This is a genomic window from Xanthobacteraceae bacterium (genome assembly GCA_019454205.1).
GTDB lineage: Bacteria > Pseudomonadota > Alphaproteobacteria > Rhizobiales > Xanthobacteraceae.
Genome location: CP075369.1, coordinates 2,036,526 through 2,092,795, shown reverse-complemented (window position 1 = coordinate 2,092,795; position 56,270 = coordinate 2,036,526). Strand labels below are relative to the sequence as shown.

Here is a 56,270-nt window from a genome sequence, read left to right as displayed (position 1 = left end):
GCTCGGCATCTTGCCCGGCGGCGGCGCGATCCTTGGCGCCTTCGCGGCCTATTCGCTGGAGAAGCGGATTTCCAAGACGCCGCAGGAATTCGGCAAGGGCAAACTGGCCGGCGTCGCAGCGCCGGAGTCGGCGAACAATGCCGGCGCGCAGGTTTCCTTCATCCCGATGCTGACGCTCGGCATTCCGTCCAACCCGGTGATGGCGCTGATGCTCGGCGCGCTCATCATTCACCGCATCGTGCCGGGGCCGACGCTCGTCACCGACAAGCCGGATCTGTTCTGGGGCGTGGTGACGTCGATGTGGATCGGCAATTTCATGCTGTTGGTGCTGAACCTGCCGCTGATCGGCATGTGGGTGAAGTTCCTCACCATTCCGTACCGGCTGCTGTTCCCCGGCATCGTGACCATCTGCTGCATCGGCGTTTACTCGGTCAGCAACAATCCGTTCGACGTCCATACGATGGCCGCCTGCGGGGTGATCGGTTACATCCTGTTCAAGCTGGAATGCGAACCGGCGCCGTTGCTGCTCGGGTTCGTTATCGGGCGCCTGATGGAGCAGTATTTCGTCCGGGCGATGCAGCTCTCCTTCGGCGACGCGACCGTGTTCGTCAGGGACCCGATCAGTGCCTCGCTGCTTTTCGTGTCGCTGGTTGCGCTGGTTCTCGTGCTGCTGCCGTCGATCCGGAAAAAGCGCGAAGAGGCCTTCGCGGAATAACAGGAACTTCGCCGCCGGGGCGACTTCCGGCGGCGAACGGCTTTACAGGGGCGGGGTGCTTTGCTATCTCCGCCCGTCTCCGCGGGCCAGTTTCCGCGGCCCGATTGGTGCGGGCGCATAGCTCAGTTGGTAGAGCAGGTGACTCTTAATCACCGGGTCCAAGGTTCGAGTCCTTGTGCGCCCACCAAACCTTTTCTACTTTGAAAACAAAGCTTTGCTTGAGATGTCGGTGGCCTTCGGGCGCCAACTATCTCTTGTAGTTTACAGCTCAGTTTACAGCTTTTAGCCGCGTTTCGTTCTGCTCGATCGCATCGCCAAACTTCATTGGCATACCTAAACCCCTATTCTCAGCTAGCAGTGCTCAGTGAGTCGACACCATCAAAAGCCCGATCCCAAGGACTAAGAAAGGAGGTCTACGTTTTGTTATGAGAAAGTGAGAGCCGCTTTTCCCCGCACTTAACGCAGACGTAGCTAGTCGAAACAATTTTCGTCTCGGTATCTAAGAATTTATTCAGCGCGCGAAACTGATTGAAACCACAGATAGACTTCGCCCTGCGAGTGAGTACTGTTTCGTTAATCGGCTGATTATTCATGGCACGCGTACACTGGACTGGATGCCATAAGTATGTTTCACGACTGCTGCCGTTAGCTGGTTCAACGTTCAAATACCGAGCTCGCTGCCGGTGGCGCTCGCATGCTTGGGGGCGGTAGCGGGTCGTCATCAAGCGACCGCAATGCGGAGATGATTTCAGCAAGGGTGCACTGCACGCCTGTGATGGGATTGCGCCGCAGAGCGGGTTTGCTCTCGACCGAATTTCGATCCGACGCCCAATCAGCAAGCAGCGACCGCTTCCGCTTTACCGGAATGTTTGGATCTTTGACGATTTCGTTTGGGTGGAAATAAAGCCGGCCGATAAAGAATAGGGCGCGGGCATCGTTCGTGTGGAGTGTCATCGGAAACCCCATACGGAACTGAAATAAGCGATCAAAGCCCAGGCAGCCCCGGCCAATTCCGGCGCAGAGTAGACTTCAACCATGACGGCATCCGTAAATTCTCCTTCCGATTTTCGCGCAGAACGCGCGAACAGTTTTTTGGTTTCAGAAATAGGAAGGCCCCCGCAGGTTATGCGAGGGCCCCTCCCATGCTAGGCTGCGATCTTTTGTTCGAGCTGGCCCTGCTTACCGTTAATAGCGATTCGGCGAGGCTTCATCGCTTCCGGCACTTCACGCACGAGATCGATTTTCAACAGACCGTTCTCGAAGTTTGCTGATTTCACTTGGACGTAATCGGCCAGATTGAAAGAGCGGCGGAAGGCGCGGGCGGAAATTCCCTGGTAGAGGTAGTCCGTTTCCGTCTTCTGCTGCTTCTGGCCTTCGACGGTGAGCGTGTTCTGCTCGGCCGTGATGTTCACGTCGTTGGCATCGAAGCCTGCCAGCGCGAGGGTAATACGATAGTTATCCTCGCCAACACGCTCGATATTGTACGGGGGATAGTTGTCGTCGCCATTCCAGGGTGACGCCCGGTCGAGCATATCAAACAGGTGGTCAAAGCCGATCGTGGACCGCGACAGCGGGTTCAAGTCGAGAGTTCTCATGGTCACATCCTCCTTTGAGCAACATGATGCATGAGCGCCAGACACCGCCTGGCGCCTGTTGAAATCGGGCCCCGAGGGCACCCGATAAATCGCGATTTAGAAGGCCCAAAATTCGGTTCAAGGGCCGGAAGCAAAATTTTTTCGCTGTTTTGTTTTTGCGCTGCACAAAATCTGACGTTTTAAAACGGTCAGAAAGGGCGTTTACTTTTGGTTAGGAGACCAGTCATGACCACCTACAAATACATGCTGCTCGACCATCGCAATCACCTCATCGAAGTCAAAAGGTGCGAGTTCGAGGCCGATGATATAGCGTGCGAGTACTCCCGGACATTGTACGGCCAGCTCCACCCTAGCTCGATCGAGGTATGGCAGGGCCCCCGGCTAATTTGTTCGGTGAGCGCGGACGGACTTCGCCTCGCGGCGTAGGAACCAAGTTCAATAAGTGGAATTTCCGGCTAAAGGCCGGAAGAATGAAAATCGTTGAATTTCTCAGAGACATGGCGTCGAGAGCATTTCGCCTATCTCGCAGCACTCATGACCTCAGCACATCGCGCGAGCTTCGGATCATGGGCGAGAAGCTGAAAGAAAAATCTGAAGAGCCCGAAGACGAACTGAAAAAGTAGCGGAACCACTTTCGTATCTTGCGGTTAGAACAGCAGTCTTTGATGCGACACATCCCGGTCCATTAGACAAAATGCCCTGGCATAGCCCCCCGTGCCGGGGCATTTTTATGCCAGCGCGGCAAACCAATCCTTGTACGGCGTGTTCTTCGCTAGGTGCTGATTGTAGTCCGGCGCGCCGTCCGTCCACCACGGCTCACCGCGCTCACCAAGTTTTATTTTTGCTTTATGCACGCGCCTGCGCGCTTCTTTTTCCAGCTCACCATTTTTAGTTTGCATCGCATCACGAACTTCCCGGCGCGCATTCATCAGCGCCCGCATGAGGAGTGTTCGCTTTTCTGCCGAAAGGGATGGATCGGTCATGCGCCATAAACGGCCCCGCACAACAAAATATCGGCCATCAGGAGTAACGGGGTAGCGCACTAGCCGGCGTTGCCTGTTGAATTTCCATCCTTACGAGACGGCTCAGTGTATTCGCGCTGGCCCGCTTGCGTATTTTTATCTTCACCAGGTCGCGGCTTCTTATCTTGCTTGCCAGACCAGTTGCCTGTCTCGCGTTCGGGCAATCCTTTGTCATTCGACATCTCTGTCTCCTTATACGCAAATAACTATTTCGACGCATTGAAGTTCTCGAACGAGCGAACGGTTCCCGACTCTCGCAAAAAATTTTTCGTGAGGTGGAACCGAGCAATGCGAAAGCACATTTCATACGACGAGGAATTGTCCTCTGGGAGATGAAATCAAATGGCGAACCAGAACAACAACCAAGGCGGACAGCAGGGCGGTCAGAACCAGGACGATCGTCAGAATCAGCAGAACCAGCAGGGCGGCAACCAGAACCAGCAAGGTCAGGGCAACCGCCAGAGCGATCAGAACGACCGGAACAACCAGCAGAAATAACTCTAACAGGCCCCGGTCACTCCGGGGCCTTCCTCCACAGGGGCTCACTATGGCTGCTAAGAAATCATCGAAGGTCTTGGAAGACCTGTTTCTCGAAACTCTCAAAGACATCTACTACGCCGAGAAGAAACTGACGAAGGCATTGCCAAAAATGGCAAAGGCCGCGCAGTCCGCCGATTTGAAGAAGGCGTACACGAAGCACGCGAAGGAAACCGAAGGCCAGGTCAAGCGCTTGGAGAAGGTATTCGCGTTCATGGAAAGGAAGCCAGTCGGCAAAATCTGCCCCGCGATCAATGGTCTTGTCGAAGAAGGCAGTGAGATCATGAAGGACTTCAAAGGCTCCCCAGCGCATGACGCAGGGCTTCTCGCCTGCGCGCAGGCAGTCGAGCACTACGAAATTGCTCGGTACGGCACGCTCATCGCTTGGGCCGAAGAACTTGGCTGGGCTGACGTTGCCACGCAGCTCTCGGCAACGCTGGCTGAAGAAAAGCAAACAGACAAAGACCTCACATCGCTTGCGGAAGCCGATGTGAACGAACGCGCAGAACAAGCTGCTTAAATCAGGAGACAAAAATGGCAGACGATAGCGGAGCGAGTGGACTGTTGGGCGTCCTTGTAGGTGCGATGCTCATCATCTTCATCGCGTCAGCGTTCCTTATGTACAACGGAAACTTCTTTCCGCAGCAGCGGCCTACTTTCACCATCCAGCTGCCGAAGTAATTACAGGAGAAAACAATGCACGGTGTCGTTTATCTAGTAGGTTTGATCGTCATAATCATGGCGATCCTGTCGCTCGTTGGCCTCCGGTAAGGAGGGCTCAATGGCTCAGGCTGAAACAACGGGCGGAGTGAATGTCCGCTATGTAGAATGGGGGCCGATTATCGCTGGTGCGTTTGCCGCTGCAGCGATCTCATTCTTACTTTTAACCTTCGGTAGCGCGATTGGTCTCAGCTTGGCTTCGCCCTGGCCAAACTCCGGCGCATCGGCAACCACGATCGGCGTAGTCGTCGCGATCTGGTCAGTTATCGTCCAAGTGAGTGGCTTTGCGGGTGGCGGGTATCTCGCCGGTCGCATGCGTTCACGTTGGGTGGAATCTCCGAGCGAAGGCGATTTTCGTGACGGCGCACACGGATTTCTCGTGTGGGCGGTCGGCATCGTATTCGGCGCTGGACTTCTGGCACTTGGCGGAATTTCAGCAATTCAGACTGGAGTCCAATCGGCGGCCGTAATCGGCGCTGGTGCTACGGCTGGAGCCACGAATGCAGCTACGCGTCAGTTCAACACTGCGGACTACGCAACGGACTTCTTGCTGCGTCCTGCTGCAAATCAAACGCCGGTGACGACGACGCCGGCAACTCCGCAACAGCAGACCGACCTCCGCCCGGAGATCAATCGCATACTTTCGCTGGGTATACGCGATCAGAGCATATCCGCTCGTGACCGCACTTATCTGGCTCAGGTGGTAGCGCAGCGCACTGGCTTACCGGAAGCAGACGCGCAGAAGCGGGTGGATGAAACCATCGCGGAAGCGCAGCGTTTGGAAGTTCAAGCGCGTGAAGCGGCGGACAAGGCTCGGAAGGCTGCGATCCTTGCAGCTTTCCTGACCGCTGCATCGCTTCTCGCCAGCATCATCGCGGCAGTCGCGGCTGCTTCACTCGGCGGCAAACATCGCGACCAGAATGTCTACCCGCACTTCATGGGCAGGCGGTTCTGGTCGCTCAAACACAGAGGAGAACGAAATGGATTGGAATCGCGTAGAAGGTAACTGGAAACAGGTAAAGGGTAAGGTCAAAGAGCAGTGGGGCAACCTCACTGACGACGATCTCGACAAGATCGAAGGCAAGCGCGACCAGCTCGAAGGAAAAATCCAGGAGCGCTACGGTCTCGCAAAAGATCAGGTGAAGAAGGACGTGGACGACTGGTACGGTCGCCAGACCTGGTGAAGAAGAAGCCCCGGAGAAATCCGGGGCTTTTTTGTTTGTGAAATTACCGGAACTGATAAGCCTGATTCGCCGTTAGCCACGTTTTCGACTTCGGGGAATTTGCGGATCGCCGCGCGGATGCGGTTTGCGTAATCGTTGCCTTCTTCTAGCGAGATCGTCGCGGGCATCGTGGCACGAATCCACATATTGCCTTCCTCCAGTTTGGGGAGGAATTCAAAACCGAGAAAGCGCGTACCGACGCCGGCGAACAAGAGAATGCAAACCGTCCCGGCAATGGTGGCCTTCCGATAAGCCATCGCAACGCGAAGTACCCGGCGGTAGTTTTCGCTGAGCCAGCGGACTACCCTGGTTTCGGTTTCGCGAACCTGATCCGGCAACAAGAACGCGCTGAGTGCGGGCGCGATGGTGAAGGTGGCGAGCAGTCCGCCAGCGAGGGCGTAGGCGTAAGTCTTCGCCATCGGGCCGAAGATATGTCCTTCGACGCCGGACATGGCGAACAGCGGAATGAACCCGGCGATCACCACGAGCGCGGCGAACAGGATCGAGCGGTTCACCTTGCTGGCCGCGAAATAGATGTTCAGCAGCTTTCCGGTGAAGCCAGTGGCGCCGGCTTCTTCCGTCAGGGTATCGGCCCCGGCCGGATGTTCGAGCTGGCGGAATATCCGCTCCACCATGATGACGGTCGCATCCACGATAAGGCCGAAGTCGATCGCCCCCACCGATAGCAGGTTCGCGGATTCTCCGCGCAGAAGCATGATCCCGATTGCAAAGAACAGCGCGAAAGGAATCGTTGCCGCCACGATCAGCGCGCTCCTGAAGTCGCCGAGAAAAACCCATTGCAGCAGGAAGATCAGGCCGATCCCGACCAGCATGTTGTGAAGCACGGTATGGGTCGTAACGTTGATCAGGTCCTGCCGGTCGTAGATACGCTCGATTTTCACGCCGGGAGGCAGAATCCCCGAACTGTTGATCGCGTCGACCTGCGCCTTTACGCGGGCGATGGTGGGGGAGCTTTGCTGCCCGCGGCGCATCAGCACGATGCCTTGCACGATATCGCTATCGTCGTTTAGCCCGGCGATGCCGAGCCGCTGCCTGTAGCCGACGACAACTTCCGCCACGTCGCGGACAAGCACGGGATTGCCCCCGACATTGGCCAGCATGGTGTTTTTCAGGTCGTCGATGTTCTGGATCAGGCCCACGCCGCGCACGACCGCGGCTTGCGGGCCTAAATTCATGACGTTGCCGCCGACATTGATGTTGCTGTTCTTGATGGTCTGCAAGACCTGCGGCAGCGTCAGGCCATAGGCGACCAGCTTGTTCAGGTCGATCTGCAAATCGAAGGTCTTGGTCTTGCCGCCCCAGCCGATGACATCGATTACGCCCGGCACCGAGCGGAGCTTTCTCTGCAATACCCAATCCTGCAGCGTCTTCAGGTCGAGGACGCTGTATCCCGGCGGCCCGCTCAATTTGTAGCGGAAGATTTCGCCGATCGGGCTGACCGGATTGATCTGCGGCTGCACGCCGTCCGGCAAGCCGGAGAGCTGCGAGAGTTTGTTCAACACCTCCTGCAATGCCTGATCGTAGGTGAAGTCGTAGGTGAATTGCAGCTTGATGTCCGAAAGGCCGTAGAGCGAAACGCTGCGCATGATCCGCAGATTCTGAATCGCGGATACCTGCGTTTCGAGGGGAATCGTGATGTAGCGCTCCATTTCCTCTGCGGAGAGGCCGGGCGCCTGCGTGATGATGTTGACATAAGGCGGAACCGGGTCGGGATAGGCTTCAATGTTGAGCGCGCGGAAGGCGGCTACGCCGCCAACCATCGTCAGCAGAAAAACCACGAGCACCAATGCGCGGTTCTTCAGCGCAAAGCCTATGAGAGCGTTGACCATGGTAAGTTATTTCCGCGGGGCGGGCCGGATCAGCGGCTCGCGATCATGCGGTCGATGAAAAGGCCGCCGCGCACCACGACGGTCTCGCCGGCCTGAAGGCCCTCGACGATCTGGACGCGATTGTTATGCGCAGTCCCGATCCGGACGGTGCGCGGGACGACTGCACCGTCTTCGAGCATGACCCAGATGCGGGTCCGGTCGTTCTCGTAGATGATCGCATCCGAAGGCACGGTGGGGAGAGCCTGGCCGTCATGCGCCGAGATGGTTACGCTTGCGAACATCTCAGGGTTCAGAAGTTCTTCCACATTGTCGATGGTTGCGCGCACCGTAAGCCGGCGGCTGCCGGAATCGAGTATTTTCGCGACATAAGTAATGCGCGCTTCGAACTGGCGGTTGGGATAGGCCAGCACCGAGAACCTGATTATCTGACCGAGCTTTACTTTCGGAGCATCCGACTCGCGAACGTAAGCAACCAGCCAGACCGAACTGATGTCGCCGATGGTGAAGACCGGATCGGAGGAGTTGGTGCTGATATATTGCCCGGGGCCGGTCTTGCGTTGGAGGATGGTTCCCGCAAGAGGTGCGTAGACGGTAGAGTCGGGCGTGATTACGCCGGTCTCTTAGAACTTGTTCACCTCTTCCTCAGTCTTGCCGAGAATATAAAGACGGTTGCGCATGGTCTGTCGCGCGGTTTGTGCCGTGCGCACGTCGTTCTGCGCGGTCGTGAGGCCTGCCTGCGCGGATTGCAAATCCTTGAGCGGGGCGATGTTGCCGTTGAACAAAGTGGTAATGCGCTTCTCAAGCGTTTCGGCAAGATAGAGTTGCGATTTGGCCTTGTTCAGCGTGGTCAGCGCGCCGATGAAATCGTTCTGAACCTGCACTGAATCCGCGGCTTCGAGGACGAACAGCGGCTGGCCCTTCTTCACGAGGTCGCCGGGTGCGGCGAGCAGGGAGAGTACTCTGCCAGCATAGGGCGAGAAGATCGCGGTTGCGCGGTCTTCGTCGATGGTGATTTTTCCTTCCGTCGTGAATTCGACCGGCAGCTTCTCCAGTTCGGCCTGCTTCAGGATCAGTGCCGAGCGTTGCGCAGGAGAAGGATAGAATTTCCCATCGATAAGCCGCGCCTGCTTTTCGGCGTCCGGCTCGGCGGCAGCGTTGCTTTTGCTGAAGAATGGTATGAACGCGGTAACGGTAAGCACGATGATAATGCCGGCGCTCGCCGTGATGCGCGAAGCGCTCGCCGCATTCGCGCATGAATACCGCTTGAAGTTTCCAATCGGCATCGACCGGCAAGATGGCCGTTTGCCTGCAACCATGACTGCTTACGAAATGCAGGGCACGCCGACTTTAGTGATCATCGACCGCAACGGGCTTCGCCGCTTCCAGCACTTCGGTCATGCCGACAATCTGGCGGTCGGGAGTATTCTCGGACGATTGATGGCGGAACCGCATCAACCGCTAGTGAACGGGGCAAACAACGATGAGGGTTGCAACGATACGGGTTGCGCGGTTCCGAATGCGATGTGATGGTCCCGTGGATTAAAAAAACAACAATCGAGGATGAGGAGCGGCTCATGAAATTCCGGCAAATCACGCTGGTGCGTCAGGAAGTGCTCAGCGAGGGGGGCCGCGTACTGGCGCAGCCGTGCGTTCGCGTCGCGGCGTGCGGTGTGTTGTCCAATCCGCATGCGGGTGCAGCGCCGGTTGACGACTTTACTTCTCTGGTCGACCTATCCGTGAAGGCGGGCGAAGTACTGACTGCGCGTGCACTAGACGCGCTCGGCGATCTCAAGCCGCGCGGTTACGGCAAGGGCGTGATAGTCGGCACCGCGGGCGACCTCGAACATGGTGCAAGCATGATTCATGTGCGGATCGGCTTGTCGATGCGTAAAGGCGCGGGTGGCGGCCCGGCTCTTATTCCCGGCAACGGCAAAGTCGGTGCGGCAGGGACACCGATCGATATTATTTTCGGCGGGATCGAAGATGCGTGGGACTACGACGCCATGGATACGATGACCGTGTCCGTCGCGGATGCGCCGAAGCCTGATGAAGTGCTGCTGATCGTCGCGTTTCTCGGCGGCACGCGCCCGAATGCACGCATCAAGGGCGCATCGCAGGAGCAGGTGGCAGAGGTGGTCAGGCAGCTAAGGCTTTGAAGCTGGTTGCATGCCGGGCAGGGTAATAGGCGAGCGGCCAGACTATGTTTCCGGCCTGCGGCGCCTACGATCGTTTCGACTCAAAGCGACGGCAGCCGAATGGGTCCACGCAATGCCAGCAGGGATCCCGCAATAATTCCCGCGATTGCTAGAAACGATCCGAAAGCAAGCGTCGAGAGGCCGGTCAAGCCTTGTCCGATGGAGCAGCCGAGCGCCATCGCGCCGCCCAGACCCATCAAGGCGCCGCCCGCCATGTAGCGCAACATCTGCGTTGGTTTGCTGAAGCCTTGCAACTCATACGTTCCGGTTGCGAGTGCGGAGCCGAGCGCACCAAGAAATACACCGCAGACCACGGCAACGCCGAATGACATCCGTGCGCCGGTCGCAAGCATCGCATATTGAATCGTTTCGCCGACCGGCTGGATGAAAGTCAGCGAGGCAATCGGTCCCGGTTCGAAGTCGTCCTGACCGAGCCAGCCGGTTGCAAGCCATCCTGCCGCGATCAGAAGTCCGACAACGATGCCGCCTGCGATGTCGCGCGGGCTTTTGCGGAATGGGGCAACCGAGAAGGCAAACGTGCCGAGAATTGCCATCAATAGAAATGCCGGAAGCAACCGCGCTGCATTCGCTCCCAGTGACGCTTCGAGATAACGCGGGATCGACGGCACTTTATCGAATGCGATCACGGTCGGACCGGCCAGCGCGGTGCGCAATGGAGCGATCACGCCGCTCAGCGTCGCGTAAGCGGCGATGCCGAGGCAGAGCAGCACGACGAAGGAGCGCAGGTTGCCCTGTCCCATGAGGACGAGCGAACGCGCGCCGCAGCCGTTCGATGCGATCATGCCATAGCCGAAGATCGCGCCGCCAAGCGGGATTGCGAGCCATGACAGCGATGCGGAAAGATAAATCGCGCGGCGAAGGTCGATTAGGCCAAGCGTCTCGCAAATCTGCGTGGCGAGCACGGCGACCGCCATTGCAAGCGCGAAGGATGCGATTTTCCTCCGGTCGCCGGTTACGAACAACCCGCGAAATGCGTTGTTCAGGCAAAAGCCCGTGCGTTGCACAGTGATGCCAAAGGCAATGCCGATAACGAAACCGGCCCAGAGCGAGAGTGTCGAAGCAGACATTCTTCCCGCTTACTGGGCCGGTTCGCAGCGATCAAGTGCCTATGCCTTGGTGCCCCAGGCGTCGTTCGAGATCGAGTTGTACCAGGCTACGCCGTACTCCGCCTCCAGCTTGCGGAATTCAGGGGAAGCCTCGCGCGGGCTGACCCCGCCGCCTTTCATCTCGACGATCTTGCCTTCCTGCACGCCATAGACGCCTGCGACCGAAATGCCGTAGTCCGGCGCGATCAGGCTGTAGCAAGTGTTGGCCCAGGAGGCGCTCGGCGCGGGTTGTCCCGCCAGCGAGGCTACGATGGCCGTTGCTGCAACCTTGCCCTGCGCGTTCGCGCAGAAGCCCGATTTCGGCATTGGTGCCGCGATGGTGGCATCGCCCGCGACATAGATGTCGGCGACTTGTGCGGACTCGAAGGTCTGTGCCTTCACCGGCACCCATCCGCTCTGCGCGGTGACGCCGGCACGGTCGGCGATGAAACCGGCCTTCTGCGGCGGCACAACGTTGAGCACGGCAGCTTTATGCTTCTTGCCGAACTCGGTTTCGACCTCGCGAGCTTTTGCATCGACGCGCACTACCTTGCCGTCCTTGGAGAGTGGTACCCACTCGATCATGTCGCCGTAGAACTTCTTCCAGCCGTCGAGGAAAAGCCCCTGCTTCGAGAAGTTTTCTTTCGCGTCGAGCACGAGGATCTTCGACTTCGGCTTCTTCGTCTTGAAGTAATGCGCGACCATCGAGACGCGTTCATAGGGTCCGGGCGGGCAACGGAACGGGTTTTCCGGTGCGCTCAGAATAAAGAGACCGCCATCCGGCATTGCATCCAGCTGGCGCTTGAGAAGCACGGTCTGCGGGCCTGCCTGCCAGGCATGAGGGGCAAGTTGCGCGGCCGCCTGATCGTAGCCCTTGAGCGTTCCCCAGCGGATGTCGATGCCGGGGGAGAGCACCAGCTTGTCGTATTGAAGAACGCGACCGCCTGCGAGGGTCACGGTCTTCTTTTTGTTGTCGACATCGTTCGCGAGCGCGTGGACGACCTGCACCCCGAGCGCGCGCAGTTCGTTGAAGTTGTGGCCCTGCTGCTCGAAGGTGCGCAGCCCGCCGAAATGCAGGTTCGTGAACGGGCAGGTGTAATAGCGGGTAAGTGGTTCGACGAGCGTCACCTGGATTTTCGGGTTCGCACGCTTGATGTATTTCGCAGCGGTTGCACCGCCAAAGCCGCCGCCGATCACGACGACACGCCCGGCTACGCCTTGCGCGATGGCCGGCATGGACAGCGACATCAGGCCTGCACCAGCTCCACCAAGAACCTGCAAGGCGCGGCGGCGAGAAATCATGGTTCTGTTCATCACTTCACCCCTGCGAAAAATTTGGCGAGTTCTTCGATTTGCGCGTCGGTGTAACCATTGGCGATGCGGGTCATGACAGTGGTGCCGGGAGGCGGCGTCTCGCTCTTGAAGGATTTCAGCAGGGCAGCGAGCGTCGATGCCGGACGGCCTGCAAGAGACGGAATCTTGGTTCGCGACTTACCGTCGGTGCCATGACAACTCGCGCAAGGTCCGGCGAGAACGGCCGCGTCCTGCGTGCTTTGCGCGGAAGCCGGTGCGGCCCATGCAAGAAGAAGTAATGCCGTTGCGGCGGCAGATGATTTCCAGCCCATGCGCTCCTCCATAATCAACAATCGTTCTTTGTATTTATTATTATTCTACACTAAACAATCGCCCCAGCAATATTTGCCTCAAATTGAATCGCACATTGTTTTTCGGGCGGAAATCATTGAGCGCGAAGAAGAAACCGCACGAAAAAACAAATCAGAATTACCTCCGTTACGTAAAAAAATTTTAGTAACGCATGAAAGTCACATAAAAAAGTTTGACAGTAAGAAAGCCTATTGCCTACAGTTTCATCACTAGCGGACGCTTGATTCAGTCAGCGTTTTCGCGAGCGGGCCGGTCGGCCAATCAAAAAAATTTAGCCCTAGGAGGGAAGCGATGATCAATCGTCGCGGATTTATTGGCGCGTCGGCCGGCGCCATAACGGTCGCCGCAACTACGCCCGGCGCGCTGGCAGCGCCGACTATTCTGGACAACACCACCGAAATCATGCCGAAAGGCAAAGCGCCGCGCGTCGTGATCGCGGGCGGCGGATGGGGCGGCCTTTCCGCCGCGCGTCATCTGCGTGACCTCGCGCCGAATGCCGAAGTCGTGGTGCTCGAACGCAACCCGTTTTTCTGGTCATGCCCGATCAGCAACAAATGGATCCTCGATATCGTCGACAGCGCCTATCTGATGCACGACATGCTTTTGCCTGCGCGCAAGTATGGCTATCAGCTGATTCAAACCGAGATCACGAACATCGAGCGCGACAAGCGTCGCGTCCGCACTTCGGCAGGCACGATCGAATACGACTACCTCATCATCTCGGATGGTATTCGTGATGCCTATGACGTCTGGTTCGGCAACGACAAGAAGGCGATCGATTACACGCGCAATAACTATCCGTCTGCCTATATCCCAAGCACGCAGGCGATGGCGGTGAAGAACAAGATCCGCAACTTCAAGGGCGGCACCATGGTGATGACGCTGCCGCCGCCGCCGCATCGCTGCCCGCCGTCGCCGTATGAGCGGGCATGCGTTATCGCGTGGCACATGAAGACAAACAAAATCCCCGGCAAGGTCGTCATTCTCGATCCGAAGCCGCGGATCATGCCGATCGGTGGTGGCTTCAAGGCAGCTTTCGACGAGCTTTATCCGGACATCATCCAGTACGTTCCGAATGCCGGCATCAAGGAAGTCGATCCGTTCAAGAAGGAAATCAAGACCGCGGTCGGCGACTTCAAGTTCGACGACGCGATCCTGATGCCTCCGCATCAAGCCGGCAACATGGTCTGGAGCGCCGACCTCATTGGCAAGACGCCGGAGGGCAAGCCGACCAACTGGGCGGCGATCCATCCGACGCTCCTGCACGCGCAGGGCGACGACCGGGTTTATGTCGTCGGTGACGCGATGGGCGCGGTGTCGAAGCAGTTCGGCCACTACCCGAAGAGCGCGCATGTTGCGAACTTCGTCGGCAAGATCGTCGCCGGTTACATCGGCGAGCGTCTCGCCGGGAACCAGGTGACGGTGAAGCTGCCCGACAACCTTTGCTACATGCTGGTCAACGGCAGCCCCCGCGAAGCGATCTCGGTGCAGTTCGATTATGAACTGCTCTCGGACGGCACGATCAAGCAGACGCAGATCGACATCGATGTCCGCACGCCGGCCCTTTTGGAGGAGGACTTCAAATGGGCGCAAAGGATGTATAGTGACTTCCTAGCGTAATCCCCGCTTGCGGCGCGCGTGAAAGCGCGCGCCGCATAACGGAGTCCGGAATGAACCTTTCAAGACGTGCTGCGCTGGCAGGTGCGGGGGCTTTTGCGATCAGTGTCGCGGCGGCTCCCGTGTTCGCGCAGAGTCCCGTCAAAGGCATCATCGACGAGTTCGCGGCGGGCAATACGCCGCTGCAGGGAAGGGCCGATCTGGATATTCCGTTTACCGCAGACAATCCAAATGCGGTTCCGGTCGGCATCAAGATCGACAGCCCGATGACGGCGCAATCCTATTGCCGCGAAGTCATTCTGATTGCCGAAGGCAATCCGCGGCCGCTGGTCTGCCGTTTCACTTTCGAGCCGGGACTTGCAGTGCCGCAGTTTTCCACACGCATCCGCCTCGCCGAAACGCAGCATGTAACGCTGCTTGCGAAGATGAACGATGGTTCCGTGTTTATTTCCCGCAAGGAAGTCACGGTTACCGCCGGCGGTTGCGGAGGCTAGAACGATGTCGACACCCCCGCGCATATGGCTCAGCAATCGCTCGCCCAAAAAGGGTGAAGTCGTCGTCGTGCGCGCGCTGGTGACGCATGCGATGGAAACCGGCATGCGCAAGCGGGCAAGCGGTGAGCTGATCCCTCGCAAGATCATCAATAAGTTCGTCTGCACCCTGAACGGAAAGTCCGTCGTTACCTGGGACCTGGAAACCGGCGTCGCCATCAATCCCTACCTCGAATTCCGCTTCAAGGCGGAGGAGGCTGGGGACCTGAAAATGGTCTGGACCGACGACGACAAGTCGACGATCGAAGCGGTCGAAAAGATAACGCTGGCCTGAATCCTGCGCCGTTGCGCGGGGTTGTTTACGACTTCACATACACCCAGGCATTTTTGCCGGATTTCAGGACGACCTGAATCCGTTTGTAATCGTCGACTTCATAGTCGTCCGCCGCCCGAAGCTCGATTTCGGTAATCATGAACAGTATGCCGTGGACCTCATCTTCCGGATTATCGGTTTTGAGAACCATTGGATGAAACTCTGCGCCGCTTTTTGCGACGACTTCAGGGTCGTTGATCCTGATCATTACGGTTGCAAAGCCGGACAGAGAATCCGGCGTACCTTCGAGCAGGCGTCCGAAGGAAGCCATTTGAACATTTTCCTGACGGAGCGTGCCGTAAGAAAACAACGGTACTTGCGCAATGTTACTCATCGAGCGGACGAAGTCCCGAAGCGCGGAAAGAATGGCGCCATTCTAGTTTGGAATCGATAAATCTTTTCTCTCGGATCATTGAACGCAAGGATTCGTCTTTTCCTGTTTGCGGGCGATATATATCAGATCATATAGCGTGCCGCGCAGGACTTCAGCGAATGTTTGCTCCGCATCTCCGGTATTTTGTCGCACTGGCGAAGGAAGGCCATTTTTCGCGCGCGGCGAAGGTTTGCGACGTGACGCAGCCGACATTGTCGATGGCGATCCGCAGTCTCGAAGAATCTCTGGAGGTTCCCCTAGTCGAAAGGGGCCATCGTTTTGTCGGCCTGACTCCGGAAGGCAGGCGCGTTCTGGTATGGGCACAACAAACGCTGGCGGATTATGAAAGTCTCAAACAGGAGCTGGCTGCGCTTCGTAGTGAATTGAGCGGAGTCCTTAGGCTTGGCGTCATTCCGGCAGCCATGCCATCGATTGCGCATCTGACAGCACCATTCCGGGCTGCGCATCCCAAGGTGATGTTCGATATCCGGTCCGTGGATTCCCGTACGATCGAGCGTGGACTCGACGCTTTCGAACTCGATGGCGGGATTACCTATCTCGACAACGAACCGCTGAGTCATGTCCGCTGCATTCCGCTATATCGCGAGAAGTTCGTCTTCATTACGCGCGCTGGTAATCCGCGTGCCCGTCGGAAGTCGATTACCTGGCGCGAGGCGGTTCAGGAAAACCTGTGTCTGCTCAGCGAGGATATGCAGAACCGGCGCATCATCAACGATCTCGCGAAGTCGAAGGGGTTTTCGCTGGGACCGACGATGGTCAGCAATTCCTTCGCAGGCATTTGCGCCCACGTCCTGGAGGGGAGTTGGTCGAGCATCGTCCCTCATACCTTTGCGCGGATTTTCTCGAACGAGAACGAGATCGCGGTTCTTCAACTCACGGAGCCAGTGCACAGCCAGACGATCGGTCTCGTCGTGTCCGACCGCGAGCCGGTATCGCTCATGACGGAAGCGCTTATGGCCTGCGCGAAAGCTCTCAACCCGGACGAGAAACCATCATCGTAACCGCCCAGTGTCACATCAGCGCAGTATGCATCTACTCACGTTATGTTCAGTTGCATATATCGCTGTCGCGTACTACGGCATTCCCGATGCAGCGGGGTAGGCTGGTATGACCAAGCGATATGCCAAGAAAATCGCCGCAGTTCAGGGCGCGGCGACTGCCGAAATCCAGGGGCTATTCCGGGAACTGGAAGCCCGCTGGCGTAAATCGGCGATGGTCGTAGGCGTTATAGAAGACTGTCAGGAGCAAGCGCAGCGCGCTTGTGGCGGCGGTGAGCTTGTCGAAATTCCTAGCGGGCGCCGCCACGTCATCTATCAGAGTCTTGGCCGCGGTTCGGACGCTTGTTGTCTCGACCCCGCCGGCGTGGTCACGGCTTGCGAGTCGATCCGCCGCGATATCCGCCCCGGATGCGATCTGGTCGTATTGAGCAAATTCGGCAAGCTGGAGATCGGCGGGAGCGGCCTTACGTCAGCATTTGTCGCTGCTATTGAAATCGAGGTGCCCATCCTGACTTCCGTGGCGCCGATGTTCCAGAACGAATGGGACGCTTTTGCTGCTCCGTATTATGAACTGCTGCCGCCGGATGCCGGTGCAATCGACAACTGGTGGCGATCCGTTGCCTCGCATGAATTCAGGCTCGCGGGCTGAGCGCCGCCGTCTCCTGCTGGCCTGCGCTTACAGTCCATCCTTGTAGCGTTAGTCATACCCGCGTACCTCGCGGCCCCTTGGCATCATGCTGCATCGCAGCAGCAGATACTTCTTGATGCCGCCGGTTCACTCGACAAAAATGCGAGCGAATAGGAGATCTTAGCCCGCGCTTCGATCGCCGTGACCCGGAGGGTAAGGAGTAAACGTGCGCGGAGAAGCGGCTCTGAGGAGATCTCGGTATGTCCGGCGAAGGCCGCAAGAGCTTCCGGAATATGAAGTCTTACCGGCGGCGCAAAAGCTGGCTCTGATTCATTCGCGGCGGATATTCTCGGCCTGACCGCATGGGCTGTCAGGCGGGAACAGGCTGACCGGGGCGGAATGCCTTGCAGCGCTCGGGGCGCGTAAGCATTCCCGGTCTTCCGATCAGGTCCAGACAATAAGGGATCGCCGGGAAAATCGCGTCGAGGCATACGCGGATCGATTGCGGCCTGCCGGGCAGGTTCACGATCAACGTATTGCTGCGAATTCCCGCCATTTGCCTCGAGAGAATCGCGGTTGGAACCTGTTTCAGGCTGATCGATCGCATCAGTTCTCCGAAGCCTGGAAGCAATTTCGTGCAGGCGGCCATCGTCGCTTCGGGCGTAAGGTCGCGTGGTGCAGGGCCGGTGCCGCCCGCGGTCAGGATCAGCGCGCAATCTTCATTGTCCGTGAGTTCGACCAAATGATTGCGCACATTCTCCATGCCGTCCGCGATCACGCGGCGAAGCGGCTGCCACGGCGAGGTTAGAATCTCGGCGAGATATTCTTCGATGGCAGGCCCGTTGAGGTCTTCGTATATGCCGCTGCTTGCGCGGTCCGAGATATTGAGGATGCCGATCTTGATGATGCCGGCTTGCATGGGCATGTCTCCGCTTACGAGTGGAGGACCGGCGGCGTATCGAGCGTATTGAGGTAAAGCGCGATCAACTGGTCGCGGTAGGCGATGTGCTTCCGTAGCGCCGGTACAAGTTCCTTGATGATGACTTTCCGTGATTTTCCGTCGCCGTCCGTGGCACTTCGGATCGCACGGTCGCACAGCGCAAGCATAATACGGTGGTCAAGCGCATGGCATCCGCAGAGGCTGCTGCCGGCTGCTTTCAGGAGCAGTTCCTCATTTTGGAAATGGTGTGCAAGAAGGGAGCGGAGGCGCTGGAGCTGGGCTTCGATTGCACCTGAATCCGATTCAGCGATGCGGTCGCAGCATTCTCCAATGGTCTCGTGACCTGCGTCGATCACATCGTGTCCGACCGCGAGAAGTTTTACCGGGGTCTTTCGCTTCGCCGGTTTTCTGGATTTGCGGCCCTGTCCGCGCGGTCTTTTCGTCATGTTTCGACTGCGATGCTGCGCGGAATGCGCCCCGATTTGCATAACCGGTGGGCAGGCCACAGCCATTGATTTTAGTCAAAGCGGATAAGGAGATGCTGGCTACGGCCTCCAGGTCCCGCGCTACTCCACATAGTCGTCGATCAACGGGGACGGTTTTGCATATTCTCGCAACGCCTGACGGTCGCCGATCGTAATGGTGCGGCCCGATGTGCTCACGCCAACGGCCTCGAGTTGCGCCAGCGCCCGCGAGAGGTTTTCGGCCGTTGTTCCGAGCAGGGATGCGAGCGTCTTCTTTTCGAAATCCATGGTGATGACGCCTTTTCCGCCCTGCTTTGCCTCGGTTTTCAGGAGCCAGTTGGCCAGCCGCTCCGGCGTATTGCGCAGCTTCTGATCTTTCAGAAGTTTTGTGATCCCGCGGTAACGCTCGGAAAGTTCTGCAATCGTGGCGTAGGCAAAGTGCTGGTCTTCGCGGAACACCGCGCGCACCGCATCGGCCGGCAGAAGCAGCACGCGGGATTCCAGCAGCGTTTTCGCTGATTTCAGATAAGGCTGATCGAGGATGACGGCGGCGAGAATGAATGTCGCCGTCGGCCTAAGAATCTTAATCGTCGTATTCCGGGCGCCGTGCGAAGCAAAAAGTTCGACGCAACCTTCGACAAGAATGTGCAGAAAGTCAGGCTTGTCGCCTTCAGTAATCAGGTGAGTATTCTGCGGATAACGTTGAAGAGATCCGGTGCGCGTCAGCCGCTCAAGTTGTCGCGCGGACATCGTCTTGAACAGATCAAGATTTCGCAGTGCATCAAGGTCCGCTTCTCTCATTTTCTGCTTTCTTGTTTGTCTTGGTGCGCCCGGAGAGATTGATAAATATCAATTGGTAGATTGAAGTACGATAATCGAACCGTCCGTTTCCGATACTCCTGTAAAACTTTCATCTCCTGCGCATGTGCTGTTTGACGCAAGTCAACAAACACTACACATGCTTGTTTCTCTATCCCTTTAGAACCATTCTCTTAAAGGCTTTTGGGGGAGACGATGCAGGCAAAGACGAAAGCCGCGCCGCATGGACAGAATGCAGCGCTATGGATGTCGACGATCGCGTTCACCGTTTGCTTCGCTGTCTGGACAATTTTCGCGATCATCGGAATCAGCATCAAGCAGGAGCTGAAACTCAACGAAACGCAGTTCGGGCTGTTGGTAGGTACACCGATACTTACCGGCTCGCTTATTCGAATCGCACTCGGCGTGTGGGCCGACCAGTATGGCGGCCGTATCGTTTATACCGCGACGATGCTGGCGGCGGCGGTTGCTACATACCTGCTGACCTGGGCCACTACCTATCCGCAGTTTCTGCTCGCAGCACTTGGCGTCGGTATCGCCGGCGGCTCGTTCTCTGTCGGCGTCGCCTATGTTTCTCGCTGGTATCCGGCGGAGAAGCAGGGCGTTGCGCTCGGCATTTTTGGCGCGGGCAATGTCGGCGCAGCGGTAACGAAATTCTGCGCGCCGTTCGTGCTGGTGGCCTATGGCTGGCAGACGACCGCACAGGTCTGGGCGGTTGCCATCGCAATCATGGCGATCGTGTTCTGGTTCACGACTAGCGACGATCCGGTACTTAAGGCGCGCCGCGAACGCGGTGAAAAGCCGAAAAGCGCCTGGCTCGAACTCGCGCCGCTCCGGAACGTGCAGGTCTGGCGCTTTGCGCTTTATTACTTCTTTGTCTTTGGCGCCTTTGTCGCGCTTTCGCTATGGCTGCCGCGCTACCTGATCGGGGTGTATGGTCTCGACATCAAGGCTGCCGGCATGTTTGCCGCTGCCTATTCGATTCCGGCCAGCATTTTCCGTGCCTACGGCGGACATTTGTCCGATCGTTATGGCGCGCGCCGTGTGATGTATTGGACCTTCTTGGTCTCGGTCGCGGCGGCATTCATTCTTTCCTATCCGCCGACTTCCTATACGGTGCAGACCACGCGCGGCCCGCTGCAATTCGAATTCGCAATCGGCCTCATCGGCTTCACGGTGCTGGTCTTCATCCTTGGCTTCTTCATGAGCCTCGGCAAGGCGGCGGTGTTCAAGCACATCCCGGTCTATTACCCGAACAATGTCGGCGCGGTCGGCGGCTTAGTCGGCATGATTGGCGGCCTTGGCGGCTTCGTGCTGCCAATCACCTTCGGCTTGCTGAACGATCTTACCGGCATCTGGACCAGTTGCTTCATGCTGCTGTTCGCGATCGCGTCGTTGTCGCTGATCTGGATGCACTTTGCGATCCGGAACATGGAAAGCAGCGTTCCAGTCGAGAAGCGCCAGGCGCTTCCGCAATTCGCCGAATTGCAGGACGTACACGAACCGAAGCATGCCGCAATCACGAATCCGAAGCTGATCGAGAAATGGGAGCCGGAGGATGCTGCATTCTGGAAGAACACGGGCAGGGTAATCGCGCGCCGCAATCTCTGGATCTCGATTCCGGCGCTGCTGCTTTCCTTCGCGGTGTGGATGGTGTGGTCGATCGTGGTGGCGAAGCTGCCCGCTGTCGGTTTCAAGTTCACGACCGACCAGTTGTTCTGGCTCGCAGCTCTGCCGGGTCTTTCCGGGGCGACGCTGCGTATCTTCTATTCCTTCATGCCGCCGATCTTTGGCGGGCGGTTGTGGACCACGCTTGCAACCTGGTCGTTGATTCTTCCCGCGCTCGGTATCGGCTTTGCCGTGCGTAATCCGGATACGCCGTATTTTATCTTCCTCGGACTGGCGCTCCTGTGCGGCTTCGGCGGCGGCAACTTTGCCTCGTCGATGGCGAATATCAGCTTCTTCTTCCCCAAATCGGAGAAGGGCAACGCGCTGGCGCTGAACGCAGGTCTCGGCAATCTCGGAGTCAGCGTTGCGCAATTCGTGATCCCGCTTGTGATCGTCTACGGCGTGTTCGGCGCTCTCGGTGGCGATCCGCAGGTTGCCACCGAAGCGGGCAGGACCACGAAAATCTTCCTGCAGAACGCAGGCTTCATCTGGGTGCCTTTCATCGTGGCTTCTGCCTTTGCGGCGTGGTTCGGGATGGACGACATCGCGTCAATGCGTGCGTCGTTTGCCGAGCAGTCGGTGATTTTCCAGCGCAAGCATAACTGGATCATGTGCTGGCTTTATACCGGCACCTTCGGTTCCTTCATCGGCTACTCGGCGGCGTTCCCGCTGCTCACGAAGACGCAGTTTCCTGCGGTCGATGCACTGCAACTCGCTTTCCTAGGCCCGCTGGTCGGCGCGATTTCGCGCTCGGCAACCGGCTGGATTTCCGATCGCTTCGGCGGCGGCAGGGTAACGCTGTGGGTCTTCGTGCTGATGGCAATCGGCGTGCTTGGTGTTCTTTATTTCCTTGGCGTCAAGGACCAGCCCTATGCCTTCGCAGGGTTCTTCGCGAGTTTCCTGCTGCTGTTCTTCGCGAGCGGCGTCGGCAATGCCTCCACTTTCCAGATGATCCCCGCGATCATGCGCAAGGAGATGGTGCGCCTGATGCCGAAAGCGAACGTCACCGAGCGCAATAAGCAGGTGGAGATGGAGTCGGCCGCGATTATCGGCTTCACCTCGGCAATCGCGGCATACGGCGCGTTCTTCATCCCGAAGAGCTACGGCACTTCCATCGCCATGACCGGCGGCGTCGAAGCGGCACTCTGGGGATTCCTGATCTTCTACGGAAGCTGCCTCGTGATCACGTGGTTCTTCTACACGCGCCGCGGCGGCCTTCTCTACGACGTCGAAAGAAACAGCAAGCCTTCGCTCGCCACTGCAGGAGTTTTGAAATGAGCCACTTTCTCGACCGACTGACGTTCTTCCGCCGCGCGAGCGAGCCGTTCTCAGATGGACACGGCATCACGACGTCGGAAGACCGCCGCTGGGAGGATGGCTATCGCAAGCGCTGGCAGCACGACAAGATCGTCCGTTCGACGCACGGTGCAAACTGCACTGGGTCGTGCTCGTGGAAGATTTACGTCAAGGGTGGCATCGTCACTTGGGAAACGCAGCAGACGGATTATCCGCGAACGCGGCCTGAGCTGCCGAACCACGAGCCCCGCGGTTGTTCGCGCGGCGCCAGCTACTCCTGGTATCTTTATTCCGGAAACCGCGTGAAGTATCCGCTGGTGCGTTCGCGGCTGCTGCGTTTGTGGCGGGAGGCGCGCGTGATGCGGACGCCGGTCGCGGCCTGGGCGTCCATCGTCGAAGATCCGAAAAAGCGCGAGGCATATACGTCGAAGCGCGGTCTCGGCGGTTTCGTGCGTGCGCACTGGGACGAGGTCAACGAGATCATCGCCGCCGCAAATGCCTACACAGTAAGGAAGCACGGGCCGGATCGCATCATCGGCTTCTCGCCGATTCCGGCGATGTCGATGGTCTCCTACGCTGCAGGTTCGCGTTATCTCTCGCTGATCGGCGGCGTGTGCATGTCGTTCTACGATTGGTATTGCGACCTGCCGCCGTCTTCACCGCAAACATGGGGCGAGCAGACCGACGTTCCTGAAAGCGCGGACTGGTACAATTCCGGTTTCCTCATTCTCTGGGGATCGAACGTCCCGCAGACACGCACGCCCGACGCGCACTTCTATACAGAAGCGCGTTACCGCGGCGCCAAGAGCGTCGTGATTTGCCCCGATTATTCGGAGGCCTCGAAGTTCGCCGATCTCTGGATTTCGGTGAAGCAAGGCACGGATGCGGCGCTTGCGATGGCGATGGGTCACGTCATCCTGCGCGAATTCTATCTCGACCGGCAGGCGAAATACTTCGAGGACTACGTCCGCCAGTACACCGATATGCCGATGCTGGTAAAACTGGTCGAGCAGAACGGCCGGCTGGTGCCGGATCGTCAGCTTCGTGCCTCGGACTTTCCCGGCGATCTGGGCGAGAAAAACAATCCGGAATGGAAGACGGTCGCCTTCGATGAAACCTCGGAGAGCATCGTCGTGCCGCGCGGATCAGTTGGTTTCCGCTGGGGGGAGAAGGGCAAGTGGAATCTGCAAGAGAAGGATTCCGACGGACGCGAAACGAACCTGCGGCTCTCGCTTGCGATGGGCAAGGACGAGTTCGCCGATGTCGGCTTCCCGTATTTTGGTAACCGCGAGCACGATCATTTCGCCGGTACCGACCATCCCGATGTGCTGATGCGCAAGGTGCCGGCCAAGCGCGTGAAGCTGAAGGACGGCGAAGCGCTGGTTGCGACTGTGTTCGATCTGTTAGTTGCGAATTACGGCCTTGAGCGCGGTTTCGGCGATGCGAATGTCGCGAAGTCCTATGACGACATCGCGCCATACACCCCGGCGTGGGCCGAGAAGATCACCGGCGTACCGCGCGACCAGATCATCACGGTCGCGCGCGAATTCGCGCTGAACGCCGAGAAGACCAAAGGCCGCTCGATGGTGATCATCGGCGCTGCGATGAACCACTGGTATCACAGCGATATGAACTACCGTGGCGTCATCAATATGCTGGTGATGTGCGGTTGCATCGGCCAGTCGGGTGGCGGCTGGTCGCATTACGTAGGGCAGGAGAAGCTGCGTCCGCAATCGGGTTGGCTCCCGCTGGCCTTCGGTCTCGATTGGGGCCGTCCGCCGCGTCAGCAGAATTCCACTTCGTTCTTCTATGCGCATACCGATCAGTGGCGCTACGAAACCGTCGGCGTAGAGGAAATCCTTTCACCGACCGCTCCCGCAGGTTCGTGGGATGGTGCTCTGATCGATTACAACGTGCGCGCAGAGCGCATGGGATGGTTGCCGTCCGCGCCGCAGTTGAAACAGAACTCGCTCGACTTAGCGAAAAAAGCCGCGGCTGCCGGTATCGAAGCCAAGGATTTCGTCGCGAAGGGCTTGAAGACCGGCGAGTTACAGATGGCTTGCGAAGATCCCGACCATCCGGACAACTGGCCGCGCAACATGTTCGTGTGGCGCTCCAATATCCTCGGCTCGTCGGGGAAGGGCCATGAATATTTCCTGAAACATCTGCTCGGCACGACGCACGGCGTGCAAGGTAAGGACCTCGGCGAAGCCGGCACCCGCAAGCCGAAGGAAGTCGCGTGGCATGACAATGGACCGCGCGGAAAGCTCGATCTGCTGGTTACGCTCGACTTCCGCATGTCGACCACCTGCGTCTATTCCGACATCGTGCTGCCGACTGCGACCTGGTACGAGAAGAACGATCTCAATACCTCGGACATGCATCCCTTCATCCATCCGCTGTCCGCGGCGGTGGACCCGGTTTGGGAATCAAAAAGCGACTGGGAAATCTACAAAGGGATTGCCCGGAAATTTTCGGAAGTCGCGCCCGAAGTGCTTGGCGTCGAGAAGGACGTGGTGCTGACGCCGATTCAGCACGACTCCCCGAACGAAATCGCGCAGGCAATCGACGTCAAGGAATGGAAGAAGGGAGAGGTCGAGCCGATCCCGGGCAAGACCATGCCTGCGGTTGTGGTGGTCGAACGCGACTATCCGAACACCTACAAGCGCTTTACCTCGCTTGGACCGCTGATGGACAAGCTCGGCAATGCCGTAAAAGGCATGGCGTGGAACACGCAGCACGAGGTCGAGCTGCTCAAGCGCCTGAACGGCGTCGTGACCGATGAAGGCACGACCAAAGGACTGGCGAAGATCGACAGCGACATCGATGCGACGGAAGTGATCCTTTCGCTCGCGCCGGAAACCAACGGCGAGGTCGCGGTCAAGGCATGGGCCGCGCTCTCGCAGACCACGGGTCTCGATCACACGCACCTCGCGATTCCGAAAGAGGATGAAAAAATCCGCTTTCGCGATGTGGTCGCGCAGCCGCGCAAGATTATCTCGGCGCCGACCTGGTCGGGCCTTGAGTCTGAAAAGGTCTGTTACAACGCGGGCTACACCAACGTTCACGAGTTGATCCCGTGGCGGACGCTTTCCGGCCGCCAACAGCTTTATCAGGATCACCTGTGGATGCGCGCGTTCGGTGAGGCGCTTTGCGTCTATCGTCCGCCAGTCGATCTGAAGGCCGTAAAGCCGGTCATCGATAGCAAGCCGAACGGCGAAAAACAGATCGTGTTGAACTTCATCACGCCGCATCAGAAGTGGGGCATTCACTCCACCTATACCGACAACCTCCTGATGCTGACGCTTTCCCGCGGTGGTCCCATCGTATGGATTTCCGAGAACGATGCCGCCAAGGCGGGGATTGTCGATAACGATTGGATCGAAGCGTACAACGCCAACGGTGCGCTTACTGCGCGTGCGGTTGTTTCCCAACGTGTGAAAGACGGCATGTGCCTGATGTATCACGCACAGGAGAAGATCGTGAACGTGCCCGGTTCGGAAGTCACCGGCCAACGCGGTGGCATCCATAATTCGGTGACGCGTACCGTAGTGAAGCCGACACACATGATCGGCGGCTACGCACAGCTAGCCTATGGCTTCAATTATTACGGCACGATCGGCACCAATCGCGACGAATTCGTCATCATCAGGAAGATGTCGAAGGTCGATTGGCTCGATACGCCGAATGAAGATCAACCCGCCAACCCCGAAGCAGTCGCCAAACTGGAGGCAGCGGAATGAAAGTGCGTGCGCAAATTGCAATGGTGCTGAACCTCGATAAATGCATCGGGTGTCACACCTGCTCGGTTACCTGCAAGAACGTGTGGACCAACCGCGAAGGTATGGAATACGCGTGGTTTAATAACGTCGAGACCAAGCCGGGTATCGGTTATCCGAAGGACTGGGAAAACCAGAAGCGCTGGAACGGGGGCTGGAAGCGAAAGAAGAATGGCAAACTTGAGCCGCGCATCGGCGCCAAGTGGCGAGTGCTCGCGAAGATTTTCGCGAACCCAGATCTTCCGGAGATCGACGACTATTACGAGCCTTTCACTTTCGATTACGAGCACCTGCAAAAGGCGCCGGAGTTGCCGGCATTCCCAACCGCGCGTCCGCGTTCACTCATCACCGGTGAGCGGATGGAGAAAATCAACTGGGGTCCGAACTGGGAGGAAATTCTCGGCGGCGAGTTCGCCAAGCGTTCGCAAGACGTCAACTTCGAAGGGGTGCAGAAGGACATCTACGGTCAGTTCGAGAACACTTTCATGATGTATTTGCCGCGCCTCTGCGAACACTGCCTGAATCCGGCATGTGTCGCGTCGTGCCCATCGGGTGCGATCTACAAACGTGAGGAAGATGGCATCGTGCTGATCGACCAGGACAAGTGCCGCGGCTGGCGCATGTGCGTGTCTGGCTGTCCGTACAAGAAAATCTATTACAACTGGTCGAGCGGAAAGTCCGAGAAGTGCATCTTCTGTTTCCCGCGCATTGAAGCTGGACAGCCGACTGTGTGCTCGGAAACTTGCGTCGGCCGCATCCGTTATCTCGGCGTCATTCTTTATGATGCCGACCGCATTGAGGAAGCGGCAAGTGTTCCTGACGAACAGGATCTCTACGAAGCGCAGCTCAAGGTTTTCCTCAATCCTTCCGATCCGGAAGTGATCGCGGCTGCGCGCCGCGACGGCATTCCGGATGCATGGCTTGAAGCCGCGCGCCGTTCGCCGATCTGGAAAATGGCGATGGAATGGAAGGTCGCGTTCCCGCTACATCCCGAATATCGCACGTTGCCGATGGTATGGTACGTGCCGCCACTTTCTCCGATTCAGTCTGCGGCAGCAGCCGGCAAGATCGGTCATGACGGCGAAATGCCGGATGTACGCTCCTTGCGTATTCCTTTGAAATACCTTGCGAATTTGCTTACTGCTGGCAAGGAGGAGCCGGTCGCGCTGGGTCTCGAACGCATGCTTGCGATGCGCGCTTACATGCGCGCGAAGACGGTCGATGGCGTGATGGACGAGAATATCGCCACGCGCGTCGGCCTCAGCGGTCTCGCCATCGAGGAAATGTACCAGATCATGGCGATCGCGAATTACGAGGATCGTTTCGTGATCCCGACCGCGCATCGCGAGATCGACGAGGATGCCTACGATCTTCGCGGCGCCTGCGGTTTCACATTCGGCAACGGCTGTTCGACTGGCGACACCGAGGTCGATCTGTTCGGCGCCAAGAAGCGCGCGAAGACTCCGATGGAGGTCGCGTGATGAACGTTCTCAAGTCACTCTCCGCGCTGCTGACATACCCTTCGCGGGAATTGCAGGAAGCTATTCCGGAAATCGAGCGGATTCTCGATGCCTGTGGCAACATTCCGGATGGCGCTCGCGTGCAGCTTCGCCTCCTTACGAACAGTATCGCGAATGGTGATCTATACGAATTGCAGGAGCGCTACACCGATTTGTTCGACCGCACGCGTTCGCTTTCGCTGCATATCTTCGAGCATATCCATGGCGAGAGCCGCGACCGCGGTCAGGCCATGGTTGATCTGCAAAATCACTATGCGCAGCACGGAATGGAAATGGGGACGCGCGAGCTTCCCGACTTCATTCCGCTGTTTCTGGAGTTTCTCTCGTTACTTCCGCCAACCGAAGCATCCGAACTGCTGGGCCAGCCTATCAATATCATCACCGCACTTGGCGAGCGTCTCGCGAAGCGTAGTTCGCCATACCAGGGGGTGTTTCAGGCGCTGGTCTCGCTTTCAAGCGAATTGCCGGAACGGGCGGCGGTTCAGGAGATCATGGCGCGCCCCGACGCCGATGCCGACGATCTCGAAGCGCTTGATGCCGCATGGGAGGAAGAAGAAGTCCGGTTCGGACCGGGCACGGACGCGGGATGCAAGGACGAGATCACCGCAAAGGTGCGTGCGGGCAGGCGTCCGGCGCCGGGCGTGAAAGTCGCAAGCAACAAGCCCGTCATTCAATATTCAACGGGAGGCCAGAATGCGTGACGCCATCAATTATGTTTTGTTCGGCTGGTATCCCTATCTTTGCCTGACGGTATTTCTCGTCGGAAGCTGGCTGCGCTTCGACCGCGAGCAATACACATGGCGTAGCGGTTCGAGTCAGCTTCTGCGCCGCAAGCAGTTGAGCTGGGGTTCGAACCTGTTTCACGTCGGCATTCTCGTCATCTTCATGGGCCACTTCGTCGGCCTGCTGACGCCGATCTGGATTTTCGACACGCTCGGCGTTTCGCATACGTTCAAGCAATGGATGGCAATCGTCGTCGGTGGCGTCGCCGGTGTGATGTGCTTCATCGGATTGACCTTGCTGGTGCACCGGCGCCTGTTCGACTCGCGAATCCGGAAGACTTCGTCGTTCAGCGACATCGCGATCCTTCTGTTGCTCTATGCGCAGCTTATCCTTGGTCTCTCGACGATTTTCGTTTCGCTGGATCATCTCGACGGGCATGAAATGGTGAAGTTCATGACCTGGGCACAGGGCATCCTGACGCTCCAGCCCGGCGTGTCCACGCAAGTCATCAACGCGCACATCATCTTCAAGCTGCATCTCCTGCTCGGTATGACGCTGTTTCTGGTTTTTCCGTTCACGCGGCTTGTGCACATCTGGAGCGCGCCGATCTGGTATCTCGGCCGGCGCGGCTATCAGGTGGTACGCACGCGGAATAAATCACTGACTGGCCGCGACGCGGCAGCTCCTGGGTACACCGTGCAGGCGAAGCGCCCGTACTGACAGGAAGGAAGAAAATGTCCTGCTCTGTCCACATCGAACTGCCTAAGCCGAAACCAATCAGGGTAAACGGCAAGGAGCTTTCGCGTGCTGAAATTTCGCGCGAGGCGCAGAACTTCCCCGCCGAAAAGCCGATCGAGGCATGGCAAGGCGCGGCAAGGGCGCTCGTCATCCGTGATTTGCTGCTGTCGGAAGCAAAACGTCTTGCCATCGTTGCAGTACCCCAGACGGAAGACGGCCGCACGGAAACCGAAGATGAAGCATCGATCCGTGCTCTTCTGGAGCAGCAGGTAGTAACCCCGAACCCCGACGAAGCTGCGTGTCTGCGGTATTATGTAAGCAACCACGCGCGTTTCCGTTCGGCTGCAATTTATGAGGCCGCACACATTCTGGTTACAGCCGATAGGCGCGATGCGCCCGCGTATCGTGCAGCAAGAGAAAAAATCGAACAGATTGCCTCAGAGCTTCGCCAGTTTCCGGAGAAGTTTGATATGCTTGCTGTCACGCACTCGGATTGCCCGTCTTCGGCGCAAAACGGGAATCTCGGACAGATAACGGATGGCCAGACGACGCCGGAATTCGAGAAGGCGCTCGTTTCGCTCACGCCGGGGTCCATCAGCGATCCGGTTGAAAGCCGCTACGGCCTTCACATCATACGACTCGACCGCAAGATCGACGGCAAGCAGCTTCCCTTCGATGCGGTACGTGAGCGGATCGCGGACTATCTGCGCGACGCAGTACAACGCCGGGCATCGGCGCAGTATATCGCGCGTCTGGTTTCCGCTGCGAAGATCGAGGGTATCGACCTTGCGGGCGCGGAAGCGCACCGCGTGAGTTAGGAAACCCCATGCTGCTCGGCGACATTCTCAAAACATTCTCCGACGAGGCCGCAGCGACGGAATATATTCTGTCGCTCGGCAATATGCCGCTCGTGTTGCGTCTTCAGGAAATGGCGAACGCGGAAGGCGAGTCGCTCGGCGAATTCGCAAGCGCGGCTGTACAACGCTATGCGTCCGTGGCGTCGGAAGAGGAATGGCTTACGCTGCTAGGTCTGGTATCGCGTGCCAGCGATCCGGCGGAAGTTTGCCTGCGCCGCGCGCTGGAATATACGGCATCATCCGCGGCGGCGGTCTGATGGGCCGTACGCTCGAACCGCTGCTTGCCCGGAATGTGCATTGGGTGGAGCAGAAAATTGCGAGCGATCCGGAGTTCTTCTCGCGGATGGCGACGCAGCAGAGTCCGAACTATCTATGGATCGGTTGCTCCGATAGCCGTGTAACCGCGAACGATGTGCTCGAATTGGACCCTGGGCAGGTCTTCGTACACCGGAATATCGCGAATGTCGTGCACACAAGCGATCTGAACATTCTTTCGGTGCTGGAATTCGCGGTCGAGCATTTGAAAGTGCAGCACATCATTGTTTGCGGACACTACGGCTGCGGCGGTATTGCGCGCGTATTCGCGCCTGAGCGGGGAGAGTTGTTCGACCATTGGCTGCAACCGGTCTCCATGTTTTACCGGAAACACCGGAAGATTTTCGATGCACTTCCGCCGTCGCAAAGGCTCGATCGTATGTGCGAGATCAACATCGAGATGCAGGTGCGAAGGCTCGCCGCAACGCCGATCGTCGAGAATGCCTGGGCGGGTGGGCAGGAACTGCACCTTCATGGCTGGATCTATCGCATCGCCACGGGCCGTCTGCACGATCTCGGCCCGCATCTCTCCTCAATTGCGGAGCGCGACGCGTTGGCTTCGATCGACGATTGTGTTACCGGCGCATAGCGTATTTCCGTTTTTTTAGTGCGGAGCGAACCACGCAGCCGTTTGACCGAGATCAAGGAGCGAATCCGGCGATCACTCCATCCTGTCCTTCTTTATGGAGGACAACATGCCGACCGAAGCCATTCTCGTTCTCGCCCTCGTGGGTGTGATGTTTGTTGTTTTCGCTGCAGGCCTGACCTACGCTGATCTCAGCACCCGCAAATTCCGCGACTGATCCGGCTACAGAGCGGAGAATATCCGCCCTCGATTGCTCCTTGCGCGGGAGCAGGCTTGAGCCGGCTTTCAATCATGTTACGTAGGGGAAGCGCGCTTCAGGCGCGCTTTTTTTATGCGTGATCGCCGGGGAAACCCGCGGCGATTGCCATGCGCACGAGAGCCGGCAAGCTGTCGGCATTCATCTTGGTCATGACATTGGCGCGGTAGATCTCGACCGTGCGCGGGCTGATGTCTAGCTCGATGGCGATGATCTTGTTCGATTTCCCGGCGACGAGTCCCGCCATAACTTCCGCTTCGCGCCCGGAAAGTTCGGCGATGCGCCGCAGGATTTCGGCTTTCGCGTCGTCTGCTTTGGCTGCCGAGTTCGCGGAGGCGATGGCGCGCGAAATGGATTGCAGCAGCGCCTCGTCGTTGTATGGCTTTTCGAGAAAGTCGGCAGCTCCTTCGCGCATTGCCTCGACCGCGAGCGGAATGTCGCCATGGCCCGTGATGACGATCACGGGCAGAGGAAAGCTGCGGGTTTTGAGTGTTTTCAGAAGTTCGATGCCGGTCATGCCGGGCATGCGTACGTCGGTGATGATGCAGCCTTCGTTCGCTGCCGGGAGGTTCTTCAGGAACGCGCCGGCGGTTTCGTAGGTGATCGGGTTAAGCCCTGCTGTCTCCAGCAAAAAATGAAGCGAGTCGCGCGCGGCGTCATCGTCGTCGATGACATGGACGGTTTGGCGTTCAGACATTTTCTTCGCCCTTATGCTCCCTTGCTACCGGCAGGCTAAAGCGGAACGTTGCGCCGCCGTCGGGATTTTCCTCAACCCATAGCTTTCCGCCATGTGCGTCGATGATGGTACGCGAAATGGAAAGCCCGACACCCATGCCGTCCGATTTCGTGGTGACGAACGGCTGAAACAACTGGTCGCGGATTTCGGGGTCGATACCCGGTCCGGTATCAGCAACACTGACCACAACCATGCCGTTGACCGGAGCGTGCTTGAGAATCGAAAGCTCCTTGCGCAGGCTTTGTTTCATGGCGTCGATCGCGTTGCGGATCAGGTTGAGGAGTACCTGCTGAATCTGGATGCGGTCGACCAGCGCGAGATCGCCTTCCGGGTCTAGCCTCATGCGAACATGGATGCCGGACTCTTTCGCGCCTACCAGCGCCAGCGCGCTTGCTTCTTCGATGATCTTGGACAGGCTGTCGATGCTGCGTTCGCTCTCGCCGCGCTCGACGAAGTCGCGCAGCCTGCGGATGATCTGACCTGCACGTAGCGCCTGCTCGGCGGATTTGTCGAGGGCGGATTTCAGAACCGGTACGCGATCCGATTGGATTTCCGCTACGATGCGGCTCGATCCTTTCATGTAATTTGCTATCGCGGTGAGCGGCTGGTTCAACTCGTGGGCCAGCGTAGAGGCCATTTCTCCCATCGCAGAGAGGCGCGAGATGTGAACCAGTTCCGCCTGCAATTCCTGTAAGCGCGCATCGGTTTCCTGCCGTTCGGTCAGGTCGCGCACGAAACCTGTAAAGAAGCGGTCCGGCCCCAGAATCATTTCGCCCACCGCAAGTTCCATCGGGAATGTGGAACCGTCCTTGCGCTCGCCGACGACAACACGCCCAATGCCGATGATCCTGCGTTCACCCGTGCGCAAATAGCGCTCCATGTAACCGTCATGCGCCTCGCGATAAGGCGAGGGCATCAGCATGCTCACATTGTGTCCCCACATTTCCTGCGCGCGATAGCCGAACAGGCGCTCGGCTGCGGCGCTGAAGGACTGGATGCGTGCCTTGCTGTCGATAACGATCATCGCGTCGGGCACGGTGTCGAGAATCGAGTTGAGGTGTGCTTCGCGCGCTGCGGCCGCCCGCCGGGTGGTACGCATCCAGCCGCCGAACGCGGCAATGGCAATGCCGGAAACGAGAAAACCGATGCTGTTCGCCGTCAGATTGGCCAAGGATACGCTTTGCCAAAAATAGAAAATATCGCCGACCGCTACGCTCAGCACAGTCGCGGCCACCCCCGGTCCGAATCCGCCGATTGTTGCCGCGGCCAGAACCGCGGGAACAAACAAGAGAAACAGCGCCTCGTTGCCGATCAGCGGCTGCAGGATGGCCCGCACGGCGAAGGCCAGTGCGACAATCGGGACTACGGCGGCATAGCGCGACCACGGATTGCGCATGATCCGGTCGAGCGACCGGAACAGGTTGCCGGTTCGTGTGGGGCTTTCGATATTCTTCATTGCGGAAGCCAAAATACCCCTATTTCCCCTGCGGAATCACGCCTACGTATTTTCCCTTAGGTTATCGGCCTGAATTTATCCGGCCACGGCCCGCCGGTATCGGTTTCTCAGCAAAAGAGGAGAAGCCCGATGCTCGTCCAGGTTCAGTCCTCCGCCAAACCCGGCATCGCCCGTCTTGCGCCGCGAATTCCCGCAAGTGCGAACTGCGCAGTTGCAACCGAGCACAGCTTTCAGGCTGCCCTCGAACTCATGGGTACCCGGCTTTCCTTTGCCCGCAACAAGGAAATCTACGGACAGGATGAGCCTGCCGAAAATGTCTACAAGGTCCTGAAAGGCTCCGTTCGCTCCTACAAGCTTCTCGACGACGGGCGCCGCCAGATCGGTGCGTTCTATCTTCCCGGGGATATTTTCGGCCTCGAGTCGAGCATTCACCATCGCTTCGCCGCCGAAGCCATTGCCGATACTATGGTGATAGCCATCAAGCGTTCGGTCCTCACCGGCCTTGCGCAGACTGATGCGGTCGTTGCGCGCGAACTCTGGCAGATGACGGCTCGCGAACTCGATCACGTTCACGACCATGTAGTGCTACTTGGCCGCTCCAGCGCGCAGGAGCGGGTAGCGTCGTTCCTGATCGAAATGGCAAGCCGCTCTGCGAACCGCAACGAAATCGAACTGCCGATGTCGCGGCAAGACATCGCCGATTATCTGGGTCTCACCATTGAAACCGTCTCGCGCACCTTCACCAGCATGGAGCGCCGGGCGCTGATTGAACTGCCCACGTCTCGCAAGGTACGGCTGAAAAGCCGCGCCGTGCTCCGCGAAATGCATTCGTGAGGGCGGTCCATGTCTGCCCTGCCGCGGGAATTTCGTAAAATCCGTCTCGAACTCGCGCGCGAGCCGGCGCATCCGCAAGGTGACAACAAGACCGGGTACCTGATCACGCTGCCGCTAAATGCGGAAATGCGCATCGATGCTGCTATCTGGAAAAGTTTTCGCGACAACTGCCGCGTAGTCCGGATGCGCGCGGATGACTGGGATGTGGGGCACGTCATTCACGGTCCGGGCGGCAACTGGATGTTCCGCTACGACATTTCTGGGGATCAGGAAGACGAGACCGGATTCAAATTGCAGGACGAGAAATTCGTGCCGGGTGAATACGTCTCGATCCGCGAAGGCGATCTTATTCGGACCTATCGTGTGTCGTCCGTAGAACACGTCTGACGAGCAGGCGAATGCCCTTGCGCGGCGCGGAACGGCCAATGGAAATCCCGGTTTGCCGGGGATGGAGAGTGTCATGAAAGCCAAGCATGTAATGGTTTCGCCGGTGAAAACCGGACATGTGGACATGACGGTTCGCGAAGTCGCGCAGCTTCTCACCGAAAACCGCATCAGCGCGCTTCCGATCGTTGACGGCGCCGGGAAACTGATCGGCATCGTCAGTGAAGGCGACCTGATCTATCGCGCCGAAATCGGAACGCAACGGCATCGTTCGTGGTGGTTGTCGCTATTTACCAGCAATACGCAGCTCGCGGAGGAGTATTCCCGCGCCCACACGAAAAGCGTGCGGGATCTCATGACCCGCGACGTGATAACGGTCGATCCCGAAACGCCGTTGTCCGACATTGCACGAATGTTCGAGCGGCGCCGCATCAAGCGGGTGCCGGTTCTTCAGGATGGAAATCTGGTCGGTATCGTAACCCGTGCCAATCTTGTGCAGGCGATTGCCAGCGCGCCGCAGAAGGTTCACCGCCCGCTTAGCGACGAGCAGATTCGCGAGAAAGTTCAGAAGCGGCTCGAAGCCGAAGCCTGGACCAATCCGATCATGGTCAATGTCACGGTCAACGAAGGCATCGTGAATACGTTCGGTGCGGTCCGCTCGGAAGCGGAGCGCAATGCAATCCGCGTCGTCATCGAAGACATAGCGGGCGTTAAATCGATCAACGACAACATCGTGCTCGAACCGCTTCCGGGCTGGGCCTGATTAAGCAGGAGACGGCGTCTTGGGTGAGGGTACCCGTTTAGCCGAAGGCGAGAAGGTTGCGAACAGGGGTGCGCAGCCGGTACCGCGCTATACATCCTATCCGACGGCGCCTAACTTCACGCCTTCGGTGGATGCGGATCAGCATGGGAAGTGGCTGGGTGGATTAAAGGACGGAACGCCACTCTCTATCTATATGCATGTGCCGTTTTGCGTGGAGCTTTGCCACTATTGCGGTTGTAACACGACAGCGACGCGGCGAAGCGAACCGGTCGAACGCTATGTCGAAAATCTCGCAACCGAGATTGCGATTGTTGCGAAGTATTCCGGATCCAAGAGGGTCCGGAGAATTCATTGGGGCGGCGGTACACCTTCGATCGTCGGTGCCGATGGCTTACAACGGATTCACCGGGCACTGACGCAGCATTTCGACACGAGCGATCTTGCGGAGCATGCCATCGAGCTTGACCCGCGTCGGAACAGTCTCGAAATATCTTCCTCGTTGGGCGAAATCGGGATCAACCGCTGCAATTTCGGTGTGCAGGATTTTTCTCCCGACGTGCAGCAGGCAATAGGCCGCGTACAGCCGTTTGAAGTGGTCGACACGGCGGTCAATCTGGTTCGCAAGGCAGGTGTCGAGAACATCGGCGTCGATATGATGTACGGCCTGCCGAAACAGGGCGTGCATGATGTCCAGTTCAGTGCGACGCTGGCGGCGCGGCTGCGTCCGCAACGTGTTGCAGTGTTCGGCTACGCGCATGTGCCCTGGTTCAAGAAACAGCAAACGCTGATCGATGCAGGCTCTCTGCCTGGGAGCGAAGAACGCTACGCGCAGACGATGGCTTCGCACAAAGCATGGGTTGACCTCGGCTACGAGGCAGTGGGGATCGACCATTACGTTCTGCCCGATGACGAGCTTGCTACTGCCGCGCGAAATGGAACCCTGCACCGCAATTTTCAGGGTTACACCGATGATGACTGTCCGGTGCTGATCGGTCTCGGTGCGTCAGCGATCAGCCGATTTCCCGGAGGCTATGCGCAGAATCATCCGGCGGTTGCGGCTTACGCAGCGGAAGTTCGTTACGGGAAACTTGCAACGGTGCGTGGCGTTTCGCTCTCCGCGGAGGATTTGCTACGAGCGGAAATCATCGAACGGCTGATGTGCGATTTCTGGGTCGATATCGACCGGCTGGTGGCGAAGCATCGCCTGCCGACCATCTTCTCCGGTGAACTGGCGAAAATCGATTTGCTGCAAGTCAAGGGGCTGACGCGGCGTTCTGGCCGCTGCATTGAAGTAACGGAACGGGGCAAGCCGTTTACACGCATCGTGGCCAGCGTGTTCGACAGCTATTTCGCAGAAAATAGAACGCGCCACTCAGTTGCGGTGTAGCTGGATTGATGTGGTTCAAGGTAGCGGCGCAGCGAGCGGGTATCTCTTGGATTATGGAGGAAACGATGATTGAGATGATCAGGGCTTTTTTTGCGAAGGTCGGCGGGCCGTTCATGCGTAGCGACCTAGACGAGTTGGAGTCCGATCAGGTCAAGGCGATTGCACGCGATATTGGTATGACGGCGGACGACCTTTATCGTCTCGATCGCCGCGGCGACTCCTCATATTTGCTGTTGCCGGAGCGGCTTGTGCAGGAAGGCATTAAGCCTACCGTGGTACAGGCGGAATGGCCCTCGGTGTGGAAGGACCTGCAGCGGGTTTGCGCGCTATGCGACCATGCCGATGTTTGCCAGCGTGATCTCGATGCCCATCCGGATTCCGGTGAGTGGCATAGCTACTGCCCGAACGAATCGACAATGAAGTTCTTGCAGTCCTGACGCGAAAGTGCGCGCGATCAGTAGGTCGCGCGGCCGCCGGAAATGTCGAACACGGCGCCGGTCGTGAAGGAATTGTCCTTCGAGGCCATCCACGCAACCATCGAGGCCAGTTCTTCGACCAATACGAAGCGCGCGCGCGGGATTTTCGACAGCATGAAATCGATGTGCTGCTGCGTGATCTGATCGAAGATCGCGGTCTTCGCCGCGGCAGGCGTTACCGCGTTCACTGCAATATCGTAAGCCGCGAGTTCCTTGCCGAGCGATTTGGTCAGAGCAATCACGCCGGCTTTCGATGCGGAGTAATGCGCGGCGTTCGGGTTGCCTTCCTTGCCGGCGATGGAGGCGATATTGACGATGCGGCCGTATTTCTGCGCGATCATGTGCGGCACGACGGCTTTGGAGCAGATGAACGGCCCGTCGAGATTGATGCGCATGACGCGGCGCCATTCGTCGACAGTCGTGTCCCATACGGTCGCATTCGCGCCGGCAACACCGGCGTTGTTCACGAGAATGTCGATCTTGCCGAAATCCCTGATTGTGGTGTCGCGCGCCTTCTCGACGGAGGGAAGGTCGGAAACATCGAGGCCGTAGGCCTTGGTGCCGTTACCCAGTTCGTTCGCAGTGCGTTGCGCATAGACCTGATCCACATCCCAGATGGCGACACGCGCGCCCGAAGCGATGAAGCGTTCGGTGATGGCGCGGCCGAAACCCTGCGCGCCACCGGTGACGACGGCAACGCGGCCGGCGAGATCGATCTTGTTCATGCTGCTTCCCCTAGAGAGTCCAGCCGCCGTCCGCGACATGCGCGCCGCCGGTGGTGAACGAGCTTTCGTCGCTCGCAAGATAGACCGCAAGTGCTGCGATTTCTTCGGCCGTGCCGAGACGGCCGAGCGGCTGGCGCGCGACGAAATTCTTCATCCCATCCGGGCCTTGCGCGGCCGCGCGGCCGAGCATGGACGGCGTTTCGATGGTGCCGGGACAGATGCAGTTGCAGCGGATTCCTTTCCCGATGAAATCGGCAGCGACCGCGCGGGTCAGCGCCGCGACGGCGGCTTTGGTCGCGCCATAAACGTAGCGGTTCGGCGCGGCTTTCAGTACGCCTGCGGCAGACGCGATGTTCACGATCGAGCCGCCGCCGCCCGCAAGCATCGCGGGGAGGAAAGCCTTGATCGTGCGGTGCATGGATTTGACGTTCAGGTCGAACGAAAAGTCCCAGTCCTTGTCGCTGCATTCCAGCACGGTGCCGTGATGCACGAAGCCGGCGGCGTTGAGCAGCACGTCGATCTTGCCGATACGCTTGGCGGCGTCGTTAACGGCATCCGTGCTGAGCACGTCGAGCTTGAATGTTTCTGCGACGCCGGCGGATTTCAGTTCGGGAAACGCCTTCTCGTCGATGTCGCTTGCGAATACATGCGCGCCTTCGCGTGCGAATGCGATGGCGCAGGCCTTGCCGATTCCGGCGGAAGCGGCGGTCACGAATGCGCGTTTGCCTTGCAGTCTTCCCGACATGGTGGCTGGCTTCTTCTAGTGAGAGTGGCGCGGCGTGCCGAACTTCGCCGCGATGTTTTGATAGCGCGTTGCAAGCTCCAGGCAGGCGCCGCTCGCGTGCTGGCCGACGGTGTTGCGGTACAATTCCTGCCAGGGCGTGTGATGTTCCGGGTAGGGGAAGCCACCCTTGGCTTTCAGGTCGGCTTGCCGCTTCGCGACTTCTTCCGCCGAAATGAGAATGTTCGCTTCGCCCTTGTTCAGGTCGATGCGCACCTTGTCCCCGGTTTTCAGGATGGCGAGACCGCCGCCGGCCGCTGCTTCAGGCGAAGCGTTCAGGATGGACGGCGAACCGGACGTGCCCGATTGCCGGCCGTCGCCGATGCAGGGCAGTGATTTGATCCCGCGCTTAATCAGCGCGGCGGGTGGCTGCATGTTCACGACTTCCGCTCCGCCCGGATAGCCGATTGGTCCGGTACCCCGCACGAACAGGATGCAATGCTCGTCGATGTTCAGCGAAGGGTCGTCGATGCGCGTGTGATATTCCTCCGGCCCGTCGAATACGATGGCGCGGCCCTCGAAGGCTTCCGGGTCTTTCGGGTTGGAAAGATAGCGGTCGCGGAATTCCTTCGAGATGACGGACGTCTTCATGATGGCGCTGTCGAACAGATTGCCGGACAGCACGAGGAAACCCGCGTCGTTCACCAGCGGCTTGTCATAGGACCAGATCACATCATTGTCGGGCAAGGGCGCATCCTTGCAGTTGTCGCCCATGGCCTTGCCGTTCACGGTGAGCGCGTCTTCGTGAATCTTCTTTTTCGTCATGAGTTCACGTACGACAGCAGGGACGCCGCCCGCGCGATGATATTCCTCGCCGAGGTAAGCGCCCGCGGGCTGGAGATTTACGAGCAGCGGAATCTTGTGGCCGACACGCTCCCAGTCCTGCACCGTCAGTTCGATGCCGATATGGCGCGCGAGCGCGTTCAGGTGAATCGGCGCATTGGTCGAGCCGCCAATCGCAGAATTGACGACAATCGCATTCTCGAATGCTTTTTTGGTGAGGATGTCGGAAGGCTTCAGGTCTTCCCACACCATATCGACGATGCGCTTTCCGGTGAGATAGGAAATCTGCCCGCGTTCGCGATACGGCGCGGGAATCGCGGCGCAGCCTGGCAGAGACATGCCGAGCGCTTCCGCGAGTGAGTTCATGGTCGAAGCAGTGCCCATCGTGTTGCAGTGGCCCACCGATGGTGCGGACGACGCAACGATCTCCATGAATTCTTCGTAGCCGATTTCGCCTGCCGCGAGGCGCTCGCGCGATTTCCAGACGATGGTACCTGAGCCGGTGCGTTCGCCGTTGAACCAGCCGTTCAGCATCGGCCCGCCGGAAAGCACGATGGCAGGGATGTTCACTGTCGCCGCCGCCATCAGGCACGCGGGGGTGGTCTTGTCGCAGCCCGTGGTGAGCACCACGCCGTCGAGCGGATAGCCGAACAGCACTTCGACCAGCGAGAGATAGGCGAGGTTGCGATCCAGCGCGGCAGTCGGGCGCTTTCCGGTTTCCTGAATCGGATGGCAGGGAAACTCCATCGCAACGCCGCCTGCATCGCGGATGCCTTCGCGCACGCGCTTGGCCAGTTCGAGGTGATGCCGGTTGCAGGGCGAGAGGTCGCTGCCGGTCTGTGCAATGCCGATGATCGGTTTTCCGGATTGCAGTTCCTGACGGGTCAGCCCGTAATTCAGGTAGCGCTCAAGATAGAGTGCGGTCATCGCGGGATCGGCGGAATCGTCGAACCAGAGGCGGGAGCGCAGTTTCGGTTTATCGCCGCCGTTGCCGGATTTCGTCATGGCCACTCCCGCATTACTCACGAAAGGCAGGCTTTCAGCCTAATGCCGGCAAAAAGACAGCGCTACCATTTTCTTTGAAAATACCGCGTCGTTTCGCCGTCATCCGTCGCGCGGCGCGGAGCTTTCCCGGATCATCAGTTCGAAGCCGAGATCGACCACGGCATTGGCGGGCCGGCGTCCCTCGATTGCTTCGATGAGCATCGTTACGGAATGGCGGCCCATTTCGTAGCGGTTGGTGCGCACGCTGGAAAGCGATGGAAGCGCCGCCGCCATGAATTCCATGTCGTTGAAGCCAATGATGGCGAGCTGGTCCGGCACGGAAATTCCGCGCCGCTGACATTCGAACAGCACGCCGAGCGCAAGGTCGTCATTGATGCAAAAAACCGCGTCCAGGTCTGGCGTTCTCGCCAACAGGTCGGCGAGCAAAGTGCCGCCGAGGGTCACGGCAGTCGGCGTCGGGGTAGTCAGGATGAGGGCAGGATCGAAATGGCTCGCCGCTTTCATTGCGTCGCGGTAGCCATCCAGACGGCGTTGCACGCGCGGGTCCATGCGTGCGCCGAGGAAGCCGACGCGCCGCTTGCCCTGCGAAAGAAGGTGCGAAACAGCGGCAAAAGCCGCGTCGTAGTGGGAGAATCCGACCATCATGTCTACCGGGTCCGGCCCGGTCTCCATGATCTGCACGATCGGGCAGCTCATCGCCTTCATGACCGCGCGCGATTCGTCGGTCTGGTTGATGCCGGTGACGATCAGTCCGGCAGGCTTTTGCGCCTGGAACAGCCGCAGCAGCTTCTCTTCTTGCAGGATGCTGTAGCGGGTGTTCACGAACTGGATGGTGTAGCGGCTGCCTTCGGAGGCGTCGTAAACGCCACGAAGCACGTCGTTGAATACATTATTCGTGAGCGAGGGAATTAGAACACCAATGACCTCGGTGCGTTGCGAAGCGAGCGCGCGCGCTGCGAGATTAGGCACATAGCCAAGCTCCCGCGCGGCACTTTCCACCCTTTCGCGCTTGCTAAGCGAGAGCGCTTCCGGGTTGCGGAAGAAACGCGACGCGGTAATCGGGCTGACACCGGCAAGTTTCGCAACTTCCGTGAGCCTGATCTGTCCTGCCTCTCTGCGCTTGCGCGTCATTTTCCTTCTCTATCACAGGGGTCCGCTGATTGACAGCGCTACCAACAGCGGCCAGACTTATCGGAAGAAGAAAAAAGAAAAAGAGCAGCGAGGCGCAAGCGCTCGAACCTGCCGGGGTGGTTCAGGGAGAAGCGCGCAATGGCGTCCGTGCAGATACGCGACGTTAGAAAATCATTCGGTCCGGTTGAAGTTCTGCACGGCGTGTCCGTTCCGATCGAGGACGGTGAATTCGTCGTTCTCGTCGGACCATCGGGCTGCGGAAAATCGACCCTGCTGCGGATGCTCGCGGGCCTTGAGAATATAACTTCGGGGACCATTTCCATCGACGGACGCGTGGTGAACCAGGTTCACCCGAAAGAGCGCGACATCGCGATGGTGTTTCAGAACTACGCGCTCTATCCGCACATGACGGTTGCGAAGAACATGGGCTTTTCGCTCATGTTGCGGGGCGCCAGTAAGAGCGAGATCGACACGCGCGTGAAGCGCGCGGCGCAAATTCTCGGACTGTTGCCGCTACTGGAGCGCTACCCGCGGCAGCTTTCCGGCGGCCAGCGCCAGCGCGTCGCGATGGGCCGCGCCATTGTGCGCGAACCGCAGGTGTTCCTGTTCGACGAGCCACTTTCGAACCTCGACGCAAAGCTGCGTGTCGCCATGCGCACGGAAATGAAGGAGCTGCATCAGCGGCTTCGGACCACCACGGTTTATGTCACGCACGACCAGATCGAGGCCATGACCATGGCCGACAAGATCGTGGTGATGCACGACGGCGTTGTCGAACAGATGGGCGCGCCGCTCGAACTCTACGACCGTCCGGTCAACCAGTTCGTCGCAGGGTTTATCGGCTCGCCGGCCATGAATTTTCTCAATGGCAAGTTGAAAGCCAACGGTTCGGCTTATGTCGAGACCTCGCAGGGCCACAAGCTGCCGCTCAAATCCATGCCCGCCGGGGAAGCCGAGCGCGATGTTGTCTACGGCATCCGCCCTGAGCATTTCGAAATGGGCGAAGGCGGACTGCCGGCGGAAGTCGTGGTCGTCGAGCCAACCGGTTCCGAAACCCAGATCGTCGCGCGGATCGGCGATCAGGAAGTTATTGCCGTTTTCCGCGAACGCCAGAGCGTAAAGCCCGGCGACAAGATTTTGCTGCGTCCGCGCGCGGACACGGCTCACCTCTTCGCCAAGGATAGCGGAAAAAGAATCTAGCGAAGTTTTATTGAAGACAGAACTCGTCCACGGGAGGAAATCATGGACAAAAAGTTTGAAATGGACCGCCGCTCGCTGCTGAAAGGCTCTGCTGCGGCTGCCGCCATCACCGCGGTAGGTGCCGATCAATTATTGAACTACGCCACCGCTTGGGCGCAGGCCGCGCCGTGGAAACCAGAGAAGGGCGCGAAGATCAACGTGCTGCGCTGGCGCCGCTTCGTCGAGGCGGAAGACAAAGCGTTCATGGCGATGGTCGACGCGTTCCAGAAGGCGACCGGCGTCGGCGTCAACATCTCGAATGAATCCTTCGACGACATTCAGCCGAAAGCCTCTGTCGCAGCTAATACCGGCCAGGGCCTCGACATGGTGTGGGGCCTCTATTCGCTTCCCCATCTGTTCCCGGAGAAATGCCTCGACGTCACCGACGTCGCGAACTACCTCGGCAAGAAATACGGTGGCTGGTTCCCGTCGGCCGAGGCCTACGGAAAATCCAAGAACAAGTGGATCTGCATTCCGGTCGCGACCACGGGCGGCCTGATCAACTACCGCAAGACGGCGTGCGAGAAGGCGGGCTTCAAGGAATTCCCGAAGGACACCGCGGGAATGCTCGAACTCGTCAAGGCGCTGAAGAAGAACAACACTCCGGCCGGTTTTGCGCTCGGCCATGCTTCCGGCGACGCCAACACCTGGCTGCACTGGGCGCTGTGGACCTTCGGCGGCAACCTCGTCGACAAGAACGACAAGGTGATCATCAACTCGCCGGAAACCGCGAAGTCGCTGGAATACGTGAAGGCGCTTTACGACAACTTCATCCCCGGCACGGCGTCGTGGAACGACTCGTCGAACAACAAGGCGTTCGTCGCGGGCGATCTCTATCTCACGCTGAACGGCATCTCGATCTACGTCACCGCCAAGAGAGAAAACAAGGCGATCGCGGAAGACATGGATCACGCCTATATGCCGATCGGCCCGGTCGGCCGGCCGACCGAACTGCATCTCGCGTTCCCGATCCTGACCTTCTCCTTCACGAAGTTCCCGCAGGCTTGCAAAGCCTTCGCAGCCTTCATGCAGGAAGCAGAAAACTTCAATCCGTGGATCGAGGCGGCGCAGGGCTATCTCTCGCACTTCCTCGGCGCCTACGACAAGAATCCGGTCTGGACCGCGGATCCGAAGAACACGGTCTATCGCGATGTCGCCAAGCGCACGCTGACGCCGGCTGGCCTCGGCACGCTCGGCGAGAAGGCCGCGGCGGCAATCGCGGACTTCATCGTGGTCGATATGTTCGCGAACTACTGCACGGGACGCGAAGACATCAAGGGCGCAATGAAGATCGCCGAGCGTCAGGCGCAGCGCATCTATCGCTGATCCTCCCTGTGGCGGCGCGGGCAACCGCGCCGCCGCCTTCTTTTGAATGCGGATGTCCGGATGAGCACCGTAGAGGAAGTACGAAACAAGGCTGCGAACATGGGTGAATTGTCCGTGTGGCAGCGGTTGAAAACCAATCGTAACTGGCTTGCGATCTGGTTCATGCTTCCGGCTGCGGCGTTCCTCTTGTTGTTTCTCGCCTGGCCGCTGGTGCTCGGCGTCTGGCTTTCGTTCACCGACGCGCGGCTTGCGCGGCCCGGCGAATTCATCGGGTTCGAAAACTACGAATGGCTTTGGGACGACAGCATCTTCTGGCTGTCGGTCTTCAATACGCTGCTCTACACCATCGTCGCGAGCATCATTAAGTTCGCGGTGGGGCTGTATCTCGCATTGCTTTTGAATCGTCATATGCCCTTCAAGGCGATCATCCGCTCGGTGGTATTGATCCCGTTCATCGTGCCGACCGTGCTGTCCGCGATCGCGTTCTGGTGGATTTACGACGCGCAGTTCTCGATCATTTCATGGTCGTTGCGGCAGCTTGGATTAATCGAGCAGAACATCAATTTTCTCGGCGACGGCAATCTTGCGCGCGGCAGCCTGATCTTTGCCAATATCTGGCGCGGCGTGCCGTTTGTCGCGATCACGCTGCTCGCCGGACTGCAAACTGTTTCTCCGTCGCTCTACGAGGCGGCGACGCTGGACGGCGCGAGCGCATGGCAGCGCTTCCGTTACGTGACCTATCCGCTCCTGACGCCGATCATCGCGGTGGTGATGACGTTCTCGGTGCTCTTTACTTTCACGGACTTCCAGTTGATCTGGGCAATGACGCGCGGCGGACCTGTGAATGCGACGCACCTGATGGCGACGCTTTCATATCAGCGCGGAATTCTCAGCGGACGGCTGGGCGAGGGCGCCGCTATTGCAACCGCGATGATCCCCTTCCTGCTGGCTGCGATCATGATTTCGTGGTTCGGCCTGCAGCGGCGGAAATGGCAACACGGTGAAGGCAATGACTGACACTACCGTGGAAAAAACCTCCGCTGCCTCGCAGGTTCTTGCGAACGACAAACAGGAGGGCATGACCTATCTCGAAAGCTTTCCGCGGCGTCTGGTGACGCTGTGGCTGCCGCTCGGGATCATCATGTGCATCCTGCTGTTCCCGTTCTACTGGATGGCGTTGACATCCGTGAAGCCGAACGCGCAACTGATCGACATGGATACCTACAATCCGTTCTGGGTTGTGAATCCGACGCTCGATCACATCAAGAAACTGCTGTTCGATACCGAGTATCCGCGCTGGTTGTGGAACACGATGTATGTCGCGGCGGCGGCGACATTTCTCTCGATCTTCGCGAGCGTGCTCGCGGCTTACGCCATCGCGCGGCTGCGTTTTCGAGGTTCGCAGGTGGTCGGCGCCGCGATCTTCATGGCCTATTTGGTGCCGCCGTCGATCCTGTTCATCCCGCTCGCTTCGGTCATTCACTTCTACGGGCTGTTCGACTCACCGCTGGCGTTGATCCTGGTCTATCCGACCATCCTGATCCCGTTCTCGACCTGGCTGCTGATGGGCTACTTCAAGACCATTCCGTTCGAGTTGGAAGAATGCGCGCTGATCGACGGCGCGAGCCGCTGGCAGATACTCACCAAGATCATTTTGCCGCTTGCAGTGCCGGGCCTGATCTCCGCATTCATCTTTTCGTTCACGCTCTGCTGGAACGAATTCATCTATGCGCTGACGCTCACCACATCGGTGCAGAACAAGACGGTGCCGGTTGCCATCGTCAGCGAACTCGTTGACGGCGACGTTTATCGCTGGGGGTCGCTGATGGCCGGCGCGCTGGTCGGGTCGATTCCGCTGGTGATTTTGTACGCATTCTTCGTCGAGCATTACGTTTCGGCGATGACCGGCGCGGTGAAGGAATAAGCCATGCACGTTCTGGTTATAGGCGCGGCCGGCATGATCGGCCGCAAGCTGACTTCGCGTTTGCTCGACGAGCAACGCATGGGTGCGCGTGCGATTTCAAGATTATCGCTGCACGACGTGGTAAAGCCGGACGTGCCCGCGCATGCGCCGTTCCCGGTCGGCGCTACAGCTTCGGATTTCTCGCTGCCGGGCGAGGCGCAAAAGCTAATCGCATCAAGGCCGGACCTGATCTTCCATCTCGCCGCCATCGTTTCCGGCGAAGCGGAGGCCGATCTCGACAAAGGGTATCGCATCAATCTGGACGGCACGCGTTTGCTGCTGGACGCGATCAAGAATATCGGCGGGGGCTACAAACCGCGCGTCGTCTTTACTTCCTCGATTGCCGTTTTCGGCGCGCCGTTTCCGGATGCGATCGGCGATGAATTCTTCACGACTCCGCTTACCAGTTACGGCACGCAGAAGGCTATGGGCGAGCTGATGCTGGCGGATTATACGCGACGCGAGATTTTGGAAGGTGTCGGCATCCGGCTGCCGACAATCTGCGTGCGGCCCGGCAAGCCCAACAAGGCGGCATCCGGTTTCTTTTCCGGAATCATCCGCGAGCCTTTGAACGGCGAGGAAGCGCTGCTTCCCGTTTCGGAGGACGTGCGGCACTGGTTCGCTTCGCCGCGCTCCGCCACGGGTTTTCTCATGCATGCCGCGGCAATCAGCATGTCCGAACTCGGCAATCGCGTGAACCTCTCGATGCCGGGGTTGTCTGCGACGGTTGGGGAACAGATCGCGGCGCTGGAACGTGTTGCGGGGAAGAGTGTCGCCGCGCGCGTCAGGCGTAAGCCCGACGAGACCATCATGCGTATTGTCGCCGGCTGGCCGCGCAATTTCGATACCTCGCGGGCAAAGTCGCTCGGCTTCACGACTGTCGAGCGTTCTTTCGACGATATTGTGAAGCTGCACATCGACGACGAACTGGGCGGCATTTTCGTCCGGTAGAGAATGCGCGGCCGTGCGTGAACGGCGCTCCGCGACAACCTTGCTCTCGATCAATATCCCGCGTTGCTGTGCCGGCTTAACGCGTAATGGAACCGATCCTCAACAACGAATCCATAGCATCGCCCGTGAGATGACCGGTTGAGCGATTGCGCTTGGCCGGCAGGGTGGGCGAAGCGATCATGGAACAGACGATCGAGACGGCGCCGCGCGTGGCGACGAATACCGTACCCGGCGAGCGGCTTGAACGCGAAGCGTCAGCCAGCGGCATGCGAACGCAATTCATCAGTTTTGCCATTGGCGACGATCAGTACGGCGTCGACATCATGGCGGTGCGCGAGATCAAGGGCTGGTCCGAGATCACGCATCTTCCGAAGCAGCCGGATTACATGCGAGGCGTGCTCAACCTGCGCGGCTCCATCGTTCCCATCATCGATCTGCGCTGCCGTTTCGGGCAAGGGCTGACCGACGCCACTGCGTTGCACATCGTCATCATCGTGCAGATCGGCAATCGCCCGGTCGGGCTGCTCGCGGACCGCGTGCTGGACATCGTCAGCTTTGAAGGCACGCAAATCCAGGCGGTGCCGCGCATCGCGCAATCGGCGCGTGTGGATTTTCTCTCCGGTCTCGTCACGACCGACGAGGGTTTCATGATCGCGCTGATCGACCTGAACAATCTGCTTTCCACCTCGATCAGCGAAGCGCTGGCAGGACCGGAATTGGACAACATCCAAAAGGACTGATGGAGACCGACATGTCGTGGTTCAACAAAGGCTCGGTTGCCGAAGGCGGCAATGAGGATTTCCTGAGGGCAAAGATCGTCGATCAGGTTTCGGTCGCCATCATGACGGTGGATCGCGATTTCATGGTGACCTATGTAAACCAGCCGACGCGCGATCTGTTGTCCAAAAACGCCGAAGCGTTCCGCTCGATCTGGCCGAACTTCGACCCCGAAAAGATCATCGGCACGTGCATCGACACGTTTCACAGGAACCCGGCGCATCAACGGAAAATTCTTTCGGACCCGAAAAATCTCCCGTTCCGTACCGAGATCACGATTGGCGATCTGAAGGTGACGTTGCTGGTCAACGGATGTTTCGACCGGCAAGGCAATTATGTCGGTAACGTGCTGGAGTGGATGGATGTCACCGCCTCGCGCCTCAACGAAGGCATGCTGGCGGCGATCAACCGCTCGCAGGCGGTGATCGAATTCTCGACCGATGGCCGCATCCAGCATGCGAACGAGAATTTCCTGAAAGCGGTCGGTTATTCGCTCGATGAAATCCGCGGGAAACATCACTCGATCTTCGTCGAGCCTGCGTATCGCGAAAGCGCCGACTATCGCGCATTCTGGGAAAAGTTGGGCCGCGGCGAGTACGACGCGGGTCAATACAAACGCTTCGGCAAAGGCGCCAAGGAGATCTGGATTCAGGCCAGCTACAATCCGATCCTCGACATGAACGGCAAGGCGTTCAAGGTCGTGAAATATGCGACCGACATCACCGGCGACAAGGAGATCGAGGCCGGTATCCGCTCCATCGTCGAGGCGGCGGCGGATGGCGATTTCTCGCAGCGCGTCGAGACCGAGGGCAAAGTCAGCTCGCTGGTGAAAACCGGCGAGGCAGTGAATTCGCTCTCCGGCACCATTGCGAAAGCGCTCGACGATCTCATCAGGATGCTGAGTGCGTTGGCGGATGGCGACCTGACGCAACGGATCGATGCCGAATACAACGGCTCGTTCGGAACGCTGAAGAACGATGCCAACACAATGGCCGAGCGTATCGGTTCGACAATTACGGAAATCATGGCTGCCGCGCGCGAGGTAACCAATGCTTCTGCGGAGATTTCGACCAGCACGACCGACCTCTCGCAGCGTACCGAAGAGCAGGCGGCAAGCCTGGAGGAAACTTCGGCGTCGATGGAAGAAATCGCGACGACCGTGAAGAAGAATGCCGAGAATGCGCAGCAAGCCAATCAGCAGGCGACCGGCACGCAGGAAGTAGCCGATCGCGGCGGGCAGGTTGTCGCCAAAGCGGTCGAAGCGATGGCGCGGATCGAGGAATCGTCGCGCAAGATTTCCGACATCATCGGCGTCATCGACGAGATTGCACGGCAAACCAACTTGCTGGCATTGAATGCGGCGGTGGAGGCTGCGCGGGCAGGCGACGCCGGCCGCGGCTTCGCCGTGGTTGCTTCGGAAGTGCGCAGCCTTGCGCAGCGTTCTTCGCAGGCGGCGAAGGACATCAAGGATCTGATCACCAACAGTTCCGCGCAGGTGAAAGATGGTGTCGATCTTGTAAACCGCGCCGGTGCGTCGCTGCATGAGATCGTCGACTCGATCAAGAAGGTGGCGGGTATCGTTTCCGACATTGCCGCTGCCAGCGCGGAACAGTCCACGGGTATCGAGCAGGTCAACAAGGCGCTCGCACAAATGGACGAGGTCACGCAGCAGAACTCGGCGCTGGTCGAGGAGAATGCAGCGACGGCAAAGACGCTGGAGCAGCAGGCGAAGTCGATGGACTCGCGGGTTTCGTTCTTCCGTGTCGATGCGAAAGCGGATGAGGAGCCGGAACAAGCGCGGGAAGTACGCAAGGAAAAATCGCAAGTACTACCGGTGCGGCGCACGAATGGCGCGGGCAAGCCTGCGGCGACCCCACGCCGTGCCAACGGCGCCAATCCGGTTGGCCGGATGCAGGGTGCGCTCGCGACCGCGCTGCGTGCCGACGAGTGGGAAGAATTCTAGGCGGATGCGAAGACGATGGTACGCATGGCATCCGCCGCGGCTTTGTATGATGAGGCTTGCAGCGGCCCGGCTGCGCAGGAGCGCGAGTTTGCTTTCGGCGATGCCGATTTCCGGATGCTGGCAAAGTTTGCCCACGAAAAAGCGGGCATTGCGCTTTCAGAAGCCAAACGCAACCTGGTTTATGGGCGGCTCTCCCGGCGTCTCCGGGCTTTGCGGTTGCCGACATTCGCAGCGTATCGGGAATATCTTCTGTCCGACCGCGCGGAAGCGCAGCGCTTCATCAATGCAATCTCGACCAATCTCACGAAATTCTTCCGGGAATCTCACCACTTCAAGCACCTGCATGCAACCTTGGCTGCGCCCTTCGCGGAGCGCGCGAAGCGTGAACCTTCTGCGCGTTTACGGATTTGGTCGGCAGGTTGCTCAACCGGCGAGGAGCCATACTCGATTGCCGCGATCATCGGTCAGGCGTTGCCGGGAGCCGGCGCCGACGCGCGTATCCTGGCGACCGACATTGATACGGATGTCGTAGCATCTGCAGCGCGCGCGGAATATCCGCCGGAATCGATCGAAGATGTTCCGCCTGCGTTTCGCGGTATGTTTTGCCAGAAGCAGAATAGCGCGGAGGGAAAACTCGTCGTCGAGGATCGGTTGCGCGATCTGGTGCGCTTTCGCCGCCTGAATCTGATCGATGACTGGCCATTCAAAGGCAAGTTCGACGCGATCTTCTGCCGCAACGTCATGATCTATTTCGATGTGCCGACCAAGGCGCGCCTGTTGCAGCGCCTAGCGGAGCAGCTTGCGCCAAAGGGCTGGCTTTATATCGGTCATTCGGAATCGCTCACCCGCGCACATCCGTTGCTGGAACTGGAAGGCCGCACGATTTACCGGAGGCGCGCATGAGCGCCGCGTTACGCATGGTCGTGCAGGACGAAGGGCAGCCGGCGAACGGCACAAAGCGCTCGTTCTTCGATGCGGCTTCCGCGAAGTGGCTGATCAAGGTGATGCCCGGCGAGTTTAGCATCGCGCGCCGCCAGAACGAAATTCTGGTTACCGTGCTCGGCTCTTGTGTCGCGGCCTGCATACGCGACCGCGATAGCGGCATTGGCGGCATGAATCATTTCATGCTGCCGCAATGCTCTTCCGGGCAGTGGGGTGATGACAAGCAATCCACGCGTTTCGGGAACTACGCCATGGAGAAGCTCATCAACGAGCTTTTGAAGAACGGGTGCCGTCGTGAATCATTCGAAGCGAAGGTTTTCGGTGGCGGCAACGTAACGCAAAGCAGGAATCTCGTCGGTACTGCGAACGCGGATTTTGTGCTCCGCTATCTGGAAGCCGAAGGTATCTTGTGCGCGGCGCAGGATCTCGGCGGCGCCTTGCCGCGCCGCGTTCATTATTCGCCATCAACGGGTCGGGTAGTCCGCCGCCTGCTCAACAGCAGCGACAACGGCGCAGTCGCAAGCGTCGAGCACAACTATGCCAGCAACCTGTCGTCCGGCCGTGGCGGCGGCGACATCGAACTGTTCGCGTGAAAGGCAAGACATGAAATTGGTGCGCGTCCTGATCGTCGATGATTCCGTCCTGATGCGGAAGCTGCTGTCCGCAATGCTTGAAGAAGACCCCGGCATCGAAGTCGTGGGCACGGCCGGTGATCCATTGGAAGCGCGAGAGCGTATCAAGGCCTTAGAACCGGACGTGCTGACGCTTGATATCGAGATGCCGCGCATGGACGGGCTTTCGTTTCTGCGAAAGATCGTCGAGCTGCATCCGATGCCGGTCATCATGGTTTCGTCACTGACCCATGCCGGTGCAGAAGCCACGATCGAAGCCCTCGAAATCGGTGCTTATGATTTCGTGGCGAAACCCGTATCGCGCAGCACGGAAACGCTCGAAGCATTGGCCGCGGAACTGTGTGCCAAGGTGAAAGCGGCGGCGGGCATGCGCTATACAGCGCGCCCGGCGCAGCGCATCGAGAAAACGCACAAGGGACTTGAGACGAGACACGTGAAACTTGTCGCCATCGGTGCTTCCACGGGCGGCGTTGAGTCCCTACGCGCAGTGTTAACGAACATGGGAGCGGATTGTCCGCCGGTCGTGATCGCGCAGCACATGCCGCCGCGCTTCACGACCGCATTTGCCAACCGGCTCAACCGTATCTGCCCGATGGAGGTGTGCGAAGCCGTGCATCGCCAACCGGTGCTGCCGGGCCGCGTTTATATCGCGCCGGGCACGCATCATCTCGAAGTGCGCCGCTGGGGCGACGGTTATCTTTGCATGCTCGGCGAAGGGCCAAACGTTTCGGGACACAGGCCTTCGGTCGATGTGCTGTTTCGTTCGGCTGCGGAATCGGTCGGCGAGGATGCGCTGGGCGTCATTCTGACCGGAATGGGGAAGGACGGTGCAGACGGATTGCTTGCGATGCGCAGACGCGGCGCGATGACAGTGGGGCAGGACGAAGCGTCGTCGCTGATCTACGGCATGCCGCGCGAAGCGTTCGAGCGCGGCGCGGTCGAGCGGCAATTGCCGCTCAATGCCATCGGTCCGGCGATCATGGGTGCATGGCATCCGGAAACGGCCGTGCCGCCGAAAATGCATCGCGCCTTTGCAGGAGGTCTCCTGTCATGAGCGAGCGCATTGATGTTGCGGATTTTCGCCTCGCCGATCTCCAGAACTGGATTGCGGGCACAGCCGAAAAATACCCAGAAAATATCAATAATTATAATGAGTTAATGGAAATGCTGACCGTGCTCGCAGTGCAGCCGCCTTCATTCGTGCAAGGCACCGATGTCGCCCAGGAAGCCGAACCCGAAATGCGGGCGGCGGAAATTTCTTCTCCAGAACTGGACCCGATTGCGATGACAAAACGGATTCTCACCATCGACGACTCCAAGACCATGCGCGACATGCTGATGCTCACGCTCGCCGGGGCAGGTTTTGACGTGTTGCAGGCTGTTGACGGCGCCGATGGACTGGAGGTGTTCGCGCGCGAGCGCGTCGATCTGATCATTACCGACATCAACATGCCGAACATGGACGGCTACGAGGTGATCCGCCGCGTTCGCGCGAACCCGGTGCACCGGACATTGCCCATTCTGGTGCTGACAACCGAAGGCGAAGCAGACAAGCGTGCGATTGCGCGCGAGGCCGGCGCAACCGGATGGATGGTGAAACCGTTCGACCCGGATCGTCTGTTGGAGACTGTTGCGAAGGTGGCGGCGTAGAGGCGGTATTCATGTCGAAGTTCGACGATCTCAAACACACTTTCTTCGACGAGTGTGACGAGGCCCTGCAACAGATCGAGGCTGGGCTGACGGCCGTGCGCGACGGCGACGAGGCGAATGAAACGATCCACGCAATCTTTCGTGCCGTGCACTCGGTGAAAGGCGGCGCTGGAATTTTCGGGTTCGAGGCGCTGGTCGGATTTGCCCACGCGTTCGAGACGGTGCTGGATAAATTGCGGCACGGTACGCTCGCGAACAGCGTGGAGACGCTGGATGTTTTGCTCAGCGCCAATGACGTGCTGTCCGACCTGATCCGGTTCTCGCGTTCCGGCGAAACGATTGCACCTGATTTCGGTCAGGCTTGCCGCAAGATGCTGGATGCCATCGCGGGGATCGATGCGGACGGTGCTGATGGCGGGGTCGCGCCCGCGGATTTCGATGGCATAGACTTTACGCCGGTGATGGCGTCAGCAGATGAGCCGGAGCAGCCGCAGCCGTTGACGTTTTTCATCATGCCGCGTTCTCCCGATATGCCATTGCTGCCGCTTGCGAGGGTTTTCGACGCATTGCGCGGTATCGGCGAACTGGACCTGGTTGCCGATACGAGTGCGCTGCCGCCGACCGATAAAATTGTGCAGAATGAAGTTTACATTTCATGGCAAGCAACGTTGCATAGCGCGGCGAGCCGCGAAGAGGTTGAAGCGCTCCTTCAACCTATCGCGGGACTTTGCGACATCGGTATGCAGGGCGGCGCAGTTGCATCCTTCGTGCAGGAAACCGCCCCACAGGTGGAACCTTTGCAACCTGTCGTCCCCGATGTTCTGGCAGAGCCGTCGAAGACTGCAACTTCCCACAAAATGGAAACGCCAGCGGAGGCCAAAACCACTTCGCCGCCGCGCGCAACCGCGACGACCACCAGAGTCGAACTGGAGAAGATCGACCGCGTGGTGAACCTTGTCGGTGAACTCGTGATCGCACAAGCAATGCTCGGCCAGATTGTCAACGAACTGCCCGAACATACCAGCGCGCGGCTGACGCAATCAGTTCAGGAGGTAATCCATCACACGAGGGAGCTGAAGGACAGTGTGATGTCCATGCGTGCGCAGCCGGTCGGCTCGGTGTTCCAGCGGATGCCGCGCCTTGTGCGCGAACTATCCGCAAAAACAGGAAAGAAAGTACGCCTCGAACTTGCTGGCGAGAAAACGGAAGTCGACCGTTCGATCATCGAGCGGCTTGGCGACCCGCTTACTCATATCATCCGCAATTCCGTCGATCATGGCATCGAGCGGCCCGACGCGCGGGTTGCGGCGGGAAAACAGGAAGAAGGCACGGTGCGCCTGTCCGCCGAACACCGTGGCGGGCGTATCGTCATCGAAATTCGCGACGACGGCGCAGGCATCGACCCAGAGCGTGTGTTGCGCAAGGCGCAGGAGCGCGGTCTCGTGAAGACGGGCGCACAGCTCGGCGACGACGAGATCAACAACCTCATCATGCTGCCAGGCTTCTCAACGGCGGAAACGGTTTCGGATATTTCCGGCCGCGGCGTAGGCATGGACGTGGTCCGCAGCAATATCGCCGAGATTGGCGGAAGGGTCTCGCTCAAATCCGAACGCGGACGCGGCATGACGATTCAGCTTTCGCTGCCGCTCACGCTCGCGGTGATGGAAGGCATGGTCATCAAGTCCGCGGGCGAGATTTATGTCATGCCACTTTCAGCGATTGTCGAGTGTCTGTTGCCCGATCGCTCCGTCATCGGCAATCTGGTCGGCACGCAGGGCGTGTTGCAGTTACGAGGCGAACACGTGCCGTTGCTGAAACTGGGCGAAGTATTCGCGCTGCGTAAGAAACCCGATGCCGATAGCGACAAGGTCGTGATCGTCACCGATGCGGGCGACGGCAACCGTATCGGCCTCGTCGTGGACGAACTGTGCGGGCACCAGCAGGTCGTCATCAAAAGCATCGAAGAGAGCTACGGTGCGGTGCCCGGAATCGCCGCCGCGACCATTCTCGGCAACGGCCGGGTCGCTTTCATTCTTGACGCAGAAAAACTCACCGATCTCGCAGCGCGCACACAAATGCCTGCGCGGGCGGCATAAGGGAGGAGAAGATGCCGGCCGCAGCCGCCATGAAGGTTCTCATCGTGGACGACCAGCAGAGCGTGCGTGAAGTGACGCGCATGACTCTGGAACAGATCGGTATTCGCATGATCTACGATGCCGAGAACGGAAACGCCGCGTTGCAGGCAGTGACGCGCCAGCCGGTCGATCTCATCATCTCGGATTACAACATGCCGGAGATGGACGGCCTTGGCCTGCTGCGCGCGGTGCGCTCGCACCCGCATGTGCGGCGGCTGCCGTTTATCCTGCTGACAGGGCGCGGCGACAAGGAGCTTGTCGTGAAAGCCGCGCAAGCAGGCGTGAACAACTATCTGGTCAAACCGTTCGACGCCACGATCCTGCGCACGAAGATCGAGCAGGTCGTGGGCAAGCTGAGCTGACGTATGGCCCGTAAAGTTTTTTCAATGCCGCCGCAAAACACGGCTACGCAGCCGCAGGCAAACCATTTTATCGGCGCGCTGGCGCAGGCCATGATCGACAACGTTGCAGGGCTGCAGCAGGCAGTCGACCGTGTTGCGGCGATTGCCATGGAAGGCGGTAAACCTGACCGCGAACTAATCGTCGCGTTTCAGGCCTTCGATCGGCTCAAGCAGGAGTTCGAGGCGGTGGGTCTTGCGCTGCGGAAGCTGAGCAGGAGCGGCGCGACGGCAAGCACGGCAGCGGATGCGATTGGTACGATTACGGTGTCGGATTTGAAGAACCGGCTGAACGGCTATCTCGCCCATGCGTTGATTGCATCGGCGGATGATGCGGATACGGCGTTACAGGAAGCGTGCGGGGAAGACGAGCAAGTTTTCTAGGGTGCGCTGCGTGCCGCGCGGTGCGCAATCGCCAGCACCTGCCGCAGGCCGAGTTTCAGTTCAGGAAAAAGATCCGGGTCCATCTGCCGGTAATCGTCGCGGATCGAGAGCATCAATGCGGCGAGGTGGCAATTCACTATGTCCTTGCGGTAAGGCGCGCCGCTTCGCGTCGCTTCGAAAATCTCGGCGATATTGCCGGCGACGAAAGTCAGCAACCCGTAGCCGAGCGTGGTGCCGACGTCGCGCAAGCCGCGGCCTATCGTTTCCACGGCGTTCAGTTTCTCCAAATCCTGTGGTGAGGATTCCGCCGCGGCGATGGCAACAGGCAATTCGGCAAGCTGGTCCTGCATCCAGACGAC

60 protein-coding genes and 1 tRNA gene (2 of these 61 cut by a window edge) are annotated in these 56,270 nt (G+C 58.9%); 40 read left to right on the top strand and 21 right to left on the bottom strand.

Translation table 11 applies throughout. From position 1 onward, the window contains the following. Together KF794_10535 and KF794_10530 are read left to right on the top strand one after the other, a co-directional pair. On the top strand, window positions 1-715 hold the 3' end of the coding sequence (locus KF794_10535; protein QYK44220.1) for a tripartite tricarboxylate transporter permease. It extends 806 nt beyond the left edge of the window; the window shows 715 of its 1,521 coding nt (coding positions 807-1,521); the start codon falls outside the window, past its left edge; it ends in the stop codon at window positions 713-715. Window positions 716-826: 111 nt separating this feature from the next. Further along, a tRNA-Lys gene (locus KF794_10530) sits at window positions 827-902 on the top strand. Window positions 903-1,369: 467 nt separating this feature from the next. Here the strand turns inward: KF794_10530 and KF794_10525 are convergent. From KF794_10525 to KF794_10510, 4 genes are all read right to left on the bottom strand, one after another. Further along, complete coding sequence (locus KF794_10525) at window positions 1,370-1,669, bottom strand: hypothetical protein (protein QYK44219.1); 300 nt, start codon at window positions 1,667-1,669, stop codon at window positions 1,370-1,372. A gap of 191 nt (window positions 1,670-1,860) precedes the next feature. Beyond that, window positions 1,861-2,310, bottom strand: coding sequence for an Hsp20 family protein (locus KF794_10520; GenBank protein QYK44218.1), 450 nt, complete (start codon window positions 2,308-2,310; stop codon window positions 1,861-1,863). Window positions 2,311-3,038: 728 nt separating this feature from the next. Next, window positions 3,039-3,353, bottom strand: coding sequence for a hypothetical protein (locus KF794_10515; GenBank protein ID QYK44217.1), 315 nt, complete (start codon window positions 3,351-3,353; stop codon window positions 3,039-3,041). Then, window positions 3,353-3,514 carry a hypothetical protein gene (locus tag KF794_10510; GenBank protein ID QYK44216.1) on the bottom strand — a complete coding sequence of 54 codons (162 nt, stop codon included), beginning with the start codon at window positions 3,512-3,514 and terminating at the stop codon, window positions 3,353-3,355. Before KF794_10510 ends, KF794_10515 begins: the two co-directional genes overlap by 1 nt. 160 nt (window positions 3,515-3,674) lie before the next feature. Here KF794_10510 and KF794_10505 point away from each other — a divergent pair, with 160 nt between their 5' ends. The 4 genes from KF794_10505 to KF794_10490 all read left to right on the top strand — a co-directional run bounded on the left by KF794_10505 (window position 3,675) and on the right by KF794_10490 (window position 5,773). Further along, the gene (locus KF794_10505; protein QYK44215.1) at window positions 3,675-3,830 is read left to right on the top strand and encodes a hypothetical protein; all 156 of its coding nucleotides are present in this window, start codon (window positions 3,675-3,677) and stop codon (window positions 3,828-3,830) included. Between the two features lie 49 nt (window positions 3,831-3,879). Then, a complete protein-coding gene (locus KF794_10500; GenBank protein ID QYK44214.1) occupies window positions 3,880-4,389 on the top strand; it encodes a ferritin-like domain-containing protein in 510 nt (169 codons plus the stop codon). 261 nt (window positions 4,390-4,650) lie between these two features. Beyond that, window positions 4,651-5,595: a hypothetical protein gene (locus tag KF794_10495; protein QYK44213.1), complete on the top strand. Its 945-nt coding sequence runs from the start codon at window positions 4,651-4,653 to the stop codon at window positions 5,593-5,595. Beyond that, window positions 5,570-5,773: a CsbD family protein gene (locus KF794_10490; protein QYK44212.1), complete on the top strand. Its 204-nt coding sequence runs from the start codon at window positions 5,570-5,572 to the stop codon at window positions 5,771-5,773. The genes KF794_10495 and KF794_10490 overlap by 26 nt, the downstream gene beginning before the upstream one ends. Here the strand turns inward: KF794_10490 and KF794_10485 are convergent. Genes KF794_10485 through KF794_10475 form a run of 3 tightly spaced genes read right to left on the bottom strand, consistent with a single transcriptional unit; the run spans window position 5,725 to window position 8,861 of the window. Continuing rightward, on the bottom strand, window positions 5,725-7,662 hold the full coding sequence (locus tag KF794_10485) for an efflux RND transporter permease subunit (protein QYK44211.1): 1,938 nt from the start codon (window positions 7,660-7,662) through the stop codon (window positions 5,725-5,727). The two genes, KF794_10490 and KF794_10485, sit on opposite strands and share 49 nt — an antisense overlap. Window positions 7,663-7,691: 29 nt before the next feature. Continuing rightward, window positions 7,692-8,270, bottom strand: coding sequence for an efflux RND transporter periplasmic adaptor subunit (locus KF794_10480; GenBank protein ID QYK46672.1), 579 nt, complete (start codon window positions 8,268-8,270; stop codon window positions 7,692-7,694). A gap of 12 nt (window positions 8,271-8,282) precedes the next feature. Beyond that, complete coding sequence (locus KF794_10475) at window positions 8,283-8,861, bottom strand: efflux RND transporter periplasmic adaptor subunit (GenBank protein QYK44210.1); 579 nt, start codon at window positions 8,859-8,861, stop codon at window positions 8,283-8,285. Between the two features lie 25 nt (window positions 8,862-8,886). On the opposite strand from KF794_10475, the gene KF794_10470 reads away from it, so the two are divergent. Both KF794_10470 and KF794_10465 read left to right on the top strand, forming a co-directional pair. Beyond that, window positions 8,887-9,189, top strand: coding sequence for a hypothetical protein (locus KF794_10470; GenBank protein ID QYK44209.1), 303 nt, complete (start codon window positions 8,887-8,889; stop codon window positions 9,187-9,189). 26 nt (window positions 9,190-9,215) lie between these two features. Then, complete coding sequence (locus KF794_10465; protein QYK46671.1) at window positions 9,216-9,818, top strand: amino acid synthesis family protein; 603 nt, start codon at window positions 9,216-9,218, stop codon at window positions 9,816-9,818. Between the two features lie 80 nt (window positions 9,819-9,898). On the opposite strand, the gene KF794_10460 is transcribed toward KF794_10465, so the two are convergent. From KF794_10460 to KF794_10450, 3 genes are read right to left on the bottom strand one after another with little or no spacing between them, the layout of a single operon-like run. Further along, the gene (locus KF794_10460; protein QYK44208.1) at window positions 9,899-10,945 is read right to left on the bottom strand and encodes a YeeE/YedE family protein; all 1,047 of its coding nucleotides are present in this window, start codon (window positions 10,943-10,945) and stop codon (window positions 9,899-9,901) included. Between the two features lie 39 nt (window positions 10,946-10,984). After that, a complete protein-coding gene (locus KF794_10455) occupies window positions 10,985-12,277 on the bottom strand; it encodes an FAD-dependent oxidoreductase (GenBank protein ID QYK44207.1) in 1,293 nt (430 codons plus the stop codon). Further along, on the bottom strand, window positions 12,277-12,588 hold the full coding sequence (locus KF794_10450; protein QYK44206.1) for a cytochrome C: 312 nt from the start codon (window positions 12,586-12,588) through the stop codon (window positions 12,277-12,279). The genes KF794_10455 and KF794_10450 overlap by 1 nt, the downstream gene beginning before the upstream one ends. Window positions 12,589-12,919: 331 nt before the next feature. Between KF794_10450 and KF794_10445 the strand changes: the two genes are divergently transcribed. Genes KF794_10445 through soxZ form a run of 3 tightly spaced genes read left to right on the top strand, consistent with a single transcriptional unit; the run spans window position 12,920 to window position 15,070 of the window. Beyond that, window positions 12,920-14,248, top strand: a complete 1,329-nt coding sequence (locus tag KF794_10445; protein QYK44205.1) for an NAD(P)/FAD-dependent oxidoreductase — start codon at window positions 12,920-12,922, stop codon at window positions 14,246-14,248. A gap of 35 nt (window positions 14,249-14,283) precedes the next feature. Next, window positions 14,284-14,739, top strand: a complete 456-nt coding sequence (locus tag KF794_10440; GenBank protein QYK46670.1) for a thiosulfate oxidation carrier protein SoxY — start codon at window positions 14,284-14,286, stop codon at window positions 14,737-14,739. 4 nt (window positions 14,740-14,743) lie between these two features. Continuing rightward, window positions 14,744-15,070: a thiosulfate oxidation carrier complex protein SoxZ gene (gene soxZ / locus KF794_10435; GenBank protein QYK44204.1), complete on the top strand. Its 327-nt coding sequence runs from the start codon at window positions 14,744-14,746 to the stop codon at window positions 15,068-15,070. Window positions 15,071-15,095: 25 nt separating this feature from the next. Here the strand turns inward: soxZ and KF794_10430 are convergent, their stop codons facing one another. After that, window positions 15,096-15,443 (bottom strand): gamma-glutamylcyclotransferase, encoded by a 348-nt coding sequence (locus KF794_10430; protein QYK44203.1) that lies wholly within the window; start codon window positions 15,441-15,443, stop codon window positions 15,096-15,098. Window positions 15,444-15,601: 158 nt separating this feature from the next. On the opposite strand from KF794_10430, the gene KF794_10425 reads away from it, so the two are divergent. Continuing rightward, window positions 15,602-16,504, top strand: coding sequence for a LysR family transcriptional regulator (locus KF794_10425; protein QYK44202.1), 903 nt, complete (start codon window positions 15,602-15,604; stop codon window positions 16,502-16,504). Window positions 16,505-16,610: 106 nt separating this feature from the next. Then, entirely contained in the window at window positions 16,611-17,150 is a 540-nt protein-coding gene (locus tag KF794_10420) for a DUF2478 domain-containing protein (protein QYK44201.1), read from the top strand. A 349-nt stretch (window positions 17,151-17,499) separates the two neighbouring features. Here KF794_10420 and mog read toward each other — a convergent pair whose 3' ends face one another. The 3 genes from mog to KF794_10405 all read right to left on the bottom strand — a co-directional run bounded on the left by mog (window position 17,500) and on the right by KF794_10405 (window position 19,334). Further along, entirely contained in the window at window positions 17,500-18,054 is a 555-nt protein-coding gene (gene mog / locus KF794_10415) for a molybdopterin adenylyltransferase (protein QYK44200.1), read from the bottom strand. 8 nt (window positions 18,055-18,062) lie between these two features. Beyond that, window positions 18,063-18,515 (bottom strand): hemerythrin family protein, encoded by a 453-nt coding sequence (locus tag KF794_10410; protein ID QYK44199.1) that lies wholly within the window; start codon window positions 18,513-18,515, stop codon window positions 18,063-18,065. A gap of 120 nt (window positions 18,516-18,635) precedes the next feature. Further along, window positions 18,636-19,334, bottom strand: a complete 699-nt coding sequence (locus KF794_10405; GenBank protein QYK44198.1) for a helix-turn-helix domain-containing protein — start codon at window positions 19,332-19,334, stop codon at window positions 18,636-18,638. Between the two features lie 264 nt (window positions 19,335-19,598). Between KF794_10405 and KF794_10400 the strand changes: the two genes are divergently transcribed. The 8 genes from KF794_10400 to KF794_10365 are packed head-to-tail and all read left to right on the top strand — an operon-like array spanning window position 19,599 to window position 30,837. Continuing rightward, entirely contained in the window at window positions 19,599-22,298 is a 2,700-nt protein-coding gene (locus tag KF794_10400; GenBank protein ID QYK46669.1) for an MFS transporter, read from the top strand. Beyond that, a complete protein-coding gene (locus tag KF794_10395) occupies window positions 22,295-26,059 on the top strand; it encodes a nitrate reductase subunit alpha (protein QYK44197.1) in 3,765 nt (1,254 codons plus the stop codon). The genes KF794_10400 and KF794_10395 overlap by 4 nt, the downstream gene beginning before the upstream one ends. Then, window positions 26,056-27,576, top strand: coding sequence for a nitrate reductase subunit beta (gene narH / locus KF794_10390; GenBank protein QYK44196.1), 1,521 nt, complete (start codon window positions 26,056-26,058; stop codon window positions 27,574-27,576). The genes KF794_10395 and narH overlap by 4 nt, the downstream gene beginning before the upstream one ends. Then, complete coding sequence (narJ, locus tag KF794_10385) at window positions 27,576-28,316, top strand: nitrate reductase molybdenum cofactor assembly chaperone (GenBank protein ID QYK44195.1); 741 nt, start codon at window positions 27,576-27,578, stop codon at window positions 28,314-28,316. The genes narH and narJ overlap by 1 nt, the downstream gene beginning before the upstream one ends. Continuing rightward, window positions 28,309-29,058, top strand: coding sequence for a respiratory nitrate reductase subunit gamma (gene narI, locus KF794_10380; protein ID QYK44194.1), 750 nt, complete (start codon window positions 28,309-28,311; stop codon window positions 29,056-29,058). The genes narJ and narI overlap by 8 nt, the downstream gene beginning before the upstream one ends. A gap of 14 nt (window positions 29,059-29,072) precedes the next feature. Continuing rightward, the gene (locus KF794_10375) at window positions 29,073-29,894 is read left to right on the top strand and encodes a peptidylprolyl isomerase (protein ID QYK44193.1); all 822 of its coding nucleotides are present in this window, start codon (window positions 29,073-29,075) and stop codon (window positions 29,892-29,894) included. 8 nt (window positions 29,895-29,902) lie between these two features. Beyond that, window positions 29,903-30,190: a hypothetical protein gene (locus KF794_10370; protein QYK44192.1), complete on the top strand. Its 288-nt coding sequence runs from the start codon at window positions 29,903-29,905 to the stop codon at window positions 30,188-30,190. After that, the gene (locus tag KF794_10365; GenBank protein QYK44191.1) at window positions 30,190-30,837 is read left to right on the top strand and encodes a carbonic anhydrase; all 648 of its coding nucleotides are present in this window, start codon (window positions 30,190-30,192) and stop codon (window positions 30,835-30,837) included. The genes KF794_10370 and KF794_10365 overlap by 1 nt, the downstream gene beginning before the upstream one ends. Window positions 30,838-31,163: 326 nt before the next feature. Here KF794_10365 and KF794_10360 read toward each other — a convergent pair whose 3' ends face one another. Both KF794_10360 and KF794_10355 read right to left on the bottom strand, forming a co-directional pair. Then, on the bottom strand, window positions 31,164-31,787 hold the full coding sequence (locus tag KF794_10360; protein QYK44190.1) for a response regulator: 624 nt from the start codon (window positions 31,785-31,787) through the stop codon (window positions 31,164-31,166). Then, window positions 31,780-33,222 carry a PAS domain S-box protein gene (locus tag KF794_10355; protein QYK46668.1) on the bottom strand — a complete coding sequence of 481 codons (1,443 nt, stop codon included), beginning with the start codon at window positions 33,220-33,222 and terminating at the stop codon, window positions 31,780-31,782. The genes KF794_10360 and KF794_10355 overlap by 8 nt, the downstream gene beginning before the upstream one ends. Before the next feature lie 189 nt (window positions 33,223-33,411). Here KF794_10355 and KF794_10350 point away from each other — a divergent pair, with 189 nt between their 5' ends. The 5 genes from KF794_10350 (at window position 33,412) to KF794_10330 (ending at window position 37,087) form a co-directional block, all read left to right on the top strand. Then, window positions 33,412-34,116, top strand: coding sequence for a helix-turn-helix domain-containing protein (locus KF794_10350; GenBank protein ID QYK44189.1), 705 nt, complete (start codon window positions 33,412-33,414; stop codon window positions 34,114-34,116). 9 nt (window positions 34,117-34,125) lie between these two features. After that, window positions 34,126-34,503, top strand: coding sequence for a hypothetical protein (locus KF794_10345; protein QYK44188.1), 378 nt, complete (start codon window positions 34,126-34,128; stop codon window positions 34,501-34,503). A gap of 73 nt (window positions 34,504-34,576) precedes the next feature. Beyond that, window positions 34,577-35,263 carry a CBS domain-containing protein gene (locus KF794_10340; protein QYK44187.1) on the top strand — a complete coding sequence of 229 codons (687 nt, stop codon included), beginning with the start codon at window positions 34,577-34,579 and terminating at the stop codon, window positions 35,261-35,263. 19 nt (window positions 35,264-35,282) lie between these two features. Further along, a complete protein-coding gene (hemN, locus tag KF794_10335; GenBank protein QYK44186.1) occupies window positions 35,283-36,650 on the top strand; it encodes an oxygen-independent coproporphyrinogen III oxidase in 1,368 nt (455 codons plus the stop codon). 65 nt (window positions 36,651-36,715) lie between these two features. After that, the gene (locus KF794_10330; GenBank protein QYK44185.1) at window positions 36,716-37,087 is read left to right on the top strand and encodes a hypothetical protein; all 372 of its coding nucleotides are present in this window, start codon (window positions 36,716-36,718) and stop codon (window positions 37,085-37,087) included. A 17-nt stretch (window positions 37,088-37,104) separates the two neighbouring features. On the opposite strand, the gene KF794_10325 is transcribed toward KF794_10330, so the two are convergent. The 4 genes from KF794_10325 to KF794_10310 form a co-directional block, all read right to left on the bottom strand. After that, on the bottom strand, window positions 37,105-37,851 hold the full coding sequence (locus KF794_10325) for an SDR family oxidoreductase (GenBank protein ID QYK44184.1): 747 nt from the start codon (window positions 37,849-37,851) through the stop codon (window positions 37,105-37,107). Between the two features lie 10 nt (window positions 37,852-37,861). Next, a complete protein-coding gene (locus tag KF794_10320) occupies window positions 37,862-38,596 on the bottom strand; it encodes an SDR family oxidoreductase (protein QYK44183.1) in 735 nt (244 codons plus the stop codon). Between the two features lie 15 nt (window positions 38,597-38,611). After that, window positions 38,612-40,420, bottom strand: coding sequence for a dihydroxy-acid dehydratase family protein (locus KF794_10315; protein ID QYK44182.1), 1,809 nt, complete (start codon window positions 40,418-40,420; stop codon window positions 38,612-38,614). 99 nt (window positions 40,421-40,519) lie between these two features. Further along, window positions 40,520-41,551: a LacI family DNA-binding transcriptional regulator gene (locus KF794_10310; protein QYK44181.1), complete on the bottom strand. Its 1,032-nt coding sequence runs from the start codon at window positions 41,549-41,551 to the stop codon at window positions 40,520-40,522. Window positions 41,552-41,689: 138 nt separating this feature from the next. Here KF794_10310 and ugpC point away from each other — a divergent pair, with 138 nt between their 5' ends. The 14 genes from ugpC to KF794_10240 all read left to right on the top strand — a co-directional run bounded on the left by ugpC (window position 41,690) and on the right by KF794_10240 (window position 55,911). After that, a complete protein-coding gene (gene ugpC / locus KF794_10305; protein ID QYK44180.1) occupies window positions 41,690-42,751 on the top strand; it encodes a sn-glycerol-3-phosphate ABC transporter ATP-binding protein UgpC in 1,062 nt (353 codons plus the stop codon). Between the two features lie 42 nt (window positions 42,752-42,793). Further along, the gene (locus KF794_10300; GenBank protein QYK44179.1) at window positions 42,794-44,116 is read left to right on the top strand and encodes a carbohydrate ABC transporter substrate-binding protein; all 1,323 of its coding nucleotides are present in this window, start codon (window positions 42,794-42,796) and stop codon (window positions 44,114-44,116) included. Window positions 44,117-44,176: 60 nt separating this feature from the next. Next, entirely contained in the window at window positions 44,177-45,133 is a 957-nt protein-coding gene (locus KF794_10295; GenBank protein ID QYK44178.1) for a sugar ABC transporter permease, read from the top strand. Continuing rightward, the gene (locus KF794_10290; protein QYK44177.1) at window positions 45,126-46,040 is read left to right on the top strand and encodes a carbohydrate ABC transporter permease; all 915 of its coding nucleotides are present in this window, start codon (window positions 45,126-45,128) and stop codon (window positions 46,038-46,040) included. Before KF794_10295 ends, KF794_10290 begins: the two co-directional genes overlap by 8 nt. 3 nt (window positions 46,041-46,043) lie before the next feature. Further along, window positions 46,044-47,030 carry an SDR family oxidoreductase gene (locus KF794_10285; GenBank protein ID QYK44176.1) on the top strand — a complete coding sequence of 329 codons (987 nt, stop codon included), beginning with the start codon at window positions 46,044-46,046 and terminating at the stop codon, window positions 47,028-47,030. A 266-nt stretch (window positions 47,031-47,296) separates the two neighbouring features. After that, window positions 47,297-47,770 (top strand): chemotaxis protein CheW, encoded by a 474-nt coding sequence (locus KF794_10280; protein ID QYK46667.1) that lies wholly within the window; start codon window positions 47,297-47,299, stop codon window positions 47,768-47,770. A gap of 11 nt (window positions 47,771-47,781) precedes the next feature. Continuing rightward, the gene (locus KF794_10275) at window positions 47,782-49,770 is read left to right on the top strand and encodes a PAS domain S-box protein (protein ID QYK44175.1); all 1,989 of its coding nucleotides are present in this window, start codon (window positions 47,782-47,784) and stop codon (window positions 49,768-49,770) included. Between the two features lie 24 nt (window positions 49,771-49,794). Further along, a complete protein-coding gene (locus KF794_10270) occupies window positions 49,795-50,673 on the top strand; it encodes a protein-glutamate O-methyltransferase CheR (protein ID QYK46666.1) in 879 nt (292 codons plus the stop codon). Beyond that, window positions 50,670-51,305, top strand: a complete 636-nt coding sequence (locus KF794_10265) for a chemoreceptor glutamine deamidase CheD (protein ID QYK44174.1) — start codon at window positions 50,670-50,672, stop codon at window positions 51,303-51,305. The genes KF794_10270 and KF794_10265 overlap by 4 nt, the downstream gene beginning before the upstream one ends. A 10-nt stretch (window positions 51,306-51,315) precedes the next feature. Then, window positions 51,316-52,398, top strand: coding sequence for a chemotaxis response regulator protein-glutamate methylesterase (locus KF794_10260; protein ID QYK44173.1), 1,083 nt, complete (start codon window positions 51,316-51,318; stop codon window positions 52,396-52,398). 230 nt (window positions 52,399-52,628) lie between these two features. Beyond that, a complete protein-coding gene (locus KF794_10255) occupies window positions 52,629-52,994 on the top strand; it encodes a response regulator (GenBank protein QYK46665.1) in 366 nt (121 codons plus the stop codon). Window positions 52,995-53,005: 11 nt separating this feature from the next. Continuing rightward, complete coding sequence (locus tag KF794_10250) at window positions 53,006-55,090, top strand: chemotaxis protein CheA (GenBank protein ID QYK44172.1); 2,085 nt, start codon at window positions 53,006-53,008, stop codon at window positions 55,088-55,090. Between the two features lie 11 nt (window positions 55,091-55,101). Then, window positions 55,102-55,491: a response regulator gene (locus KF794_10245; protein QYK44171.1), complete on the top strand. Its 390-nt coding sequence runs from the start codon at window positions 55,102-55,104 to the stop codon at window positions 55,489-55,491. Between the two features lie 24 nt (window positions 55,492-55,515). After that, window positions 55,516-55,911, top strand: a complete 396-nt coding sequence (locus KF794_10240; protein QYK44170.1) for a hypothetical protein — start codon at window positions 55,516-55,518, stop codon at window positions 55,909-55,911. Here KF794_10240 and KF794_10235 read toward each other — a convergent pair. After that, on the bottom strand, window positions 55,908-56,270 hold the 3' portion of the coding sequence (locus KF794_10235) for a hypothetical protein (GenBank protein QYK44169.1). Its footprint extends 144 nt past the window's final position; 363 of the gene's 507 nt are visible here — the last part of the coding sequence; the start codon falls outside the window, past its right edge — the gene reads right to left on this strand; it ends in the stop codon at window positions 55,908-55,910. The two genes, KF794_10240 and KF794_10235, sit on opposite strands and share 4 nt — an antisense overlap.

Coding starts and splice junctions, on each gene's coding strand:
- KF794_10525 (QYK44219.1), bottom strand. CDS start 1,669: ATGACACTCCACACGAACGATGCCCGCGCCCTATTCTTTATCGGCCGG.
- KF794_10520 (QYK44218.1), bottom strand. CDS start 2,310: ATGAGAACTCTCGACTTGAACCCGCTGTCGCGGTCCACGATCGGCTTT.
- KF794_10510 (QYK44216.1), bottom strand. CDS start 3,514: ATGTCGAATGACAAAGGATTGCCCGAACGCGAGACAGGCAACTGGTCT.
- KF794_10505 (QYK44215.1), top strand. CDS start 3,675: ATGGCGAACCAGAACAACAACCAAGGCGGACAGCAGGGCGGTCAGAAC.
- KF794_10500 (QYK44214.1), top strand. CDS start 3,880: ATGGCTGCTAAGAAATCATCGAAGGTCTTGGAAGACCTGTTTCTCGAA.
- KF794_10495 (QYK44213.1), top strand. CDS start 4,651: ATGGCTCAGGCTGAAACAACGGGCGGAGTGAATGTCCGCTATGTAGAA.
- KF794_10490 (QYK44212.1), top strand. CDS start 5,570: ATGGATTGGAATCGCGTAGAAGGTAACTGGAAACAGGTAAAGGGTAAG.
- KF794_10485 (QYK44211.1), bottom strand. CDS start 7,662: ATGGTCAACGCTCTCATAGGCTTTGCGCTGAAGAACCGCGCATTGGTG.
- KF794_10470 (QYK44209.1), top strand. CDS start 8,887: ATGCGCGAAGCGCTCGCCGCATTCGCGCATGAATACCGCTTGAAGTTT.
- KF794_10460 (QYK44208.1), bottom strand. CDS start 10,945: ATGTCTGCTTCGACACTCTCGCTCTGGGCCGGTTTCGTTATCGGCATT.
- KF794_10455 (QYK44207.1), bottom strand. CDS start 12,277: ATGAACAGAACCATGATTTCTCGCCGCCGCGCCTTGCAGGTTCTTGGT.
- KF794_10450 (QYK44206.1), bottom strand. CDS start 12,588: ATGGGCTGGAAATCATCTGCCGCCGCAACGGCATTACTTCTTCTTGCA.
- KF794_10445 (QYK44205.1), top strand. CDS start 12,920: ATGATCAATCGTCGCGGATTTATTGGCGCGTCGGCCGGCGCCATAACG.
- soxZ (QYK44204.1), top strand. CDS start 14,744: ATGTCGACACCCCCGCGCATATGGCTCAGCAATCGCTCGCCCAAAAAG.
- KF794_10430 (QYK44203.1), bottom strand. CDS start 15,443: ATGAGTAACATTGCGCAAGTACCGTTGTTTTCTTACGGCACGCTCCGT.
- KF794_10425 (QYK44202.1), top strand. CDS start 15,602: ATGTTTGCTCCGCATCTCCGGTATTTTGTCGCACTGGCGAAGGAAGGC.
- KF794_10420 (QYK44201.1), top strand. CDS start 16,611: ATGACCAAGCGATATGCCAAGAAAATCGCCGCAGTTCAGGGCGCGGCG.
- mog (QYK44200.1), bottom strand. CDS start 18,054: ATGCCCATGCAAGCCGGCATCATCAAGATCGGCATCCTCAATATCTCG.
- KF794_10410 (QYK44199.1), bottom strand. CDS start 18,515: ATGACGAAAAGACCGCGCGGACAGGGCCGCAAATCCAGAAAACCGGCG.
- KF794_10405 (QYK44198.1), bottom strand. CDS start 19,334: ATGAGAGAAGCGGACCTTGATGCACTGCGAAATCTTGATCTGTTCAAG.
- KF794_10400 (QYK46669.1), top strand. CDS start 19,599: ATGTCGACGATCGCGTTCACCGTTTGCTTCGCTGTCTGGACAATTTTC.
- KF794_10395 (QYK44197.1), top strand. CDS start 22,295: ATGAGCCACTTTCTCGACCGACTGACGTTCTTCCGCCGCGCGAGCGAG.
- narH (QYK44196.1), top strand. CDS start 26,056: ATGAAAGTGCGTGCGCAAATTGCAATGGTGCTGAACCTCGATAAATGC.
- narJ (QYK44195.1), top strand. CDS start 27,576: ATGAACGTTCTCAAGTCACTCTCCGCGCTGCTGACATACCCTTCGCGG.
- narI (QYK44194.1), top strand. CDS start 28,309: ATGCGTGACGCCATCAATTATGTTTTGTTCGGCTGGTATCCCTATCTT.
- KF794_10375 (QYK44193.1), top strand. CDS start 29,073: ATGTCCTGCTCTGTCCACATCGAACTGCCTAAGCCGAAACCAATCAGG.
- KF794_10370 (QYK44192.1), top strand. CDS start 29,903: ATGCTGCTCGGCGACATTCTCAAAACATTCTCCGACGAGGCCGCAGCG.
- KF794_10365 (QYK44191.1), top strand. CDS start 30,190: ATGGGCCGTACGCTCGAACCGCTGCTTGCCCGGAATGTGCATTGGGTG.
- KF794_10360 (QYK44190.1), bottom strand. CDS start 31,787: ATGTCTGAACGCCAAACCGTCCATGTCATCGACGACGATGACGCCGCG.
- KF794_10355 (QYK46668.1), bottom strand. CDS start 33,222: ATGCGCAATCCGTGGTCGCGCTATGCCGCCGTAGTCCCGATTGTCGCA.
- KF794_10350 (QYK44189.1), top strand. CDS start 33,412: ATGCTCGTCCAGGTTCAGTCCTCCGCCAAACCCGGCATCGCCCGTCTT.
- KF794_10345 (QYK44188.1), top strand. CDS start 34,126: ATGTCTGCCCTGCCGCGGGAATTTCGTAAAATCCGTCTCGAACTCGCG.
- KF794_10340 (QYK44187.1), top strand. CDS start 34,577: ATGAAAGCCAAGCATGTAATGGTTTCGCCGGTGAAAACCGGACATGTG.
- KF794_10330 (QYK44185.1), top strand. CDS start 36,716: ATGATTGAGATGATCAGGGCTTTTTTTGCGAAGGTCGGCGGGCCGTTC.
- KF794_10325 (QYK44184.1), bottom strand. CDS start 37,851: ATGAACAAGATCGATCTCGCCGGCCGCGTTGCCGTCGTCACCGGTGGC.
- KF794_10320 (QYK44183.1), bottom strand. CDS start 38,596: ATGTCGGGAAGACTGCAAGGCAAACGCGCATTCGTGACCGCCGCTTCC.
- KF794_10315 (QYK44182.1), bottom strand. CDS start 40,420: ATGACGAAATCCGGCAACGGCGGCGATAAACCGAAACTGCGCTCCCGC.
- KF794_10310 (QYK44181.1), bottom strand. CDS start 41,551: ATGACGCGCAAGCGCAGAGAGGCAGGACAGATCAGGCTCACGGAAGTT.
- ugpC (QYK44180.1), top strand. CDS start 41,690: ATGGCGTCCGTGCAGATACGCGACGTTAGAAAATCATTCGGTCCGGTT.
- KF794_10300 (QYK44179.1), top strand. CDS start 42,794: ATGGACAAAAAGTTTGAAATGGACCGCCGCTCGCTGCTGAAAGGCTCT.
- KF794_10295 (QYK44178.1), top strand. CDS start 44,177: ATGAGCACCGTAGAGGAAGTACGAAACAAGGCTGCGAACATGGGTGAA.
- KF794_10290 (QYK44177.1), top strand. CDS start 45,126: ATGACTGACACTACCGTGGAAAAAACCTCCGCTGCCTCGCAGGTTCTT.
- KF794_10285 (QYK44176.1), top strand. CDS start 46,044: ATGCACGTTCTGGTTATAGGCGCGGCCGGCATGATCGGCCGCAAGCTG.
- KF794_10280 (QYK46667.1), top strand. CDS start 47,297: ATGCGAACGCAATTCATCAGTTTTGCCATTGGCGACGATCAGTACGGC.
- KF794_10275 (QYK44175.1), top strand. CDS start 47,782: ATGTCGTGGTTCAACAAAGGCTCGGTTGCCGAAGGCGGCAATGAGGAT.
- KF794_10270 (QYK46666.1), top strand. CDS start 49,795: ATGGCATCCGCCGCGGCTTTGTATGATGAGGCTTGCAGCGGCCCGGCT.
- KF794_10265 (QYK44174.1), top strand. CDS start 50,670: ATGAGCGCCGCGTTACGCATGGTCGTGCAGGACGAAGGGCAGCCGGCG.
- KF794_10260 (QYK44173.1), top strand. CDS start 51,316: ATGAAATTGGTGCGCGTCCTGATCGTCGATGATTCCGTCCTGATGCGG.
- KF794_10255 (QYK46665.1), top strand. CDS start 52,629: ATGACAAAACGGATTCTCACCATCGACGACTCCAAGACCATGCGCGAC.
- KF794_10250 (QYK44172.1), top strand. CDS start 53,006: ATGTCGAAGTTCGACGATCTCAAACACACTTTCTTCGACGAGTGTGAC.
- KF794_10245 (QYK44171.1), top strand. CDS start 55,102: ATGCCGGCCGCAGCCGCCATGAAGGTTCTCATCGTGGACGACCAGCAG.
- KF794_10240 (QYK44170.1), top strand. CDS start 55,516: ATGCCGCCGCAAAACACGGCTACGCAGCCGCAGGCAAACCATTTTATC.